Here is a 57,671-nt window from a genome sequence, read left to right as displayed (position 1 = left end):
AACCCGAAGGTGATCAACACGCCCAACGTAGCCGCGGTGGCCCAGGATGGCATTCAGCTCATTGCCAAAGCCCGCGTGACGGTGCGCGCCAACATTGCGCAGCTAGTAGGCGGCGCCGGCGAAGAAACTATTCTGGCACGCGTAGGCGAAGGCATCGTGACCAGCATCGGCTCGTCGCTTTCGCACAAAGAAGTGCTCGAAAACCCGGATAAAATCTCGAAGCTGGTGCTGAGTAAAGGCCTCGACGCCGGTACGGCCTTCGAAATCCTGTCCATCGACATTGCCGATATTGACATTGGCGAAAACATCGGGGCCAAGCTCCAGATCGACCAGGCTACCGCCGACCTGAAAGTGGCCGAAGCCAAAGCGGAGGAGCGCCGCGCCATGGCCGTAGCCGTCGAGCAGGAGAACCGCGCCAAAACCCAGGAAGCCCGCGCCCGCGTGGTCGATGCCGAAGCCGAAGTCCCGAAGGCCATGGCCGAAGCTTTCCGAGCCGGCAACCTAGGTATTATGGACTATTACAAAATGCGCAATATGCAGGCCGACACCGACATGCGCGACTCAATTGCCAACCCCGGCGGCCAGCCAAAACCTAGCTAAGCGGCGAGGTGGTGAAACGGTGAGTTTGATGCTCCACTTGTGCAAACCGCGCAGTTAGAACGTCAAACTCACCACCTCACCACTTCCTACTTTTTGGTAATTCGGAATTCCACACGGCGGTTGAGCTTGCGGGTATCTTCCTGCTCGTTGCTGGCAATCGGCTTGGTGCCGCCGAAGCCTTCGGTGGTGATGCGGTTGCTAGGAATGCCGTGTTGCACGAGGTATTTCTTCACTTCGTTCACGCGGTCCTGGCTGAGCTTGAGGTTTAGTGCGGGGTCGCCCTGGTTGTCGGTGTGGCCTTCCAACTTGATTTCTACCGTCGGGTAATCTTTCAGAATGCGGATCAGGCGCTGCAACTCAGGGTAGGAGTTTTCGCGCAGGAAGAACTTACTCTGGGCGAAGAAGATGTTGTTGAGCTTGATCAACTGCCCGACTACAAACGGCACCAGGTACAAATCCTGGGTTACCTCCGAATACTTCTCTCGGTCCGTCACGTCCAGGTTGTCGCTCTCGGATAGGTAGTTGGGCGCTTCGGCGCGGTAGCCGTAGTGCGACCCCGAGGGCAGCACAATCGTGTACGAACCATCGACGGGGTTGGTATCGGCCACCCCAATTTCTTCGCCGGTCAGCAGGTTCTCGTAGCGAATCTTGCCCACTACCGGCTTTTTGGTGGCGGCATCAAGCACGCGCCCGCGCACCAGCGTCACGACTTCCGGCTTGAACTGCGAGGTCAAGTTGATGCGAAAAATATCTTTCGAGCCATCCGTACCGTTGCGCGCCGACACCAGATACGCATCTTCCCCGGCCGCAGATATCGTGTAATAGGCGTCGAAGTCGGGGGAGTTTACGTTCGGACCTAGGTTGCGCGGCTTCGTCCAGCTGGTCCAGCTGTCATCCAGGCGCTTGCTGTAGAAAATATCGCTCTTGCCATAGCCGCCGTGGCCTTCCGAAGCGAAGTAAAGCGTCTTGCCGTCAGCCGCTAAGAAGGGCGCAAACTCCGGCTTTTTGGTGTTGATATCCGGACCTAGGTTCTTCGGCTTGCCCCAGCTGGCTCCGTCTTCTTTCAGTAGGCTGACATAGATATCCTGCCCACCTTGTCCGTCTTTGCGCTGCACTGCCATCAGCAGCACTTTGCCGGACGCACCTAGGTAGTAGTCAACGTTTTCCGGGTCATCGTTGTAGAAATCGTCGATCTGAATCTTCATTGGAGCAGTCCAGCCCGTGCGACTGCGCCGCGTGATGCTGGCGCCCTTCGGATCGAGCGAGCCATCGGGCTTGTACACGTTGATGAGCAGCGCGGTATTACCATCCGACGAAACAGAAGCCAACCCATTGGGGCCCGGCGTGTTGATGGGGCCGCCGATGTTTTTGGCCGGGTTCCAGGCTTTGGTTTTGGCGTTGGCCAGCGTCGCGTACCACACATCCTGCACGTCTTTGGCGCCGCCGATGTTCTGCGGACTCTCCTGGCGCGCAAAAAACAGGCTGCGGCCATCGGGTGAAATAACGGGGTGTGTATCCACGTAGCGCGTGTTCACCGTCGGACCTAGGTTGACCATCGCCGAATCGAAGGTGACGGGATTGGTCTCGCTTTTGAATTGCTGCTTCACCATCGTTTCGGCTACGTCGGCAATACCGATGGCGTCAATCTGGTTGACTCCGTTCACTTTAGCCGTGTTCATCGACACAACCACCCCGATGGTGCGGTACGTGGCCGCATCAAAAGTGACCTGCAAGGAGCGAAAAGCTTCCGGCAGCGGGCCCGGGTTCTTGTTTTCGTACACCTGGTGCCGCTCGCCGCGGGTATCTACCAGCTCTATTTTCGTGATAGAGCCCGGATTGAAGTTTTCCACCACCGTTACCTGGCGCGCCAACAACGATTTCCCAAAACGAACCTCGATAAACTCGTTGTTTCCCTCCTTCTTCGGAATCCATGCTTCGTTGCTAATCTGGCCGAGCGGCTGCGCATTGGGCTCGCCCAGCACCTTTTCGGGCGAAAAAGCCTCTTTGCCCTCCGCCTTTTGCGACGACACATCCACTACTTTACCAGCCCACACCGCCCGTTGCGCAAATGCACTCCGGCCAGCCCCCATCATAAGCCCCGTCAGCAGAAGAAAAGTACGAATATTCATAGGTAATAATCCAGATCCTCAGCCCGCAAGAGGCTTTTAGCACCACATCCAACCCCGTAAAGACACGTCGGAGCTTGGTGAAGTTTCGCTGAACCGCTAAAGCCGGGCCAAAAGTGGCGGGCCTGTATGTTTATACACAGATTGTTGGGCAAAACCCAGAATCCTGCCGACCTAGCTTTCAGCTGCTTTTCCGCCGGCCCGAAGCTGCTGCCGTAGGAACGCGCCACGGCGCGTTATGGTCCGGGCGACGTGCCCACAGGAGCTGCGAAGCGGCATCGTTCAACGACGAACGCGCCGTGGCGCGCTCCTACCCGCGCTTTGCCCTCCGCACTCGTTTTGGCGTTGCGCGTCAGTACTCAACCGGACTACAACCCAGGAAACGCAAAAAAGCCCGCTCACAATGTTGTGAGCGAGCTTCCTGATCTGTAATCTATTCTGCTGCTGTGCTTAAGGCTGAAGCGTAAAGGTGCGCACTACGGAGTTATACGGACCGGGCACTACCGTTCCGCTGTTGTCAACCAGCTCTAGCTTCACCGTATTCTGGCCCATTGGTAGGCCTTCCATCATGTAGGGCGCCCACTGCTCCAGCGTAAACTCGGTGCCGTTGATGGTGGCGCGCACCTTGTTGCCTTCGGGCGAAAGGTTGGTGTTTACCAGATAGAAATCCAGCATCACCTTTTTGGTGTCATTGCCCGAATACACATCCTTGGGGCGGCTGTAGAAGAGGTGCTGGCCGCGCAGGTCGAAGTTCAGGGGCGTTTCCGGAGCCGCAGTTCCTACGTTGATAACGCGTAGGTCGTAAGCACCGCGGTGCTTCAGGCTTTCGTGGTAAGAGCGCGACAGGAACGACAGCACAACGTGCTGACCATCTGGAATATTCTTCGTAAACTCGGTGGTATAGTGGGCCGTGTAGGGCTCATTATCCACGATGTTATGAATGTGCTGGCCCTTCATCGAATTGGCCATGTCGCCGGCGTGCATGCCGCCAGTCATTTTTGTAAGCTGAAAATTGGTGATGTCGTAGTCGAAAGGAACGGCTCCGCTGGGTGAGCTTGAACCCACTGCGGGCGCAACAACGCGCAGCTGGGACTCTGGGTACTTCGGCGAATCGTTGAAAGGCGTTAACCGAATGCCATTCTTTTCCATGCTGGCCGCGTTAGCCGTCGTGACGGTTTCAACGGTAGCCTGGGCGCTGGATTCCTTTTGCTGTTTGGCTGTATCGCACGCAACGAGGCCAAGCAACAAGGCGCTACTCAGCAGTAAAGTAGATACTTTCATAAAAAAAGAGGGGGAATGGATTGAATATCGACTTCCGGACCGCCCGCAAAGCTAGGTCCGCAGGCAAGGTAGCAAGTGATTTTTTAAGTACCTTGCACGTACTGTAAGATTCTCCAAAAGTATATAGTTTTCCCCCTATGGAATCAGCATTGTTGGAAGAAGTTCCGTCGCTCGATTTGGCAGACTTTCGTTCCGGCGACCCGGAGCGCAAAAACCGTTTTGTGCAACAACTCGGCGAAGCTTACCAGAATATCGGTTTTGTAGCCCTGAAGAACCACGGCCTCAACGATGAGCAAACCAAACACCTGTACGATGATGTAAAAGCCTTCTTCTCGCTACCCGACGAGCAGAAGCTGCGCTACGAGGACTCGGCTTTGGCTGGTCAGCGCGGCTACACCGGCAAAGGCAAGGAGCACGCGAAAGGCCGCAACACAGGCGACCTGAAGGAGTTTTACCATGTAGGCCAGGAAGTTGACGACCCCAACGATCCGGTAGCCAAGGAATACCCCGACAACATCTGGCCGGCCGAAATACCTAGCTTCCAGAAAAGCACGACCGAGGCCTACAAGACCCTGGAAGCGGCGGGCAAAGACGTGCTGCGCGCTATTGCGCTGTATCTGAAGCTGCCCGAAAACTACTTCGATGATAAGGTGCACAACGGCAACTCCATCCTGCGCCAGATTCACTATTTCCCCATTGAAAATCCGGATGCGGTGCCCGCTGATGCCGTTCGGGCCGCCGAGCACGGCGACATCAACCTCATCACACTGCTGATGGGCGCTTCCGCCGATGGCCTGCAGGTGCTGCGCCGCGACGGCAAGTGGATTCCAATTACCGCTTTGCCCGACCAGATCGTGGTGAACGTGGGTGACATGCTCCAGCGCTTGACCAACGGCGTGCTCAAGAGCACCATCCACCGGGTAGTGAACCCGCCCCGCGAGAAAATGAACTCGTCGCGCTACTCGGTGCCGTTCTTCATGCACCCGCGCTCCGAAATGAGCCTGGCCGCGCTGGAAAACTGCATCACGCCCGACAACCCCAAGCAGCAACCCGACGTGACGGCCGGCGAATTCCTGAACGAGCGCCTCATTGAGCTAGGTCTGAAAAAGAAGTAAACCTCCTTCTTTCTGTTGCCCATTACTTGTTGCCAGTGAGCAGTCGTGTATCTGTCTCACTGGCAACTTTTTTTAGGCTCAACGCATGAGCTTCACAGCTAACACTACCTACCTAGCAACTGATAACCGGCACCTAGATTACCCGTGGAAGAAATCAAGCTAGCCCCTCCACCTCGTCGTGGTGGCTCCCGCACCAGGCGCGTACGGGGCATCATCTTTCTGAAAGATGTGGCAGCCCTAGGTCTCACGGCCTTCGGCGGCCCGCAGGCGCACATGGCGATGATGCTCCGGCTGCTGGTGGCGAAGCGACGGTATCTCACGGCGGCGGAACTGCTGGAAATCACGGCGCTCTGCCAGATTCTGCCCGGCCCTACTTCTACCCAAACGGTTACGGCTATTGGCTTTCGGCTCGGCGGGCCAAACCTAGCTTACTTAACACTACTGGTCTGGATGCTGCCCGCCGTGTCGATCATGACGCTGGCCGGCCTCACGATGAGCTACTTAGACAAAGAACAGGTGGCGCGGCTGGTGCAATACGTGCAGCCGATTGCCGTAGGGTTTGTGGCGTATTCAGCCTATCGGGTTTCGGAAAAGGTTATCCAAACCAAAACCTCGGTCGCCCTGATGGTGGGTGCAGCAATTCTGGCGTACACCTTTCAGCTCCCCTGGACGCTGCCGCTGCTGCTGCTGGTAGGCGGCCTCATCACCACGTTTCGCTACCGCAAGATGCCCGTGCAGCACGATAAGCTTCCGTTGCAAGTGGAGTGGTCCAACTTTATCCTGTGGCTTGGCGTGCTAATCGCGGCTGCGTTGCTAGGTTCATACACGCGCTTGCTGCCGGTTCGTTTGTTCGAGAACTTTTATCGTAACGGCAGCCTCGTGTTTGGCGGCGGGCAAGTGCTGGCACCGCTGCTGTTCACCGAGTTTGTGGAGGCTAAAAAGTACCTGACGCCCCAGGAATTTCTCTCGGGGCTAGGTTTGGTGCAGGCCGTGCCGGGCCCCAATTTCTCGTTTGCGGCTTATATCGGCTCGCTGGCGATGCGGCAGGCCGGCAACGGCGTGAGCGGCCAGGTACTTGGGGCACTGGCAGGTGCGGCGGGCATCTTTATGCCGGGCACGCTGCTCATCTTCTTCCTGATTCGTTTCTGGGACCGGCTGAAGCAGTACCGGGTGGTGAAAGCCTCGCTGGAAGGCATCAATGCCGTGTCGGCCGGGCTGGTGTGCGCGGCTACGTTTCTGCTGTATCACCCCTTGCCGGATACGCCGGTGAACCTGATTCTGGTAGCCGTCACGTTCCTGCTGCTGCTGTGGGAAAAAATCCCTTCCTACGCCATTGTGGGCGCTGGACTAATTGCTGGAATGATCTGGTAAACGCACACTCCCAGGCGTTTACCCACAGCACCTAGGTTTTTTAACACAAGGAAGAGCCGCTCCTGATCTTAGGAGCGGCTCTTCCTTGTGTTGGCTTACGCTACTTGGTGATTGCGCTACTCGTTCAGCAGCAGCGTGCCGGGCAGGTTCATCAGGTAGTCGCCGTAGCCGCTTTTGCGCAATGGCTCCGCAATCTTGCGCAGCTGCTCTGCCGTAATGAACCCCTGACGGTAAGCTACTTCCTCAATCGAACCCACCTTCAAGCCCTGGCGATGCTCAATTACGCGCACAAACTCAGAGGCCTGCATCAGCGACTCGAATGTGCCGGTATCCAGCCACGCCGTACCCCGGCCCAGGATGCCTACTTTCAGCTTGCCGCGCCGCAGATATTCCTGGTTCACGTCCGTAATTTCGTACTCGCCGCGGGGGCTAGGTTGCAGACTCCTAGCAATTTCGATTACGTCGTTGTCGTAGAAGTAAAGACCTGGCACAGCGTAGTTGCTCTTCGGCTGCTTGGGCTTTTCCTCAATGCTGAGCGCCTTTTTATTATCATCGAACTCTACGACACCATAGCGCTCAGGATCTTGCACATAATAAGCATATACGATTCCGCCGTCCGGGTCATTATTGCTTTGCAGCAGCTTGCCTAAGCCCTCCCCATAGAAGATGTTATCGCCTAGCACTAGGGCCACTTTATCGCTTCCGATAAAGTCAGCCCCGATCACAAACGCTTGCGCTAAACCGTTCGGAACCTCTTGAATAGCATACTGGAAGTCGCAACCTAGGTTCTTGCCATCGCCCAGCAGCCGCTGAAACTGCGCCTGATCGTGTGGCGTGGTGATAATCAGAATCTCCCGGATACCTGCCATCATCAAGATTGACAGTGGATAGTAGATCATCGGCTTATCGTACACCGGCATCAGTTGCTTGCTGACCGCGAGCGTCAGCGGATGCAGTCGGGTGCCAGAGCCGCCGGCCAGGATAATACCTTTCATGAGTTAGGACTTAAATTATCAAATAGCTGATTCTTAGCTTAAGGATCATTCTTTTAGCTGTTCAAAAATCAACTAGCCAGTCATTCATATTAATTGCTCTCCCGAATAAACGTCTGGTTCTCTTTGAACCAAGCCAGGGTCTTCTGCAAGCCTTCCCGGATGCGAATCTGGGGGTCGTAGCCGAGCAGGCGCTGGGCTTTGCTGATGTCGGCCAGTGAGTCGCGGATGTCGCCGGCGCGGTCGGGGCCGTATTCGGGCGTGAGGTCGGAGCCGGCTTCTTCCTTCAGAATATTAAACAAATCGTTCAACGATGTGCGGTCGGCGACGGCAATATTATAGACCTGATTAATAGCTTCCGGGTTCGTAACCAGTGCCGCTTTGATGTTGGCTTGCACGCAGTTCTCGACGAAGGTAAAGTCGCGCGTTTGACCTCCATCGCCGTTCATGCGCGGCGGTTTGCCTTGCAGAATAGCGTCGATGAACAACGGGATTACGGCAGCATACGCGCCATTCGGGTCCTGGCGCGGGCCAAAGATGTTGAAGTAGCGCAGGCCAATGATTTCCATGCCGTAGGTTTTGCCAAACACATCGGCGTAAAGCTCGTTGGCGTACTTGGTAACCGCGTAGGGTGAAAGCGGCTTGCCAATACGGTCTTCCACCTTGGGCAAAGCTTTGCTATCGCCGTAGGTAGAGGACGATGCAGCATACACAAAGCGCTTTACGCCAGCGTCTTTGGCCGCGACCAACATATTCACAAAGCCACCCACGTTCACATCGTTGGTCGTGATGGGGTCGTTGATGGAGCGCGGCACCGAACCTAGCGCCGCCTGGTGCAACACGATATGCGCGCCGTGACAAGCCGCGCGGCACACCTCTGGGTCCCGGATATCACCTTCCACGATTTCCAAGGCTGGGTTGTCAGCAAACAGACCTAGGTTTTTGCGAAAGCCGTTGGAATAATTGTCGAGTACGCGCACCGTACCGGCGCCGTATTTCAATAGGTATTCAACTAAGTTGGAGCCAATAAAGCCGCTACCGCCCGTCACCAGAAAGGTGAGCTTATCAAGCGGCTGGTCATGAAAAGGAGTATTGTACACAGTGGGAATGTTGAGTGTTAAGTGTTTAATGTTGAGTTGAAGGTGTCTTCTATTGGATAACTCACCATTCAACACTCATAATTTAAAACTTCTACCTCGTGGCGTATTGCTGGTGGTAGTAATCCTGGTAGGCGCCGCTGGTTACGTGTTCCAGCCACTCGGTATTGGCCAGATACCAATCGACGGTTTGGGCCAAGCCTTGCTCGAAGGTAACGGAGGGCTTCCAACCTAGCTCGTTCATAATTTTCGACGAGTCGATGGCGTAACGCAGGTCGTGGCCGGCGCGGTCGGTCACGAAGGTGATGAGCTGCCGGGAAGTGCCTTGCGGCTTGCCGGTTTTCTCATCCAGTACGTCGCAGAGCAGGCGAATCAGGTCGATGTTCTGCCACTCATTCACGCCGCCGATGTTGTAGGTATCACCTAGCTTGCCTCTGTGGAACACAGCATCGATGGCAGTAGCGTGGTCTTTCACGAACAGCCAGTCGCGCACGTTCTCACCTTTGCCGTACACCGGCACCGGCTGCCCGTGCTGAATGCGGTGAATCGCCAGCGGAATCAACTTTTCGGGGAAGTGATTGGGTCCGTAGTTGTTCGAGCAGTTACTCAGCTTCACCGGCAGTCCGTAGGTGTGGTACCAGGCCCGCACGAAGTGGTCGGAGCTAGCTTTGGATGCCGAATAAGGTGAACGAGGATCATAGGGCGTTTCCTCCGTAAACATCTCCGTGCCCATCTCCAGGGAGCCATACACCTCATCGGTGCTGACGTGGTAGAACGTGTGGCCTTCGTAGCCCTTGGGCTTCCAGAGGTTTTTGGCGGCGTTCAGCAAGTGTACCGTACCTAGCACATTGGTCTTCACGAATGCCAGCGGGTCCGTAATGGAACGGTCGACATGCGACTCCGCCGCCAGATGGATCACCGCATCCGGCTCTTCGCGGGCAAACAGCTCATCTACAAACGCTTGATCGGCAATATCACCTTTTACGAAGCGGTAGTTAGGCGCGCCTTCCACATCTCGCAGGTTCTCCAGATTGCCGGCATACGTCAGCGCATCCAGGTTCAGGATTTGGTACTCCGGATACTTCGTGACAAACAGCCGTACAACGTGTGATCCGATAAAGCCAGCTCCGCCCGTGATAATGATTTTCATAAGATGAGATAGTGAGATGGTGAACTGGCGAGTTGGTGAAGTAGTGAGCTGTCATTCAGATTATTCTGCAAGCTCACTACCTCACTACTTCGCCAATGATTCCTGCCATTTCCAGGCGCTGGCCAGTGCCTCTTCCAAGGAGGAAGTCGTCTTGAAACCTAGCTCGTTCGTGGCTTTCGTAACGTCGGCGTAAATGGCGGGGACGTCGCCGGCGCGGGGTGGGCCGATGGTGTAATTTAGCTTCACGCCGGTTGCCTTTTCGAAAGCATTTACCACTTCCAGCACGCTGTTGCCGCGGCCGGTGCCTACGTTGAAGACTTCTACTGCTTCGCCTTTCTCATCGAGCAGGCGCTGCACGGCTACTACGTGGGCCTTCGCCAGGTCGACCACGTAGATGTAGTCGCGGATGTTGGTGCCATCGGGCGTATCGTAGGTATTGCCGTAGATGGTCAGCTTCTCGCGGATGCCGGCGGCCGTTTGCGTGATAAAAGGTACCAGGTTTTGGGGCACACCCAGGGGCAGCTCGCCAATCTTAGCTGATGGATGCGCGCCGATCGGATTGAAGTAGCGCAGCAGAATGGTATGCAACGAGTCGCTGGCTTTGGCGACATCCGTGAGAATGTCCTCGCAGATCTTCTTGGTATTGCCGTAGGGCGAAGTAGCTGGCTTCGTGGGTGTTTGCTCCGTCACGGGCAGCTGGTCCGGAATACCGTACACGGTGCACGACGACGAAAACACGAAGTTCTTAATGCCGAATTCGGGCATTACCGTCAGCAGCGTCATCAGGGAGCCCACGTTGTTGCGGTAGTAGGCCAACGGCTTCTGCATCGACTCGCCCACGGCTTTGAAGGCCGCAAAGTGAATGATGCCCTTGATGTCCTTCTCCTGCGAGAACACCCCGCGTAGCGCGTCCGCGTCGCCGCAGTCGATGTCATGGCAGGGAATCTCGACACCTAGGATTTCCTGAATACCACGCAATACAGACTCCTTCGAATTGCTGAAGTCGTCGACAATAATCGGCTGATAGCCTGCCTCATACAACTCAACTACCGCGTGGGAGCCTATAAAGCCTGCGCCACCCGTCACTAGTATTTTTGCTCGTTCCATGTTTTCCAATGCGTAACTGAGTGAGAGAGTAACTAAGTAAAGGAGTAAACTACTAGAACGATTACTCAGCTACTCAGTTACTCAGCTACTCTATAGACTCCAATACTGCAGCTCCTGAATTCTGCTCCGGAACAGGCCTTTGATATCCACCAAAACCGCGTTTTCGGACGTAATCGATTGGAAGTAAGCCTCGTCCAGCTCCGTGTACGGCTTGTGGCTGACCGCTACGATAACCCCGTCATAATCGTGACCTAGGTTTTCGGGAGCTGTCAGGCGGAAGCCGTACTCGTGGTGCAGCTCGTCGGAATCAGCGTGCGGATCGACGATGTCCACGTTCACCGAGAAGTTGCGCAGCTCCTGAATGACGTCGGCCACTTTGGAATTGCGGATGTCTTCCACGTTTTCCTTGAAGGTGGCACCCATCACCAGCACCTTGCTTTTCGCCACGTCCTTGCCCTGCTTGATCATCATCTGCACCGTTTTGCGGGCGATGTAAGCACCCATGTTGTCGTTGGTGGTGCGGCCGGAGAGAATGACTTTGGCGTCGTAACCTAGTTCTTTTGCCTTGTAGGTCAGGTAGTAAGGATCGACACCGATGCAGTGGCCGCCCACCAGGCCGGGCGAGAACCGGAGGAAGTTCCACTTCGTGCCGGCGGCTTCCAGCACCTCGTAGGTGTTGATGCTCATGCGGTCGAAGATCATCGACAGCTCGTTCATCAGGGCGATGTTCACGTCGCGCTGGGTGTTCTCGATAATCTTGGCGGCTTCGGCTACGCGGATGCTGCTGGCGCGGTGCACGCCGGCCGTCACGACCAGCTCGTACACTTTCGCAATCACATCCAAGGACTCCTCGTCGCAACCCGACACTACTTTCACGATGCGCGCCAGTGTGTGCTCCTTGTCGCCGGGGTTGATGCGCTCGGGCGAGTAGCCTACTTTGAAGTCCGTCGGAAACTTCAGGCCCGAAAGCTTTTCCAGGACCGGAATGCAGTCTTCCTCGGTGCAGCCAGGGTACACCGTCGACTCAAACACCACATAATCACCTTGTTTCAGCACCTTACCTACGCTGCCTGAGGCACCGAGCAACGGCTTCAGGTCGGGCATGGCGTGCTCGTCAATGGGCGTAGGCACAGCCACGATGAAGAACTGCGCCTCGCGCAACACGTCGAGCGAATCGGTGAAGGTGATGTCGCAGCCTTCGAAATCCTTGACTTCCAACTCGCCGCTGGGGTCTATGTTGTTGCGCATCATCTCGATGCGTTCGGCGTTGATATCGAAGCCAATAACCTGAAGTTTGCGGGCAAATTCGAGGGCGATAGGCAGGCCCACATACCCTAGGCCGATAACGGCCAGCTTGGCCTGCTTTTGAAGTAACTGCTCGTACACGACGGAAATCCTAAGAGTATGAATTATAGATTTTGAATCGAAGAAATTCGTTTGACCTGATTTTCAGCGGTCAACTCGTACTGTTCGCCGCTCTCGGGGCAAGTAGCGTGCCCGGCTGCATCGAAAGCCAGGCGGTGCCCGTAGGCGCTCATCCAACCACGGGGCCGGGCGGGGTTGCCGTACACCAAAGCAAACGGCGCCACATCTTTCGTCACGACCGAGCCGGCCCCCACAAAGGCATACTGACCTAGGCGTACGCCACACACGATGGTGCTGTTCGCGCCGATGCTCACGCCTTGTTCCAGGTAGGTAGTCTGGTAATGACCTGCCCCGCGGCGGGGCACAGCGCTACGCGGGTTTTTGACGTTGGTGAATACCACCGATGGCCCCAGGAACACGTCATCTTCACACACCACGCCACTATAAAGGCTCACGTTGTTCTGCACCTTCACATTCCGACCTAGCCGCACGCCATCGGCCACCATCACGTTTTGCCCGATGCTGCACCCTTCGCCTAACTCGCAGCCCGGCATCAGGTGCGAAAAATGCCAGATGCGGCACCCATCACCGATGCGGCAGCCTTCGTCCAGAACGGCGGTTGGATGCGCGAAGTAAGCAGGAGTTTCGGTCACAGAAAGCGTAAAAGATGAGTGCGGCCGCAGGCTGCTTTTTAGGCGGCAAAGGTAGCGGTTTTCCTACTTGCGAGCCTTGTCAGAAAGGAAGTTAGCTAACCTAGGTGCTGCTTTGCGCTTTATTCTTCCCAACTCCCTCGCAGCATTCGGTCTTTGCCGAACAAATCCTGGTGCGTTCGTATCTGCTTGTAGCCTAGGTTGGTGAGCAGATCTTGCAGCAACAAGGCATACTGTTCGTTGATTTCAAAATAGAGCGTGCCGCCCGGCTTTAGCAAGTTTTGGCCCAATTCGGCAATGCGGCGATAGAAGAGCAGTGGGTCGGTGTCGGGCACGAACAGCGCGGTGGCCGGCTCGTAGTCGAGCACGTTGGCGCGCATCAGCGGCCGCTCGTTCTCCAGCACGTACGGCGGATTGCTGACCAGCACATCCACCGACTGCGAACCTAGGTTTTGGGGCGCTTCCCGCAAAATATCGAGCTGCTGAAACTCGATGGGTGCGTTGTAGCGGACCGCATTGCGGCGAGCCACAGCCAGCGCTTCAGCAGAAACATCGACGCTGAAGATATGGGCCTTCACAAGCATCTTACTCAAGGTCAGCGGAATACAACCGGTGCCGGTGCCGACATCCAGCACAGTCAGTCCAGCCCGCCCTTTCTGCTCTTCGGCAATCAGCCGCACCAGCTCTTCCGTTTCGGGCCTAGGTATGAGGGTGGCGGGCGTTACTTCCAGCTCCATATCCGCAAACCACGCTACGCCAAGCACATACTGCACCGGCTCGTGGCGCAACAAACGAGCTTGCAATTCGGGCAATTGTGCCACTACCGCGGGCGCTACTTCCTCATCGGCACGCACACGGCGCTGAAGTGGCGAGAGTTGCAACAAGTGCTCCAGCACCAATCCGGCAACAGCCGCCGCCTCGGAAGCAGGATAAACGGCGAGTAGCGCGGTGGTGAGGTCAGCGGCAAGCTGGCGAATGGTGGGCATGAGATGGTGAGGTGGTGAGGGGTGAGTTGTGATGTTGGTATATAAACTGGTAAATAGAACATCAAATTACTGCCGCATATTTGACTATTTCACCACTCACCACCTCACCACTCACCACTCTCCCACCCACTATGGCCGATTTCGATAACCTGATGATGCGCCGCGCCCTCGATCTGGCGAGGCTAGGTACCGGCTACGCCCGACCCAACCCGGTCGTAGGCTGCGTCGTCACGCACAACGGCCGTATCATCGGCGAGGGTTGGCACCGGCAGTACGGCGGCCCACATGCCGAGGTGAATGCCCTCGCTTCGGTGACCGACGAAAGCCTGCTGCTGGAAAGCCGCGTGTACGTGACCCTGGAGCCTTGCTCGCACCACGGCAAAACGCCGCCCTGCGCCGATTTGCTCATTGCCAAAAAGGTGAAGGAAGTCGTGGTTTGTAACCTCGATCCTAACCCGCTAGTGGCAGGCCAAGGCTTGGAGAAATTGCGCGCCGCCGGCATCCACGTCGAAACCGACGTACTGGCGGCCGAAGGACGCTGGCTCAACCGGCGCTTCTTCACGTTTCAGGAGAAAAAACGGCCCTACGTGGTGCTGAAGTGGGCCGAAACCGCCGATGGCTTCCTGGCTGGACCGTACTTTCAGCCCATTCAGATCAGCGGGGAGCTAGCTCGGGTCGTGGTGCACCAGTGGCGGGCGGAGGAACAAGCCATCCTAATTGGCACGCGCACAGCTTTGCACGACAACCCCACTCTGAACGTGCGCGAGTGGTGGGGGCAAGCGCCCTTGCGCGTTATTATCGACAAAAACCTGAGCCTGCCGCCCACGCACCACGTACTCGATGAGCAGATTCCGACGGTAATCTACACCTACCGCGAGCGGGCCAACAAGCCGAACCTGGAGTTTGTGACGCTCACGGAGGCCGACGATCTGTTCCCGCAGCTGTTTGCCGATCTGTATCGGCGCAACGTGCAATCGGTGCTGGTAGAAGGCGGCCCGACGGTGCTTAACTCTTTGATGCGCGACGGTTTGTGGGACGAAGCCAGGGTGCTGCGCAATGCCAAGCAGCTTGGCGGCGGTATCTTGGCACCGAAGCCGGGGCTGGCTGGTTTGCGCGAGCATCTCACCTTTGGTGCGGATGATTTGTTTATTTACCAGAACAGTTAAGCTGCTGGCTTTTAGCTGTTGGCTGGCAGCTCTCGTTCGACACCTTAACCGTCAGACGATTACTAACGAAAAACAAACAACCGACAACAAAAAACGAATCCATGGCTGAAGACCTCATCCTTGATATTACGCTTACCAAAGCCGAAAAATACCGGCAGCTTCTCCCCCAGATTGAAGCCCTGACTACCGGCGAGCCGGACCAAACAGCGAACCTAGCTAACGTAATGGCCGTCCTGAAGCAAGCTTTCAACTTTTTCTGGGTGGGCGCTTATGTGGTGAAAGACAATGAACTAGTGCTAGGTCCGTTTCAGGGACCAGTCGCCTGCACGCGCATCCGGCACGGTAAGGGGGTGTGCGGCACCAGTTGGGCCCGCGCGGAAACCGTGCTGGTGCCTGATGTAGACGCATTTCCCGGTCATATTGCGTGCAGCAGCGCCTCTCGCTCCGAAATCGTGGTCCCGGTGCTAAAGGAAGGCCGCGTAGTGATGGTGCTCGACGTGGACAGCGACCAACTCAACGACTTCGACCACGACGACCAGGTGTACCTGGAGCAGCTCGCGCAGCTGATGGTGCAGTGGTTCTAGCCATGACAGGCACGTCGTCGTTGGCAACGGGTGCTCCTATCTTGCGAGTTGCGCGCCCAACCAATAACATCGAAGCACTTCTTCCCTTCTACCGCGACGGGCTGGGGTTGGAAGTGCTGTATCGGTTTGAAGACCACAATGGTTTCGACGGCGTGATGCTGGGCCACCTAGGTTTTCCGTACCACTTCGAGTTCACGCACCTCCGTGGGCACCTCGTAGCCGGCGCACCTAGCCCGGATAACCTATTAGTCTTTTATTTACCTGACCTAGGTATGTGGCAGCAAGCGGTAGACCGCATGCGGCAGCACGGCTTCGAGCCTATTGTGGCTTACAATCCTTATTGGGATAAGCACGGCCTTACCTTCGAGGACGAAGATGGCTACCGGGTTGTGCTGCAACAAGGAGAGTGGCGCTAGTAGTATGTTGCAGCTCATCACTCTTGTGGCGCAGTGATTTTAGCAATGATTATTTCCAGAACTGCCACCACTTCTTGCTTTTAGCAAGCTGCGCAGTCCTGTTGGCTTCCGATGCTGGAGCGGGCGCGGCAGGCACGTACCTTTTCGCACTGTTTAGGAGCAAGGATGGTTCTTTTTGTTCAAGTGAGCCGCGATTATCGGTATACTCAAGCTCATCGTGCTGCGATTTTAGGTGTAACCGGATGCTGCCACTCGCCAACCACTCAAGTACGCGTGCGGCTTCTTGGGCGGCTCCCGGATAAAACTGATCCAGGTATTTCTGCCTCTCTTCTTCTGATATCGACTTCCAGTTTTTATAAGCCTCCCAGCCAAAATCTTGCTCAGTTGCCAATCCATAATCAAAAGCTAGGTCTGACAGAAAAGAACAACCGTCGCAATACCAATCGTAGCTAGCAGTAAGAGCTAGTAGTACCGCGTCGCTATCAGGACGGCTGATTATGATTTGCAGCAGCTGTTGCAGCTCATTGCTACGTACTTGGCCCCAATCTACGTAGTGCCCTATTATCTTTTCCAGCTCGTACAAGGCTGATTTGTCCTTGTAATTCAGGCTGATTAGCTCCAAGTACTCGTCGGCACTAAGGAACAGCTCTAACGCAGGTGTGTCGTATACCCAACGCTCAAAGTCAGGTACCGACATTGCCTTTGCCAGCACTTGCTGGAAAACATCTGTCGGTTGCATGGCGCAATAACGAAGAAGCCGCTCGTAAGTGCTACGAGCGGCTTCTTCGTTATTTTAAATACCTAGGTTAGCTCGTCTCAGAACAGTGCCGGAGTAGCCGTTTTCAGCTGCGCAATGATGGTTTCGCCGCCTTTCACCTTGTCGCCGAGCTGCACTTTGATGTCAGTATCCAGCGGCACGAAAACGTCGACGCGGGAGCCGAACTTAATGAAGCCAAACTCTTCGCCTTGGCTTACTTCGTCGCCTTCGTTCACGTACCACACAATGCGGCGGGCCATAGCGCCGGCAATCTGCCGGAACAACACCAGCGGGCCGGCATCTGACTCGACGACTACCGTGGTGCGCTCGTTTTTGGTGCTGCTCTTCGGGTGCCAGGCGACCAGGTAGTTGCCGGGGTGGTACTTGAAGTAGCGCACGATACCTGAAATCGGGTTGCGGGTGATGTGCACGTTGATCGGCGACATGAAGATGCTGATCTGCTTGCGCATATCATCAAAATACTCGGGCTCGTGCACATCCTCAATCACGACCACTTTCCCGTCGGCGGGCGCAATCAGCAGATCCTCGTGGGTGAGCAGGTTGCGGTACGGGCTCCGGAAGAACTGAAGCAGCAACAGAAAAGCCACCGCCGATGCCCCGGCAAAGATCCGGTTGAACGTGACGTTGCGGGCATTCAGCTGAAACAGCAACAGGTTGACCGCCAACAGGGCCAGGATGGTAAAAAAGAGTATGCGTCGTCCTTCTTTGTGAATCTTCATAAATCGCAGATTAGCTGCGCTGACTTCCTTTGCTGCTGAATGCGTACGTAAAGTAGTGTCAAATAGCTAGGTTAGTCGAACAGGCAAGTAGGCAACAAAAGTTGCGCCGGGTTAGATCGGGAAACGAAAGTACGAAAGGCTGACAAAGATAGCCCGGGCCAAATGGTCCGGGCGTATCCAGTCTGCAATTTTAAAGAAACAGCTACTAATTCGCAGAGAATCAACTTAAACGCTGCTACCTAGGTAATAGCCCGACAGCAAAGTTAGAAGCCGCCGCGGTATTTATACGTTTGGGCCACCTTATCAATAGCTACCACGTAGGCGGCAATGCGCATGGTCACATTGTATTTCTCGGCAGTGGCGTACACTTTTTCGAAGGCATCCGTCATGATCCGCTCGGCCCGCTCGATTACCATGTTCTCGCTCCACTTGTAGCCGAGGCGGTTCTGCACCCACTCGAAGTACGACACCGTCACGCCGCCGGAGTTAGCCAGAATGTCGGGCACAACCATGATTTTCTTATCCCGAATGATGGGGTCAGCGGAAGCGGCCGTGGGACCGTTGGCGCCTTCCACGATCAGCTTGGCTTTGATATCGTTGGCGTTGTGCTCGGTAATCACATCTTCCACGGCAGCAGGCACCAGCACATCAACGGGTGAGATGAGCAGCTCATCGGCATCCATCTTCACGGCACCCGTGAAGCCATCGAGACGGCCGTTGTGCGCGTTTTTGTAGGCAATAGCCTCGTCGATGTTGATGCCGTTCTCGTTCCAGTACGCCCCGCTGATATCGGATACGCCCTTCACTTTCAAGCCCTTCTCACTTAAAAGCTTCGCGGCCCAGGAGCCTACGTTGCCGAAACCCTGCACCGCCACCGACGACTGCTTGGGGTCCATACCTAGCTTTTTCATGGCGGCAATAGCTGATACCATCACGCCCCGGCCAGTGGCCTCCACGCGGCCCAGCGAACCGCCGAGCACGAGCGGCTTACCCGTCACGACGGCGGGTGAAGTCATACCGGTAGTCTTGGAGAATTCGTCCATCAGCCACGCCATTTCGCGCGGACCCGTGCCCATGTCGGGGGCCGGAATGTCGCGGTCGGGGCCGAATACGTCTTTCATCGCCAGCGTGTAGCCGCGGGTGAGGCGCTCAATCTCGCCGGGGCTCATGGTAGTGGGGTCACAGATGATACCACCTTTCGCGCCGCCATATGGAATATCAACCACGGCGCACTTCCACGTCATCCAGGCGGCCAGGGCCTTCACCTCATCCAGGTGAACGTGCATATCGTAGCGGATACCGCCTTTCGAAGGGCCGAGGATAGTATTATGCACCACGCGGTAGCCCTCAAACACACGCCGCTGACCGTTGTCCATCGTCACGGGGATGTTGACGATGATCTGCTTGTCGGGCGCTTTCAGGACGTTATAGGTTTCGTCGTCAAGCCCTAGAATCTCCGCCGCCACGTTGAAGCGCGACATCATGGACTCCAGGGGATTTTCGCGGTCCACGAGCGGGGCCGGTTCTTTATACACAGTGCTAACAGCCATGTGAGTAAGGGATTAGGAAATGGGTGGTGAAATAAAAAGCTGCGCGCAGTGGGTGGGAGCTACAGCAGGAAAAACAAATTTCGGAGCAAAGGTAACTGCTCCCTAGCATACGCTTACGACAACACAACGGGTGCGCTTCTCGTGCAATTGGAACGTATTAATATAGAGTTAATCCAGATTAACGTTGGATGAAGCGCGGTTCACAAAGAGCCAGCCCCTAGGTTTTGTTAGCTGAACAGCAATTGCAGCACCACCAGCACGGGCACCACGAACAGAAAAGCATCAAACCGATCGAGCAAACCGCCGTGGCCGGGCATGATGCGGCCGGAGTCTTTCACATCGACGCTGCGCTTGAGCATGGATTCGGCCAGGTCGCCCAGCACGCCGAATACTGCCACTACGCCCGCCGCTACCAGGCGCGTTGTGAGCGGCATTTCCGGCAGCAAGTACCCTAGACCCCAGCCGACCACCAGCGTGAGCAGTGTGCCGCCTATCCAGCCTTCCCAGGTTTTGCCGGGCGAAATCTTTGGGGCTAGCTTGTGTTTGCCGAAGGTTTTGCCGGCGGCGTATGCGCCTATGTCGGCCGTCCAGACAAGGAGCAACAGGGCTAGGATGCGGCGGTAGTCGTAGCCTTTCTCGTTGAATACCAATGCATTAATCAGGCTCATCGGAACACTCACGTAGAGCAAGCCAAGTAGTGCTACCCCGACGTTGGCAAAGGGTGAAAAGTTCTGGTTGGGCCGCGGCCACGCAAACATCTCGCGCAGGATTAGAATGACGGGCAACAAAACAGCTAATCCCACTAGAGCATTCTGAGCAGCAGGAATAAAGCCAAACAATCCTACGCCTGGGAAATCCAACGTTTCAGTGCGTGTTACACCTGAATAATGGTACACTCCATTTAGGAAGTGAATCACCCCAAAAATCACCACGCTCAAGCCACCGCCCACCAATGCGGCCGGCTTGTATCCCGCCTTGCGCATCATCCGGTAGAACTCCCACAGCATCCGCATCTGCACGAGCCCGAAGAACAGCGCGAACGTCCAGGCGCTGTACCAGATGCAGCCCAGCAGCACCACGGCGCCCAGCACGCCGAATATGACGCGCTGACCTAGGTTCGACATGGGTTTCTTACCGGCGGGGGGCTTCGGTACGGATTCGGGGGGAGCGGGCGAGCTAGACAAGGGGGTGGAGAGAGAAAGGGTGAGCTAACTACGATTGAGCAGGAGAATCTTCGCGGCTGCCGTCGATGCCGGCCCGACCTAGGGTGCGCCCCATCGGCGGCACGTAGGAAGTGGGCGTGGTTACGGCAGCGCCGCCGCTGCTGAGCGTGTGCATCTCGGTGGGCAATGCAGCCTCATCGGTAGCAACGGGCGCGGCCAGCCAGCGACGCAGGCTGAGCAACAATAAGGCCGTAAGAGCAGCCGAACCCAGCACCAGCGGCCAGGGCAGGCTCTCGGTAGAATCAGGATTGAAGGCATTGCCTATGTGGCGCTGCTGCAAATAAAGCAGCACCAGCTGGAAAGCATTCTGGGTGAAGTGGGCCGCCATCGGCACCAGAATATTGCCGCTCCACTCGTACAAGTAGCCGAGCAGCACGCCCAGCACGAGGCGCGGCACGAAGCCAAAAAACTGAAAGTGAATGGCGCTGAAAATGACGGCCGCCGTCCATACTCCAACGTGCCTCGACCCAAACCACTGCACCAGGTTGCGCTGAATGACGCCCCGAAAAACCAGCTCTTCGCTGATGGCCGGCACCACCGCAATTACCAGTAAGCCAATGAGAAAGCGCGCTGGAGAGCTAAACTGCGTCAGGTACTTGGTAAGCTCCTGGGCCCGGTCTTCCATGGCGCGGGCGCTGGCTTCCATGTCTTTCAGGAAGGCCGGAAAGTGCGCGTGCGCGTTCCAGTCGATCAGCCCCGACATGAGCGGAATCGTGACCAGGATGAGCAGGCCGGCCGCCAGCAGCCACCAGCCCGGGATCGGGCGGCGCGGGGCAAAATACGGCACAATGCCGCTGCCGCTCAGCGCCACCAACGCCAGCGCCGAGCAACCAAAGCCGATAAACAGCAGCAGCCCCTGCGACAACATCGTGAAAGCCCACCCTTGCGGGTAGCGCTGTGGGCTCTGCATCACGGCACTGAAGTCGGAGAGGCTAGCTAAGCCGAACACAGACCGGCCGAGCAGCAGAATCAGCAGGTAGCCAATGCAGAAGGCCCCCAGCATCAGCGCGGCCCAGATCAGCAGGGTTACAATTGGATGCCAACGACTGGACACAAAACCTTTCATAGATGCAGGAGCTAAAAGTTAGGAGCCAGGAGTTAGAAGACAGATTAAGGAACAAAAGACAGCCATAACGCCTTTTGCTTGCGCGCTCGACGTTTGCTTTCAGCTCCTGACTTCTAACTCCTGGCTCCTGTCTGCTGGAGACGTCGTAAATTTGCGTAAAATCCTGTAATCGCCTTTCCTGTGGTACACATCCGCGACCTAGCTCTGCCCGATTTCCCGCTTTTGCTCGCCCCGATGGAGGACGTGTCGGATCCGCCGTTCCGGGCCGTGTGCAAGGCCAACGGCGCCGACCTGATGTACACCGAGTTTATTTCCTCGGAAGGTCTGATTCGCGACGCGGCCAAGAGCAAGAAGAAGCTCGACGTGTTCGACTACGAGCGACCTATTGGTATTCAGCTATTTGGGTCCGACGTGGATACGATGGGCGAGTGCGCCCGCATCAGCACCGAAGCCGGCCCCGACCTGATTGATATTAATTACGGCTGCCCGGTGAAGCAGGTCGCTTGCCGCGGCGCTGGCGCGGCCCTGCTGCGCGACATTCCGAAGATGGTGGACATGACCGCCGCCGTGGTGCGCAACACGCCGCTGCCCGTGACGGTGAAGACCCGCCTAGGTTGGGACGACACCACCAAGAACGTAGTGGAAGTAGCCGAACGCTTGCAAGATGTTGGAATTGAGGCGCTTACCGTGCATGGCCGCACCCGCGTGCAGATGTACAAAGGCGACGCCGACTGGCGCTTGATTGCCAAGATCAAAGAAAACCCGCGTATCCGGATTCCGATCTTCGGCAACGGCGATATCGACTCGCCCCAGAAGGCCCTCGAATACAAGAACCGCTACGGTGTGGACGGCGTGATGATTGGCCGCGCCAGCATCGGCTACCCCTGGATTTTCCGCGAGGTAAAGCACTACGTTGCCACCGGCGAGCTGCTGGCCCCGCCCACCGTGGAGGAGCGCGTGGCCATGTGCCGCATGCACTTCGAGAAGAGCCTGGAGTGGAAAGGCCAGCGCGCCGGCATCTTCGAGATGCGCCGCCACTACGCCCAGTATTTCCGTGGCCTGGAAGGCGCTAAGCAATGGCGCACCCGCTTGGTAGACGCTGAGCAACCGGAAATTATCCGCGAGATTCTGGAAGAAATCATTGCCGCCGAGCCGGTGATGGTGGGGTAACCATTTCAAATAGAAATCACCTGTCATCCTGAGCTTGTGAAGGACCTACTGCCAATTGAACAACGTAACAACGACTCGTTCAACTAGCAATAGGTCCTTCCAGCGTCAGGACGACAATGTTTCTTCTGGCACCTAGCTTTCTTAGCTGACAGCTCTCAGGAGCTGGATGAACGTACCGAGGCACCCGCAAGTAGCTTTTCACCAACTTGCCGTCTGAACGGCCATTCCCCGTTGACTCGCTACTGCTTTGGCTTCTACACCTTCCGTTTCCCCCGCACCAACCGCACTACCTAGCTCCCACCCCATTCCGCCAACCGCCTGGGGGTTGCTGCTGCTGCTGGCCAGCATTTGGGGTACGTCGTTTATTCTGATGAAGAAGGGGTTGGTGGTTTTTTCGCCCCTAGAGCTAGGTGCTACCCGCGTGAGCGTGGCGGCGCTGTTGTTGTTGCCATTTGCCCTGCGGCACGTACGGCAGGTAGAGCGCAGCCGGATTAAGTGGTTGCTGCTGAGTGGCATAGTTGGCACGCTCATTCCCGCTTTTTTGTTTGCCTACGCCGAAACCAAGCTAGCTTCCGGGCTGGCAGGCGTGCTCAATGCCCTCACGGCGGTGTTCACGCTGGCAGTCGGTGCGCTCTTTTTTGGGCAGCGCCTCACAGGGCTGCGGGTACTCGGTATTGGCCTAGGTTTGCTGGGCACGGTGGTGCTGATGCTGCTGGGCGGCAGCGGCGGCGAAGCCACCCCGACGGGCATCGGCAACGCCTGGTACGGCCTCTACATCGTGGTGGCTACCATTGGCTACGGCGTGAGCGTCAACGTGATAAAGCACCACTTGCACAGCATTCCGCCCGTAGGCGTCACGGCACTGCTGCTGCTGTTTATCGGTGGGCCGGCGCTGGCTTTCCTGCTGCTTGGCACCGATTTCCTGCACAAGCTGGCAACCGTGCCTGGCGCTTGGGCCGCGTTCGGCTACATTGCTTTGCTGGCTACCATGAGCACAGCCGTGGCCATGGTGCTGTTCAACAAGCTCATCCATCAATCGACGGCACTGTTTGCGTCCTCCAATACCTATCTGGTGCCCATTGTAGCCCTGGGTTGGGGCTTGCTCGATGGCGAAGTTATCAACGGCTGGCACTTGCTCGGCATGGCGATTATCCTGCTCAGCGTGTTCATCATTCACCGCGCCAAGTAGCGTGGGCTTTATAGAAGTAAAGCCCACGCTACTTGCCTGAACGTACACTCCTTTCAAAACAACCCAGGATAGCAGCCGCACTGATTTCTACTGGTGTTTTGGGTGCTGATACCTGATCAATGGATTTGCGACTCGACATACCAGATCTGCCCGTTGGCTTACGGTATTCCTCCTGTTCACTACCATTTGTGCCTTACGAAAGAGCCGACTGACCACTTTTAGGCTATTATTAGTCTATCATACTGTGGATGTCTGTATGTGGTTCTTTCGTGTTAGATCTATCCGAATGCTACCCCTGGTGCTGGTACTGGGGGTAGCTACTTCGGGGGCGAACGCCCAACGGCCGGTTATCCAGCGCATCCACGATACGGCTAATGAAAAGCAAGATTCCGTCTTCAGGCTAGGTAGCACCATTACGCTGGAAGTCCAGGGGCTAAGTCGCTGGATGGAGACCGAGGAGGAGACGCTGGTGAAGCGCGGCTTCGACCCGCAGAAGGCGCACCAGAAGGCGCACAGCCTCGTACTTTATATTGATGATGCGCCGCTGATCGGGATGCCGCCGCTGGCTGTGTACGCCGACGAAGCGCGGCTGCCGGGTACCTCCGCGGCCTCGCCTGCGCCGAAAATGGCCCACGATTCCGGCACCGTTGCTGCCAGCCCAACGGATCTTCCCGATGATGACCCCATTACGCCAATCGACAAGGTTATCTTCAAGCTCAATCGGAATCCCGACAACTACCAGTACTGGGACGTGGTGTACGACTCGCCCTGGGATTTTTCGCACCCCGGCAAAATCGGGCTCGGCTACGACGACCGGGTATTCACGGAGCTCTACCCTGCCCACGAGGAAAACGTGCGCCTGGAGCTGATTCAACCTAGCTCGATTTGGGTGGCGGCGTTGGGTACTGGCATCCTGGCCCTTGGCATCCTGCTGCTGGCCCGCAAGTCGTGGCTGCTCCGCGACTGGGAAGGCAAAACGGTGCCCAGCGCCAGCACGATTTTCTCGCCAACCGGCACCGTGCAGCCGCCCTACAGCTTGGCCAAAACGCAGCTTGCCTTCTGGACCTTCCTCATTATGAGCTGCTTCCTTATTATTTACTGCGTAACGGGCGAGATGACGACCATTTCCGTGACGACCCTAGCCCTGCTCGGCATCAGTGCCGGCACCACCGGCTTAAGCGGCCTGATCGGCAACAAAGACGGCGACATGCCCACCGCGGCGCAGTCGCTGCCGCCCAGCCAAGGCTTTATGACGGACATTCTGTCGGACGAGCGCGGCGTGAGCGTGCACCGCTTGCAGAAGGTGGTCATTACGGTACTGCTGGGTTACTTCTTTGCCCGCACCGTCTACAAAACCGTGGCCCTGCCCGAATGGACCAACAACGAGACGCTGCTGCTGGCCCTGAGCAGCGCCACCTACCTAGGTCTGAAGTGGCAGGAAACCAAAACCGAAGCGGCTACAGTCAACGACCCCGCCACGCTCCCGGCGGCCGTAGCGGCACCAGCTGTACTACCTGCTCCTGCCACACCGCCCACAACGGCAGCTCCGCCCGTGGTGCCGCCCACTTTTTACCCGCCGACGCCGGCACCGACCCCAGCGCCTTCGGCTGTTGTCGCCACTCCGGCGTCGGCTGCGGTCGACCAAGTTTCAACTCCTGCGGAGGAACCAACCGAATATTTCTCGGCTAAAGCCTAAGGCGGAGCGCACAAAAAGCCCCCTGACCTAGCTTTCAGAACCTAGGCCAGGAAGCCATGAAATCGCTGGTAGTCAGGAAGCTAGGCCACGAACTTCTCCTGCGTCCGGCTGAGCCAGCTTGCCAGGTATTTCTGCATCCGGTTGTCGGTCACTAGGTGCAGCTCTTCGCGAAAGAACTTGTGCCAGGAAGCTAGCTTCTGGGCGTCTTCGGGCGAGAAGCTGCCGGAGCGGTAGTCGTAGAAGGCACGCCGCATGGCAATGAACCGATTATAGAAAGCACTCTGATCAACGGCGTTCAGCGCGGCAATGCTATGCAAACCAATCTTCCCATCGACCACCAAATGCGCCCCAAACTCCGTCGCCAGCAGGTATTGCAGCATCTTGGCGGGCCGCACCACGCCGGCATTCACGCCGTGGTCGGCCACCTGATCGGCAATAGCCTGGGAATGAACCTGATCCAGGCCCAGCGAATTCCAGTATTCGGCCTTGTAAAAGGCCATTACCTGCGCATTCAGCGCGGCGTCCGTTTCCAGGGCCCGGCTGATAGCCAGCCATTGAGCACGCGGCACAGGGCTATCGGGGCAATGGTGGGTGCGAATCGCATCGACTACCGACCAGCCGCCCCAGTGCGGATTGGGCACGCGGGCAATGCCGCGGTAGGTTTCCCCACCCGGATCGAGCGGATCGTGACAGTAGCCGCCTTCGTTGGCGAGCAAGGTTGGAAAGTAGTGGGCAAAATCAGCCATAGCACACGAAATAATTGGTTAACAAACACTTCCGGCTGAAACAGCAAGCTAGCCTGCCCCTTCAGCCCGCGGCGAAAGTGCCCAACTTTCCCGCCCCCGGCTGCTGAAAGGCAGTGAATGGCAAGTGTTTGTAAGTAAACTCCGGCATCTGGTATGCCGCCCTATCAATCTAATACCTTATTCCTTTCCCTATGCATGACGTGAGCGATACCCGCGTGCGCATCCTCATTGTTGAGGATGAAGCCGTTCTGTCGATGGACCTCTGTGACACGCTCGAAGCCGAGGGCTACCTGGTGGTGGGCACCGCCAGCAACGGCCGCCGCGCCTTGGATTTGTTTCAGACCAACCCCGTGGACCTGGTGCTCTGTGATATTCAGATCAAAGGCGAGTGGGACGGCATCGAAACGGTGGGGCGCCTAGTGGCGCTGCGGCCCGTGCCCGTCATCTACCTGACGGCCCTGGCCGACAAAGACACCCTGGACCGGGCGCTGCAAACAACGCCGGCCGCGTACCTCACCAAGCCTGCCACCACCGCGGGGCTGCGCGTGGCCATCGAGCTGGCGGTGCACACGTTTGCCCGGCATGTGGTGCCCGCCGCACCCCCCGAAGCGGAAGCTGCTGCCCCCGAACCGTCGGTGGTGCCCGCCAAAGATTCACTTTCGCGCGAGACGATTTTGCAGCTCAATGACCATGTGTTTATCAAGCACAACTACCAGTTTGTGCGCCTGGCCCTGCGCGACATCGTGCTGCTGGAGGCCGATAACACCTACACGGCGCTGACCACCACGGAGCGGAAGTATGCCTTGCGCCTGACCATCAGTGCGGTGCTGGAGCGGCTGCGCTTCCCGCAGCTGGTGCGCGTGCATCGCTCCTACGCGGTTAATATTCAACACATTGAGACTTTCAACGAGCACGAATTGACCGTCGGTGGGCAGGTGGTGCCGATTGGGCGGCAGTACAAGGAGGCGTTTTTGCAGCACTTCCAGTTTCGCTAGCTTTAGCGCGCTGGGGCGGGCGCATTCACTTACCAAAACGGGCCGTTCGCTGGACTTCTTGCCCTGTTGACATCCTTTTCAACTGCGCGTTGCGATGCTCACTTTACCTTGGTCACAAGTTTTAGGCTGGCGCTCGTCACACAGGCCGCGCCGCTTTTGCCCACTGCTATGAAGCTGCTATTCACCATCATCTGCTCGTTCTTGTTTCTGTCGGCTGGGTGGGCGCAGCGGCCGGCCGACGAGCCCGCGCACACCGCGCCCGACTTTGCGCACCTGCAAGCGGCTATCAGCAGCCTGCCCGACACGACGCGCATCGACCAGCTGCGCGAGTTCACCGACGTGATGATTGAGAAAGGTAAATTCGGTGAAGCTCAACAGGCACTGGCCGAAGCCAAGAAGGTGGCTTTGGCTACAAAAAACGACTACCTGCTGAGCGGCGTCTACTTTTCCATAGGCTACCTGGCCTCAAACCAGAGTGACCATTCCACGGCCGTCCGTAACTATCAGCAGGCCTTCGATTTGGTGAAGAACACGCCGCGCTACAAGCGGCAGGCCCGCATTCTGTTGGCGCTCGGCGAGGCCTACACTATTACCAACGACTGGCAGAATGCCGAGCACTACCTGCAACAAGCCCTTGCTATTGCTCGGCAGCACCAGCTTTCGACTTCAATGGCGCAGGTGTACGGCGACCTGTCGAACCTGGCCGGTATGCAGCAGCAGCCGGTGAAGGCTAGCGGCTACAACCAGCAGGCTTTGGCCATTTATCGAGCCGAAAAAGACTGGCAATCTTACTACGGAGGGCTCCTCAACCAAGCCATTATCTACAAAAACCTAGGTCAGCATGCGCAGTCGGAAAAGACCTACCAGCAGGTGCTGGCTTATGCCGAGCAGCAGCATGATGACTATATTAAGAGCTACATCTACAGCAACTTACCCAATACCTTGCTGCTTCTGAAGCGGCCCGCTGAGGCCGAGAAGTACGCGCAGCTGGGGCTTGCCGCCGCCGACAAAGGCGCGCCCGACGAGGCGTATCTGCGGCGGGAGCTGTACGACATTCTGACCCGCGTGAAGGAGCAGCAGCACGACTATCAGCAGGCGCTGGCTTATCACCGGCTTTCAGCGGCTTACCGTGATACGATGCTGAACGAGCAGAAAAGCAAGCAGCTGATCGAGGCCGAAACGCGCTACCAAACCAAGGAGAAGCAAGCCGAAATCACGCGGCTGGATGAGGCCAACGCTCAGCGGGTCCGACAGCTTTGGGGCCTAGGTATCGGCCTGTCGGTGCTGACGCTGCTGCTGGCCCTGACGGCGTGGCAGTATCAGGTAATCCGGCGCACGAATAAGCAGCTGCACGAAACCAACCAGACGATTCTGGATAACAACCGCCGCATCACGGAGCAGTCGAACCGCCTGACGATGCTGATGAAGGAGCTGCACCACCGCGTGAAGAACAACCTGGCTATTGTGTCGAGCCTGTTGCGGCTGCAATCCAACCGCCTCACCGACCAGGGCGCCGTGAAAGCCGTGCGCGAAGGCCAGCAGCGCATCGAGGCTATGTCCTTGATTCACCAGCGCCTCTACCAGACCGACAACGTGACGACCGTGGACATGCGCCGCTACATCACCGACCTGGCCGAGAGCCTGATGACCGCCTACGGCCACGATCCGGCCGATGTTGACTTCCAGATTCAGGTGGAGCAAGCAGTGCTCGACGTTGACCTGGCCGTGCCGCTGGGTCTGATTCTGAACGAGTTGCTTACTAATTCATTCAAATACGCTTTTGCCCAGGTGGCACGACCAGGCTTGCGCATCTACCTAGGTCCGGACCACATTGCCGGCGGCGAGCTGCTGCTGGAGGTGCAGGACAATGGTCCCGGCATCGACCTGGCGCAGTGGAACCAGCCGTCCGGCTCCTTCGGCAAGCGCCTGATTGCCTCGCTCAGCGAGCAGGTAGGCGGCGAGATGGAATTCCTGAACCAACAGGGTGCCCTCTACCGCCTGCACATCGCCACGGCGCCCGTGCTGGCTCCTACGACTTAGAGGCAGGACCTCACCCCCGGCCCCTCTCCCCAGGAGAGGGGTGCGTTCAACGAAGCTAACCTAGGTTGTCGCCTGGCTCCCCTCTCCTGAGGAGAGGGGCTGGGGGTGAGGTCCTGCCAGGCGAGCAGTTAGGGCTTACGTGCTGGTAAGCCAGGGTACGCTATTGCCTGATTTGTAAGTCAAATAATTGATGATCAACAATATATACTTACATCATATGCCCTTAAACCCATCTAGCCTAATCCGACAACCCGTGTTCTGGGCGGGCGGCCTGGTGCTGGCTATCGTGCTGGTGCTGGCTTTCTGGTACGTGAAGCGCCCCACCGATGCCAATGGCAAAAGCCTCATTCTGAGCCGGAAGGAAGAGAGGGAAATCCGCCAGGACCTAGGTCGGCAGGCGGCCCGGCGCGCACACGACTCCGCCCAGACGGCCCGCGCCGATTCGAGCGCCACGGCGCTCTACCAACAAGGCCAGCAAAATGCACTGAACGCCACCCGCCTGCACCAACAAACGCATGAAAAACGCTCTCCTGCTGATACTTCTGCTCGGCACCTTCAGCAGCTTCTCTCAGAGTACTAAGACCGTCACGATTTCGGCGACGCAGGCCGCCAAGATTGAAGACAGCCTGCGGGTGCTGCCCGTCGTGCGGCAGGAGGCGCAGCAGTGGCGGCTGGCTTCAGGCAGCTACCAGCACGCCGCCGACAGCCTGACGCGCGCCCTGAGCCTGCAACGCGACGCCGGCCAATCGTACCAAAAAAGCCTGACCGACCAACAGAAGCTGCTCACCTCCGAAACGGCCGAGAAAACCGAGTGGCGCAGCAAAGCCCGTAAACGCGGCGTCATCAACGTGTTGCTGGTAGCCCTGAGCGGCGTGCTCGTGGTGCTGACGATTAGCAACTAACCACCCAACCTGGGTTTTGCCCCGCCCCGACCTAGGTCCTTCGCTCCCTTTCTCCGCACACACCTGTTTGCACTCTCCTACTCGCCTTGCGCGCTAGTAGCAGCAAAGCCTTGCCTCTTTGGCTTCCTGCAAGCCGCTTGATTTTCAAGTCTTTCGTGCGGCGTGAAAGCGCCTGATGGGCTCACTATCAGGCAGCGCCCCTATCCAACTACGCTCCTATTCATTGCTAATCAACTTGTTAACCCCCATTCTACTATGGCTGCTCTTGATTTTGTGAATGATTTTCCGAGGCTGCTCTCCTATGAGAAGGAGAGCCGGACGGTAACCGTGGGTCAATACTGGATTAAAGATTTCTACACGCTCATCCAGACCATTGATACGGACGGTACCTATGCCGGCTGGCAGCACCTCCATATCTATGCGCACCAGATTGATTTTGACTTCAACGGGCACGCGCAGTTCGGCATTGATCTGACCGACCGCAGCTCACTGCGCTTGTTCACCCGCACGCTCAATCTGCAAGGAAACGGCGTTTTCTCGGTTCTCAGCTACGAGGCCGACGCGGCCAAACAAGCGCACATCTGCGTGCAAAGCTTTGCCAGTAAGAACCCGCTCCACGTAGCCGTAGCGGGCACCGATACCAAGGCCGGCGCCCTCGATCTGCCAGCGGCTTTGACCGGCAACGCGTTGCAGTACACCGTTACCCTAGGTGCTACGCCCACGCCGGCCCCGCTCATGATTCCGCCCGATTGGCAGCTAGGCAATGCCTTTTATTGGGTGCTCAACCAGACCTTTCAGGAGGCCTTTACCCAGTTCTCCAGCAACCTGGAGCAGGCGGGCGCTATGTTTCGCTGGGTGGCCTTCAATACGGACAGGGTGCGCTGGGGCAACGACCCCAACCGGGAAATGCAGGGCCTGGGTTGGCTGGCCGCCAGCATGGCCGCGCGCGCCAACCGCCCCGCCACTCTGCACTACGTGCCCCAGCTCGACATGCAGCAATATCGCACGGCGGTGCTGGACGCCGTGAGTGCCGCTGCGCCCGTGGAGCAGGCCTTCAACAGCTTTATCGAGCAGTCGAACAGCTTTGTGGAGCGGAAGAAACAGGCCGGGCTATTCAAGGACTACATTCAAGGTCAGATAACGAACCTCGCCAACCAGATTGCTGCCAGCCAGGATCGGCTGACGAAGGCCGAAACCGACTTGCGCTCAAACATTAATCTGCTTACAGCTCAGCAGTTTACTGTGCAGCAAGCCCAGGAAAAGCTTCGGCTGGCCGTCGAGCAAAAGGCCATGCGGGTCTTCTTCACGGCGCTGTTTTCGCTAGTCGGCAGCCTAGGTACCATTGCCATGGGCGACCCGGCCGCCGCGGCCGGCGCCGTGAAAGCTGCCGAGGGTGCCGTTGAAACCGCCAAAGCCGCCGGGCAGCTCACCGACCTGCTTTCCAAGCTGAAGAAGGTGGTTGAGGCCCTGAAAAGCTTGGGTGACTTCGCGCTGATCTGCAAAAAGATCAACCGCGAGGTGAACGACATCAACGACACCGATGATGCCACCGACCTGAACACCCAGCCCACCAACGGCGCCGACTGGCTCACCGATACTGAATGGCAGGTACTGCGCGAGCAGTGGGACGGCGAAATCCGGCCCTACACCACCGACGACGACCCCAAGCTGAAAGCCGCTGCCTCCGACTACATGACGGCCGGTCGGGTGCTGGTTATCTACGGCCAGGCGGCCACGGCCAGCCGCTCGGCGATCAGCCAGCTCCAGCAGGACATCTCCCAGCTGAAGGTTCAGCAGAAAGCTCTCCAGACGCAAGCCCAGGGCATCGACGACTACATGCAGGCCGAGCAGGACGACGCCCAACAGTACTTTCAGGTGGCCCTGCTGCTGCGGCAGCGCTACCTCTACATCAAGCGTTTTCTGCTGGTGCAGATCGAGAATTTCCGGGGCGCTTTCACGTATTGGGCGCTTTCGTCGCTTGCCAATCAGGCGCACGGCCTGACCAACCTAGGGTACGGCTCCTCGATCAGCGAAATGGCGACGGTGCTGGTCAGCCTCGACCAGATTATTCAGGATGCGCTCGGCTCGTTCCCCGGCGCGCCCGAGGGCGTCAAGTACCAAGTGGCGCTGCCCCTGGGTTTGGCGGAGCAGGCCCTGCTCGCCGCCCGCAAGCCGCTGGCCATTCCGATTAACCCGATTGACACGGCTTTCCACGGCTACGACCGCATGCGGGTGCAGTACATCCGGGTGCTCTTTCCGGGGCTGGCTGCCAGCAACAGCGGCAAAACTTACTACGTGATTATCAACGACAACAGCGTGTACCAGGACCGCCTGAATGGCACTTACTGGGCTTTTCAGGCCGAGGTGCCCATGCTGAAAGGGTATTCGGCGGGCGTGAACGACGGGCAGCGCTTGCTGGAGGAGGAAAGCAGCCTCGCCACCAACTACGTCCACAGTGCTGAGGTGTCGGCGCAGACCGGCAGCGACGTTTCGACCAACGTGTTTTACACGCCTTCGCTTTTCACCACCTGGAAGATCTCACTGCCAGCCGGCAACGGCGACAACGACACCCTCGACCTCTCGGCCGTGCAGGCGGTGGTGGTGCAGCTCTTCGGCACGGCCATTTTCGATCAAGACGCCAAGTTTCAATCCTCTTCTCTTTTATCCTAAGCTATGCCAACGCAAGACAAACCAACCTGGCTGGTTAACGCGTATCACGCGGCCGCCTGCATCAGTACTGCCGAAATCAACCGGAAGATGGCAGAGGTGTATAACAAAACCGACAACTTTCCGAAAGCCTGGACGGCTAGTGAGCCCGTCGAAGGACAGACCTCTTCCGGCAAGCCGAAGCAACCTAGGTGGAAGCTCGAAGCCACAGAAATCGACGGGCCGCAAGTCGATTTTGCCTCCGACCTGAAAGACGGTGTACAACTGGATACCACTGTGGAAAAAGGCACCTTCACCCACAAAATCATCAACGACGATGATGAGGTGGAGGACAAAGAAATACCCCTGGACAAAGTACAGTTTCGGCTGAATACCAGCATGAAAGGCGTGGTACATGAGGCCGGCAAGGGAGATACGGTCGATCAAGATTTCACGGTGCAGGCCCTCTACGCCGACCTGGATGACCCTAAGCTAATTACCAGCATCGACACCAGCAAAGCCCTGGAATTCGACGCGCCCGACGACACGAAGCGCTCGGTGGCGCAGGTGCTGCTGGACATGGCGAAAGACCCTAGGTACAAGAACCACTACGTGTTTGGCTGCTCGAAGCTGCCGCTGGTCCAGAAAACGGTGGGGCCGTTCACGCCGCGCTACCTGAAGTTCACCACGTACACGGGTAGCCAACCGGGCACACTGAACTGGAACCTGATGGTGGACGCCGCCAACCCAGTAGCAGGCCCCGACGCAAGCAATATGCAGGCCGGCATCTTCGACGAGAACCCCTTGCCGGCCAATGCGCCGGGTGTCATGATCATCTCCTACGGCAAGATCATCGAGGAGCTTGTTGTGCCGCACGGGCTCGACGCCTTTGGCCTTATCGCAAGCCAGTGGAAGAGTGACCCGGATAACGTGCAGTCGAAGTTCTCGGGCAGCAGCATCACGCTCACCGATTCCAAGACCTACACGGGCGAGTTCAACAGCGCCCGCAACACGATTCAGCCGGACCCGGCCAACAGCCGCATCCGCATTGATTTCGAGCTGGATAATGTGCAGCAGATGAAGGTAATCTATCCGCCGGCAAACTCACACGGTACACCGCCTCCCGCCAACTGGAACTACAATCCGCAGCCCGTGGGTCCGCCAAAGTACCGGGTGCAGTGGTCGGGCTATATCAGCTTCAGCCTGGACAGCAAAGGCAACCTGACTGCTTCTTATAGCCAGGACAGTAGCAGTGATTTCAAGATCGAGAAAACCGAGGACGAAGCCATCTGGATGCGGATTCTGGAAGACATTTTCTCCCTGGGCTTTCACGAGCTAGGTCTGTTTCTGGATGACAACACCTTTCACGACAGCATCTCGTCGGCTGTTAACGGTAAGAGTGGCAATGTCACCAACAGCCTGGTTAACGCGGTGGAGCTGCCCGGGGGCGCGGTGTTCGGCTTTGAGACCATCGACTGGATCAACGAAGGACTGCGGATTCATCTGAAATACAAATAAGCAGCGGCGGGGGCGGCGCTTGGCACCGCCCCCGCCACTAGCTGCCACCTAGCTATATGAGCCTACCTCTCCTACGCGGCTACCCGGCGGTGCTCGCCGTGCATCCCGATGTGATTAACATGCGCTATCAGCAGCTGGCCCGCTACGGGTTCATGCCGACCACCTGGGATGCGCACGACCACGGCTGGCAGCTCCACACCACCGTCGATACGCCCTTTATCAGCCTCGATGCGGCCGTGCCGGAAAGTCTGGTGCTGAATTTTCGGGTGAAAACCGGCGTCTTTACCGCCTCCGTTATCGGCGACGACGATGAGGTAGACCAGAAGGATTACCCGCTCGACGGCCTTATTTTCCGCATCATCACGCCTACGCAGCTCCTGCGGGAAAACGTGAACGACAACAACCTGTCGGTTTCGCTTTTCCTGCAACTCGATGCGCCCCAAGTAAATACCATTGTCGAAACCAGCCAGGCCATCAACACGGAAATGCCGGATGGAATCCGGGTGGAGCTAGCCACGCGGGTGCAGGACTACGTGCAGCAGCTGGCCAAGACCAACCGTCAGGCGTTTATTGTTTCGGGAAGCCTCGTAACGAGCGGCGCGAGCTTCAACTCACCCGACCCCACCCAAGCTAGGTTGAGTCTGACCCAGGCTGGCAACCGGAGCAGCCTCAACTGGCTGTACCTCTTGAGCTTTACACCCGACACCGGCAGCCCCGAAGCCGGCCACTTCGACCAGCCCCTGCTCGATGAGGGGCAGCAGGTGGTGTACACCATCCACAGCTACGCCCTGATGCACAACATTGTCATTCCGGCTATGGCCGGGGCGCTGGGCATTGCACCGAGTAGCTTTCACGGCTGGGACGATGCCGCCCCTGGCTACCCAAACGTGTGCCTGAAGGGTGAGCAGCAGTGGCACGGCGGCTTTACGCTCAAAAGCGCTAACATTTACCCGGCCAACGACCACATTCAGGTAGATTGCCGGGCCGAGAGCATAACCACGCAAAAGAATGAATTTCTGGGCATTACCATCTCGTCGGTTACCGTCACTACGACGCTGAGCTGGTCGATATCGGTATCGTTTTCCAATGCAGATGGAATAGTAAAAACCAACTCCTCGGTTTTCAACCAGAAGGCCGAGCAGCACAGCGACTCTTCCATCCTGGGTATTCCGTTCCCGTCGTTCATGAACGATATGATGGACAGCATTCTGCACTCCCTGACGGCCAGTATTGCGGTGGGCGTCGGCGGCAACATCTCGGCGCGGCTGAGCGGATTTTCTATCCCCGGCGGCGGCAGCTTCAACCTGCAATCCGTGGGCATGCGCGAAGGGAATCTGCGGCTTCAACTAATGCCCAGCGGCTTTTCCCGCTTCGCGCCCGACCAGTTAGGCCAGTACCGCTCCCTGCAGGGCGACACACCCGCGGCGCTCTCCGTGCACAACCACACGAATCAGAACCAGCATCTGATTTGGCTTGATTACCAGGGCAACCCGCAGCCTTGCCAAGTTATTGCGCCTAACACGGTGAGCAACCTAGGTTCGTTTGTGACGCACGTATTCGCACTGTACGACGACGCCGGCCGCTGCCTGGACCTCTACCGCCTCGATGCGGCTGGGGCCGTCGGGTTGTATCTGTTTTAGCTAACCTAGGTTGCAGCGTATGCAAACTCAGCCCCAGCGGGGCGACATATCGGTAGAAATTAGCTGGTAAAAAGAACTAGCCCCAGCGGGACGACACTGCGTTTCGATGACCGGTGCCGCCCCGCCGGGGCTAGTGTAGCTTAGGCAACCTAGGTTGGTCCATTAGCAATGCCTCAACGCCACCCCGTCGGAGAGCACGCTTGACCGAGAAGTTGTTTGATCTCGTACTACCTCTTCGTTGTCTGCCTTATCCCCCTCATCGGCATGGAAAAACTAGTGTTGCTGCGCCACGGCCAGAGCGTGTGGAATCTGGAAAACCGCTTCACTGGCTGGACCGACGTAGACCTTTCGCCGGAAGGCGTACAACAGGCCGCCCACGCCGGGCAGCTGCTGAAGCAGAACGGCTACACATTCGACATTGGCTTTACCTCGGTGCTGAAACGCTCCATCAAAACCCTGCATACGGCCCTGGAAGAGATGGACTTGCTCTGGATTCCGTTGCAAAAATCCTGGCGCCTGAACGAGCGGTTCTACGGGGCTTTGCAGGGCCTGAACAAGGACGAAATCGTGGCCCAGTACGGCGCCGAGCAGGTGCATAAGTGGCGGCGCGACCCGCAGGAGCACCCGCCCGCCCTCGACCCCAACGACCCGCGCTTTCCCGGCCACGATATCCGCTACCAGCACCTGACCCACCGCGAGCTGCCTCTGACCGAGAACCTGAGCGAGACCCTGACGCGGGTAATGCCGTTCTGGACCGAGCACATTATGGCCTCCATCCGCAAGCAGCAGAAGGTAATCGTGTGCGCGCACGGCAACAGCCTGCGGTCGTTGGTGCAGTACATCGACCACCTCACCGACGAAGAAGTAACCAGCCTGGACATCCCGACCGGCGTGCCGCTGGTCTATGAGCTAGATGATAACTTCAACCGGATCAGGCACTACTACCTGGAGTAATCAATGGTAGTTGCCGCGAGTTGCCGCGCCGTATCCCGGTCCGATGCCCCAGCCCCCGACCGGTTGTCGTGTACTGCCGGCTGCCGAACCTAGGTATACTTGAAGCCATTGGCTACGGCTTGCTTATCAGCGTCGTCGTGATTGTTGCGCGGCTAATTATTGCCCTGCTGAGTGCGCAGTTCACCCACTGGGTCAGCCGCTACATCGCGGTGGGCGACGCCAATCCAGGGTGGCGCGGCCCCAGCTGGTCTTGCTGATCGAAGCCCAGAATCATGCGCCTTCACACCCGGCGCCAGGAATTGCCAACGTCGTTCCGGAAGGTGTTTAGGTGCCGAGGCGGGCCCGCTACCAGGATTGACTTTCTGGCTGACCTAGGTTCCTTCCGGTATGTTTTCGCCCTCGAAAAGCCTCTTTTTATGCACCGTACAAACTAATCGCCCAACCGTGCGAGTTCACCGCTGAACTGTATCAGCTTTTTATGCTTCGCTTGCGTATTGCTCTCAGGTTCTGATGCCTAAGGAATATACTACTGCGTGCGTTGCATATGATAACTAATTTGCTCGGCCGGACGGTCGTGGTGCTGCTGGCCGTTCTGAGCGTCGCGGCCTGCAATTCGAAGAAAAAGGATTCGGCCGGGGGCCGGGGCGGCTCTGGCAAAGGCGACGGCCCCGCTCCCATAAAAGACTACGCGGTGATGGCCCTGCGGCCCGATACCATCACGCTCTTTCAGGATTATCCGGCCACTATTCAGGGCCAGCAAAACGTCGAGATTCGCCCCAAAATAGATGGCTTCATTGAGGCCATTTACGTGGATGAGGGTGCCAGCGTGAGAAAAGGCCAGCGCCTGTTTCACATCAGCGCGCCGCAATACGAGCAGGAGGTACGCACGGCGCGGGCTGGCATCAAAACGGCGCAGGCCAACGTGGCGGCAGCACGCATGGGGGTTGCCAAAGTGCAGCCGCTGGTAGAGCGCAACATCATCAGTAAGTATCAGTTGGAAGGGGCTCAGTACACGCTACAGGCGAATGTAGCCGCTCTGGCCCAGGCGCAAGCGGCACTCGTTAATGCCCAAACCAACCTAGGTTATACCAATATCGCAAGTCCGGTAGACGGCATCATCGGCACCATCCCAAACAAGATCGGGAGCCTGGTGAGCAGCACGTCCGCTGACCCACTCACCACCATATCGAGCACCGGCAACGTGTACGCCTACTTTTCGCTCAGCGAGAAGGCTCTGCTCGACTTCGTGCGGCGCCGCCCCGGCAACACCTTACAGGATAAGCTAGCCAAGGTGCCCGACGTGCGCCTCCTCCTGGCCGACGGCAGCATTTACCCCTATGTGGGCCGCGTCCGAACGGCTATCGGGCAGATCAACACCGAAACCGGTGCTAGTAGCTTCCGCGCCACTTTCCCCAACCCGCAAGGGCTGTTGCGTAGCGGCAGCAGCGGCCTAGTGCGCACTCAGCGGCCCATCAGCGACGCGCTTATTATTCCGCAAAGTGCTACGTATGAGTTGCAAGGCAAGCGCTTCGCCTATGTGCTAGGTGCCGACACGGCCGCACACGCTGCCGCCATTACGGTAGTGCCTACCCCCGACGGTAGCTCGTTTGTGGTGCAGCAGGGCTTGAGACCAGGTCAGAAAGTGATTGTAGAAGGTGTCGGCGGTTTGAAAGACGGTGTGAAGATCCGACCTAGGTTGGTGAAGTCGGCGAAGCAGGATGTGGCCGTAAGCCGGTAACAGAGATACAGGACCCTATAATCCACCGTCATGCTGAGCTTGCCGAACCGAAGAAAGGCGTAAGCATGACGGTGGGTTCCTAATTGATTGTCAGAAATAAGCATGTTAAAAATATTCATTGAGCGCCCGGTGCTCTCCACCGTTATTTCGGTCATTATCGTGCTGTTGGGCGTGCTCGGGCTGATCAGTTTGCCTATTGCGCAGTACCCGGATATTTCGCCGCCTACGGTGCAGGTGTCGGCTAGCTACGCGGGCGCCAACGCTGATGTGGTGCTCAAAAGCGTGCTGGTGCCGCTTGAGGAACAGATCAACGGCGTAGAAGGCATGACCTACATGACCTCTTCAGCCACGAACCAGGGCTCCGGTAGCATTCAGGTGTTTTTCAACGTGGGCACCGACCCCGATCAGGCTGCCATCGACGTGCAAAACCGCGTGTCCAGCGCCACCAGCTTGCTACCTCAAGAAGTGACCCTAGCCGGCGTAACGGTACGTAAGCAGCAGAGCAGTAACCTGCTGATCTTCGCCCTCTACAGCGATAATCCGGCCTACGATCAGACCTTTCTTCAGAACTACGCCCAAATCAACATTGTGCCGCAAGTGCAGCGGGTAAACGGGGTTGGCGCGGCCAACGCTTTTGGCTCGCTTACTTACGCCATGCGCATCTGGCTCAAGCCCGACGTAATGGCCATCTACGGCCTGACGCCTAGGGACGTAACTGCCGCCTTGGCCGACCAAAACGTGGAAGCCGCGCCCGGAGCCTTTGGTGAAAACAGCGCCCAGAGCTTTCAGTATGTCATCAAGTACACAGGCAAGCTGCAAACGGCGGAGCAGTTCGGCAACATCGTGCTCAAGGGCACAGCGCAGGGTCAATTGCTTCGTCTTAAAGATGTGGCCCGCATTGAGCTAGGTGCCCAGGCTTACAACAACAGCAGCACCACCTTCGGCAAACCCTCAGTGGGTATCTCGGTGAACCAGACACCAGGCTCCAATGCCCGCGAGGTGATCAATAAGTCGGTGGCGGTGCTAGAAGAAGCGTCGAAGTCGTTTCCGGCCGGTGTGCACTACATCAACCTAGTGAACATCAACGATTTCCTCGACGCATCCATTGACAAGGTAATTCACACGCTGTTAGAATGCTTTGTGCTGGTGTTCTTGGTCATTTTTATTTTTCTCCAAGACTTCCGCTCCACTATCATTCACGGCGTCTCGGTGCCGGTGTCTATTCTCGGTACGTTCTTCTTTCTCTACATCTTTGGCTTTAGCATCAACCTACTGACGCTCTTTGCCTTGGTGCTCGCCATTGGCATTGTGGTCGACGATGCCATTGTAGTGGTGGAGGCTGTGCACGCTAAGCTCGAAAGCGGCTACACTTCCCCCCGCAAAGCCGCTATCGACGCCATGAGCGAAATAACTGGGGCCATTCTGAGCATCACGCTGGTGATGGCGGCGGTGTTCCTACCGGTCACGTTCATTACGGGTTCGGTGGGCGTGTTCTACAAACAGTTCGGCATCACCCTGGCCGTGGCCATCCTGATTTCGGCTGTTAATGCACTTACACTTTGCCCGGCGCTGGCGGCGCTGTTCCTGAAGCCGCCCGTTCACGAGGAAGCCAAACATGCCAAAAAGAAGACGCTGATGCAGCGCTTCAGCGTGTCGTTCAACGCGGCCTACGATGCCATGGTCACCAAATACACTGGCGCCGTGCAGTTTCTGGGTGCCCGCAAGTGGCTAGCTTTGATGGGTGTGGCCGGCTTCGGGGTGGGTCTGTACCTGCTGATGACGACTACGCCGAGCAGCTTCGTGCCCAACGAAGACATGGGCACCATTTACGTGAACGTGTCGCTGCCGCCAGCCTCCACGCTGGAACGCACTACGGTCGTTACCGACGAAGTCGATAGCCTCATCCGCGCTATTCCAGCGGTGCGAGGTACGCTCCGCAACACGGGCCGCAATTTCCTGGCTGGCCAGGGCAGCGCCTACGGGATGGTGATTGTGCGCCTCAAGCCCTGGGATGAGCGCAAAGACGTGACAAACGAAGATGTGCTGGAAGAAATAAACAAGCGCACGGCTCATATCCGAGAAGGCACTATTCGCAGTCTGCCTCAGCCCACCATCACCGGTTTTGGCGCCACAGGCGGCTTCACATTTCAGCTGCAAGACCGTGGTGGCCACACGACAGCTGAGTTTTACCAGGTAGCGCAAAATTTTCTGGCGGCACTCAACCAGCGCCCCGAAATCCGGGATGCTACCACGACTTTCAACCCGGGCTTTCCACAATACCAGCTTAGCGTGAACGTGGCGAAGGTAAAAGAAGCTGGTCTCACCGAAGCCGATATCCTGAACGCCATGCAAGTGTACTACGGTGGCTCGTATGCATCCAACTTCAACCAGTTCGGCAAGCAATTCCGCGTGATGGTACAGGCCGACACCCTCTACCGGGCCAGCCCCGAGGGGCTGAGCAAGATCTTTGTGCGCAATGCCTCCGGCGCCATGGCACCTATCACGGAATTTGTGACCCTCACGCGAGTGTACGGCCCTGAGAGCCTGAACCGTTTCAACCTGTTCACGGCTATTTCCGTCAATGGGCAGCCAAAACAGGGAGCTAGCTCCGGCGAGGCGCTGATAGCTATTCAGGAAGTAGCTGCGCAGAAGCTCCCAACGGGCTATAGTTATGAGTTTTCGGGGATCAGCCGCGAGGAGCAGAACAGCGGTCGGCAGTCGCTCTACATTTTTGCTTTGTCGATCATCTTCGTGTACCTGCTGCTGAGCGCGCAGTATGAGAGCTACTTGCTGCCGTTTGCGGTGCTGCTTTCCATTCCTATTGGCTTGAGTGGCACGTACTTGTTTGCCAAGCTTTTCGGCATCGACAACAACATCTACCTTCAGATTTCGGTGATTATGCTCATCGGTCTGCTGGCTAAAAACGCCATCCTGATGATCGAGTTTTCGTTGGCGCGGCGACGTGGTGGCGAAATGGGTATCGTAGAGGCAGCGGTGGAAGGTGCGAAAGCCCGTCTGCGCCCAATTTTGATGACTTCGTTTGCATTCGTGTTCGGCCTCATGCCGCTACTGTTTGCCACCGGCGCGGGTGCAAGTGGCAACAAAAGCATTGGCGCGGGCGCCATCGGCGGAATGCTGTTCGGGACGCTGATCGGGGTGTTTTTCATCCCGGTGCTGTTCATGATTTTTGAGGGTATCCAGGAGCGCATCAGCGGTCCGCCCAAGACGCAGGAGCAATTGGAAGCTGAGGAAGCTGAAGGTGGACCGCCGCCCGCCGGGCAGAAAAAGCCCGAGGACCAGCCCAAGCCTGAACCGGCTATTGCCTAGCTCACGAAAGACCGCTTCGTAGCCCAGGGTTTAAATCCTGGATACTGAACGAGAAGCTGAGATAAACAACACGTCAAAATGACAACCACCCAACTGCCGCGCCTTCTTCTCCCCTTGCTCCTGCTCGCGGCCGGTAGCTGCCAACTCCTGCACCCGTATAGCCGCCCCGAGACGCCCACCACCGGCCTCTACCGCGACGCGGCCACTACCGATACGACCACCCTAGCTTCTCGCCCGTGGCAACAGCTGTTCACCGATCCGCTGCTGCAAAAGCTTATCACCGAAGGCCTTACTAACAATCGCAACTTGCAAGTGGCGGTGGCGCGCATCGAGCAGACGCAGGCTTTGCTGGCGCAAAGCCAGGCAGCCTTCTTACCTAGCCTGAACGGGCGAGCTACCACTACGCTGTCGCGCGCCCGCGGAACGCAGGTGGGCACCAATGCCGGCGGCAGCACCACTACGGGCGGGACTGGCACAGGCGGAACTGGTACAGGCGGAACTGGTACAGGCGGGACTGGCACAGGTGGGACTGGTGGCGGAACAACAGGCGGCGGCACTACTACTGGAGGCGGTACCACCACGGGCGGCACGACTACTACCGATCAATCAACCATTGTGACGGGCGGGGCGCCACGTCAGTATCTCCTAGCCCTGAGCAGCAGTTGGGAGGCCGACGTGTGGGGCAAGCTGCGCAGCAACAAACGCTCCTATGTGGCCTCTTTGCTTCAGAGTGAGGCGTACCGGCGAGTGGTGCAAACCCAGCTCATTGCCGACATTGCGGATAACTACTACTACCTGCTAGCTCTTGATGCTCAGCTAGAAATAACGCGTCAAACGGTGCAGGTCCGTATTCAGGACGTGGAAACGATGCGCCTGTTGAAGGAAGGCGATGTGGTAACGGAAGCCGCCGTGGTGCAAAGCGAAGCCCAACGCTACGCCGCCGAAGTCACTATCCCGGATTTGCAGCGCAACATCCGCGAAACGGAAAACCTGATGGCGACGCTGCTAGGTCGCACGCCCAGCCCAATTGAGCGGAGCACCCTAGCTGGCCAGGACGCAGCTCCACCCCTGCTCACCGGCGTCCCAGGCCAGCTCCTGCGCAACCGCCCCGACGTGCAACAGGCCGAGTACGCTTTTGAGTCGAGCTTTGAGCTGACCAACGCGGCCCGTGCTTACTTCTATCCTAGCTTCACCATCACGGCCAACGGCGGCCTCATCAACACCACGCTTCAGGACCTGTTTTCACCCTCGGCTGTATTTGCTAGTTTGGTAGGAGGACTGGCCCAACCCATTTTCAGCCAAGGCCTTAATCGCGCCCGATTGCGGAGGGCCGAGGGCTTACAACGTGAGTACCTAGCCACCTACCAACAGACCATGTTCACGGCGGGCCAAGAGGTTTCTAACGCGCTGTTTGCCTACCAGAGTGCCACCGAAAAAGCTAGGCTCCGCGCGCAACAGCTGGCGGCGCTCGACAAAGCCGTTGATTATACCCGAGAATTATTGCGCGCCGGCTTCGCCAATTACACGGAAGTGCTTACGGCTCAGCAAAGTCTACTTTCGGCTCAGCTCAACAGCGTGAATGATGTGCTGCAACAGCGACAGGCCGTGACAGATTTGTACCACGCCCTAGGTGGCGGCTGGCGGTAACCTGTAGCGCGGACTTAGCCCACGCCTGCTCGCTCCAAACGTGGACTACAAAGTCCGCGCTGCCCGACAACCTCAGGCAGGTTAACTCGTTCAAAACCAGCGAACACTACACCTTACCTAACCACACGTACCATGGGGAAAATTGCCTTGCACGGGTTTGGCCGCATTGGGCGGCAGTTCCTGCGCGTAGCCCTAGCTCAAAAGTTTTTTGTGCCGGTTTCCGTTTCCGACATTCGGGACGAGCCAACGCTTGCTGCGCTGTTTGCCGTTGATACTAACTACGGGCGCTGGCCCGAACCAGTATCAGGTAGTCCGGGCAAACTCACTATTGGCGAACACGAAATTCAGTACATCAACTCGTCGCAGGAAGTACCAGACTGGGCGGCCCTAGGTGTTGATGTCGTGGTTGACTGCACAGGCCGGGCCACAACCCGCGCCGGCGCCCAACCCCACTTCGACCGCGGCGCCAAGTACGTGCTCATCAGTGCCCCCAGCAAAACCCTGGACGACTGCGACGCCGTGCTGCTGAAAGGCATCAACCTAGATACGTTTGACCCGGCCAAGCACCACCTCGTAAGTATGGGCAGTTGCACCACCAACGCCTTGGCCGCGGTGGTGAAGGTAGTGCTGGAAAACTTTGGCATTCAGTACGGCCTGTTCTCCACGGTGCACTCTTACACCAACACTCAGTCGCTCACTGACCAGCCCATGAAAGAGCGGCGCGACTCCTGGGCGGCGGCCGAGAACATCATTCCTTCGTCTTCCGGCGCGGCCAAAACGCTGAAGTTCATCTGGCCTGACTTAAATATTACGGGCAAAGCCTACCGCGTACCGACGCCCACTGGCAGCATTGCCGAGCTGAACTTAGTAACGGAGAAAGACTGCACGGTGGAGGAAGTCAATAATGCGCTTCGCAAAGCCGCTCAGGAACCGCCGCTGAAAGGCGTAATGGATGTGTTGGAAGACGAATGGGCTTCCTGCCGCATCGTCGCCGACCCGCACACCTCTATCGTCGACCTCCCCCTGACGGCCAAGCAAGGTCAGCTCCTGTCGATAGCCGCTTGGTACGATAACGAATGGGGCTTCGCTAATCGCCTCGCCGAAGTAGCCGCGTTTATAGCCGAGAAGGCTTCTGTGTAAATAAGAACGTTATGCTAAGCTTGCCGAAGCATCTCTACCGCTTCGTTGCGGACGCCAGAACCATGTAGAGACACAATAGTTGGAGTCTCCCCGTTGAACGCCCCGCTTGGAACAACCTAGGTAAACAACATCAGCAATGACAAGACGCAAGATATTGCGTCTCTACCCCGGCCAACGAAACAGCCGAGATTTCTCGCCGGGCCTAGAACGACGGTTTTACAAACCTAGGTCGGGGAGAAGCTGAAAAGACCCGCAACCTAGCCCTCTTCTGCCACAAGCAGAACCAAAGGCTAGGTCTGCTATCTTGCCGGCTTCTCCCCGACCTAGGTTTGTAAGAGTCTCATGCACAACATTGAGCTGATTATTGCGCTGCTGGCCGTCGTCACGATTCTGGCGGAAGTAGCCGACCGTTTCAAGCTGCCGTACCCAGTGCTGCTGGTGGTAGTGGGCATGAGCCTGGGCTTGATTCCCGGCTTGCCCCGCGTAACGCTGGCCCCCGATCTGGTCTTTCTGCTGTTCCTGCCGCCCCTGCTCTACGAAGCGGCCTGGAGCACTTCCTGGCCCGATTTCAAAGCCGCGCGCCGCCCAATCGGTCTGCTTGCGCTGGGCTGCGTGCTGTTCACGACCACCCTGGTAGCGGTGGTGGCACATATGCTCATTCCGGGTTTCAGCTGGCCGGCGGCGTTCGTGCTCGGGGCCATCATTTCGCCGCCCGATGCGGTGGCGGCCACCAGCGCCACCAAAGGGCTAGGTTTGCCGCGGCGCGTTATCACTATTCTCGAAGGTGAAAGTCTGGTGAATGATGCTACCGGCTTGATTGCGTACCGCTACGCCTTGGCGGCCGTGCTCACGGGCCACTTCGTGCTCTGGCAGGCGGGCTTGCAGCTGGTTTGGGTAGCGGCAGCCGGCACCGGAATTGGTTTGCTGGTGGGTTGGGGCGTTTATCACGTACACCGCCTCACCCGAAACGCCGTGGTCGATACCACCCTCACGTTTCTCACCCCGTACCTAGCTTATCTGGCGGCCGAGGAACTGCACGTATCCGGCGTACTGGCCATTGTGGCGGCGGGCTTGTTTCTGGCCCGTCGCGCGGCCTTTATCTTCAGCCATCAGGCGCGGCTGCAAACCTACGCCGTCTGGCATACCACTACCCTACTGCTCAACGGGTTAGTTTTTATCCTAATTGGCCTGGCGCTGCCGAATATTCTGGCCGATATGCAGGCCGACATACCCTGGTGGCAGGCGCTCAGCTACGGCCTGCTGATTACGCTGGTGGTCATCATCGGGCGGCTGCTGTGGGTATATCCCGGCACGTACTTACCTAGGTGGCTGAGTCGGAGAATACGCGAGCGGGAGCCGCAGCCCTCGCTGCCGCTGGTCACGGTTATTGCCTGGACGGGGATGCGCGGGGTGGTGTCGTTGGCGGCGGCCCTGGCGCTGCCGCTCACCCTAGGTTCCGGCGTGCCGTTTCCACACCGCAACCTGATTCTGTTCATCACCTTCGTCGTTATTTTCTGCACGCTTGTGGGGCAAGGCCTGAGCTTGGTGCCCCTAATCCGGTGGCTGGGCATCGGCCCCGATGACAGCGTGGAGCGCGAAGAAGTGGAGTTGCGCCTGTACCTGGCCACCCAAACCACGGCCTACCTCAGCAGCCCCGCCGGCCAGGAGCAAGCCCCTGCCGACGTGCTGACCCGCATGAAAAACCGCTACGAAATCCGGTTGGAACGCCTCCACAACCGCGCCGCCGGCATCATCGCCAGCCGCCTCGACGAAAAGCCCATCACGCAGTTTCAGCAGTTGCAGGAAGCTATTATCGAGTTTGAGCGTGGCGTGCTTGAAAAGTTGCGCCGCGAGGAGAAAACCAGCGAAGAGCTGCTGCGCAAAATCGAAAACGAGTTGGACCTGGAAGAGTCGCGGCTGGCGCTGGATAAGGCGTAAAAAAGCCAGGTGCAGGCAGAATAAGTGGCTCACCGGGCCTTTTGGCGAGCAGGCTGTCAGGAAAGCAGCCCTTTCTGGCTGGTGGCCGTATGCTCTTCCATGGAAGACGCCGAGTTTCCCCGTGGTCAACGCAGCCGTGACCAACGGCAGGTATACATTCAAGCCGCCCGCAACATGCTGCTGGCCTTCGGGCCGCTAGGCCAAGCCACCGAAGGGTTATTCGCCCGCTACGTGGCCGGAGAGCTTACCCTGGAAGGATTCCTGGGAGAGATGAGCAAGCAAAGCACTGGCTGAGTGAGGTTTGCAGGGCCAGCTACCTGGAAGTGTTATAACATCTGCCGGGCAACGGTAAGAAATGTTATACGCTGCAAGTGGTCGTTGCCAGCGTGTAAAACACTTTTCAGCTGGCCGCCGGCAACCCTGACTGACTTACCCCCATGCCACCTAGGTGCGTGTCTTTGAAGCCCGTGGCGTACTTGAGGCCATAGCCCAGCAGCCGGTCGAACGCGCTGTGAAACAGCAGCACCGTGCCGGCCAGCACCAGCAGCGGCTGGCCCAGAACCCAGCCACTGACGCCCAACGCTACGGCTAAGGCTTTGTGGTGGGCCAGGTTGTAGCTCACAGCGCCCACTCGTGGTCCGGCCAGGTAGCCCAGCATGCTGAGGTCGGGCAGCAGAAAGGTGGCCGGCAACACCCACCACGCGTAGGGCAGGTGCGCGAATACAAACAGAGCCAGCAGCATTTCGGCGAGTTCTTCGAGTTTGAGCAGCGTTTTCATGGCAACGGGGGTTGAGGAGTTGAAAAGGAACACTGCAAAATTCAGCCTCTTTCCCGCTACCGGACGATAACAAAAGCTAAGAAAAAAGCCAGCGCCCTTTCAGTGCCCGCGGGCCACCCGTGCCCGAATACGGCTCAGCGAGACGGGCGTGATGCCCAGGTAGTTGGCCACTAGGTGCTGCGGAATGCGCTCCAGGATCTTGGTCTTGCCGCTGCTCAGCAGCGCCCGGTAGCGCTCCTCCGGGGAGAGCAGCAGTTGCTCGACCAGGCGGGCATCCGTACCGAGGAGGTGATATTCGGCCAGCAAGCGCCCAAAACGCTCATACACGGGCCGCTCCTGATAGAGCTGGCGCAGCACCGCGTAGTCGAAGACGACCAACTCGGTATCGACCAGGGCCTGAATGTTAAGCTGGCTGGGCTTCCCCGTCAGACAACCGGCATAGTCCCCGAGCAAATGGTTTTCAAAGAAGAAGTAGGTGGTGCGCTCCTCGCCATCGGGACGGGGGTAGTAGAGGCGACAGGTGCCGTGGAGCAGTAACGCCAGCACGGGCCAGGATTCGCCGGCCTGGAGCAGATGCTCCCCCCGGCGCAGGTGGTGCGGCCGCAGGACCTCGGCCAGCGGCTGCCAGTCTGCGTCGGTGAGCTCGGGCACAAAACGGAGCAGGTAAGCGCGCAGCGGATGCATGGCGATAAAAAATAGCGTTGAGATAGGCTAGTAAACGGCTAAAGTACTATCCTAAACGCTAAATTGAACAGGGATAAAAGTGGCCTTATTTCAAGACTGGGGCTATAACAAACTTTATGTTAATGACCTTTTCCGTGAATGCGACTAGCTGATTAATGCTTTGTGTATCTGGCCTAAGTTCAATACCACGTACTAGAACCTGCATCTTTGGGCTGATGTATGATCGACAGCACTTACTTGAGGCCGCTCTTATAGCCGCCTATGGCTCTGCGGCTCACCCTAACTATGCCTTTGTGACCAAGGCCCTTCGCCAGCAGCCGTATCAAGCAATCGTTGCGGAACTCCGCCAGCAGTTCTCGGTGGAGGACATTACGGAGCCAAACTATGATGTCGCTTTTAGCTATGTCGTACACGCCGAGCGCGAGTACGGGCTTCAACTGTCGATGGTGGCCAAGTACTTCCTGCTCTTTCCCTTTGGCCCGAACCGGACCGCTGAACCGCTGCTTGAAACGCCGCGCACGGAGCAAGAGCAGCGCCTATTCTCCGTGCTGCACGCAAACAGCTTTATGACCCTAGATGAAGCGATACTAGGACAGGTAACGAAGCTGATAGGCGTGGAGTCAGGTCAGCCACTTACATTCTATGAAGCGTTGTTCACGACCGGGTAGTTTCTTGCTCAGCGTGACAGGAAAGTAAGTTGTCGTATAAGTCCAATTATGTAAAGTAGCGTCTAAAACCAGAAGTGGTAAGAAAATCACACTTCTGGTTTTCGCCTTTAGATACAGCATGAGAAACAGGCACTTCAGCAAGGTTTCGTAACCCACCAGACCTAGCTTTTCCGGGGTGCTTTCCGAAAAAGCCAGGTTTCGGCTAACGGCTATCCTTACCGCCCAAACAACAGGTGCTTGCTCTTTTTGGCGAAGCTGTAGAGGTAAGCCGGCAGCTTGTCGACGGCTTTTAACTGCACGATAGACTCGGTCAGGAGCGAGTAGTTGGTTTTGTAAACAGCTCTGGCTCTGGTTGATGCTTTCTTATAGATGGAATACTGAAGGCCCATAAGCGTCTCGTTGTCGACGACGCGGTGCGGGGCCGTGGGCAGCAACGGGTGAATGGCGAGCGTGTAGGCGAGCGGGCCGGTGAGCCGCAGCACGCCGATGCCGCCCGTGCCATGCAGCCACGGCCGGTACTTGTCGATGTTCTGGAGCACGGTTTCGATTACCGCTTTCAGGAACGGGTGGCCGGGCGCGGCAATTACGTGCCACTGCTGGTATTCGCCGCCCGCGATGTGCGACACCTCTTTGGAGGTGCCAAATTCGGCGTGAATCTCGCCGGGCTTGTTGCGCCAGTGCGCCAGCAGGTAGCGGTCCTCGGGCGTCAGTACCTCATCGAGCGGGCGGGTGCACGCACTCTTGATGTCCAGGTACACGCCGCCGTGCTTGTAGAGCAGCAGGTAGCGAAACAGATCGGCGCGGGCGGCGCCGTAGCGCGGATTGATGCGCTCGAAGTAGCTCAGGACAACCGGGCCGTAGTTCTCGCTGATAAACTTCTTTATGTCGTCGTCGTCGTGGAGGAGGTGCTTCCAGCCAGGGTTCATCCGCCTGATGTTATCCACATTCTCCTGTAAATCAGCCGGTAGACTCTTGGTCATAAACGTCTGGTGAATGATGCGGGGAATGCGCGCGCTTTCATCAAACTGAGGCAAACTGTACAGCTTGCTATCAACGAGGTCAGAGAGAGTAAGCTCTTGTGTCATAAGTCGGTCCGATGCTAGGTGATAGAGACGAGAAAGTCGTTCGCTGACGGTAACACTGCCAACTTTGCCCAAAGATGTAAAAAAAGTAAGGGCCTTTTGGATAACGTCAAAAGTCGCTACTACTTTTTCACTAGTCCTGAACGCAAATTATCCTAGGGTCTGCCTGGGTAATACCTAGGTCCGCGGTTATTTTCCAGCTAACTGATCCAGAAATAGATAGCGCGCCCGATTCGCTTCCGGCCCGGCTTGCGTCTTCACGTCGAGGCGCAAGATTTGGCCGCTCTTAGAGGCAGGCCACGTTGGCAGGCCGGCGCCGTTGGGGTTGCCGGTCTTCACGAAGTTGGCAAAATACTGCTGCATCGTCTCCGACAGCTTGTAGTCGTCCGGTGTCCAGGCGTAGACTTTGTTGGTACCTAGGTTGCCCAGCGCGTACTCGATTTCGGCGGAGTGCACGGCGCCTTTGGCCAGGGGTGCTTTGGGCGCGTCGGGAGTTTGCTTCACCACGCCACCGGCCAGGCCGGCGGTGGCATTACCCATTTCGGGCGTCATGGCCGGGCGCGGACGGGCGTATAGGTAGCGGTACACAGGTTGGCCGCCGGTCTGGCCGTGCAGATCGGCCCACTTCCAGGTGCTGTAGGCAATAAACCGGTCGCTGGCCAGGTCGGTGGCGGCGCGCTCGGCTTCGGCGGCGGTGGTGGCAGGATAGAGCTTCAGCACGTCATTGGCTTGTGCGCCGTAGAGCTTCTGCACGGCTTGGGCGAAGGTTTCCGGCGTTGGTGCTTCCTGACCCAGAATGGCACCGGCGCTCATTTCCTGCGAGTTCCAACCGACCAGCAGCGGGACGTGCGCCTGCTCGCCAGCGGCAAAAACTTCCTTGGGCGATTTAGGAAAGAAGTACCCATCAACAATAGCGGAAAAGCGCGGCGCCCCGGGTTTGCCCGCCGCTTCGAGCAATTGCTGCGCCGGCAAGGCCCGCAGCGCAGCCAAGGAGCTAGCTCCCAAAGTAGTAGCGAATGCAGCGCCGGTTTGCTCGGCCTGCGCCAGCGTAGGCAGCGGCTGCAAGGAAAGCAGCGAACCGCTCTCCCCGATTGCGCCGGCTAGCAGCTGCTTCGACAGCGGCGACGCCATTTGGGCACTCACGGAGAAGGAACCGGCCGACTCGCCGCCCACGGTGATTTTCTTAGGGTCGCCACCGAAAGCGGCAATGTTCTGCTGCACCCACCGAATAGCGGCGGCCTGGTCGAGCAGGCCGTAGTTGCCGGACGCGTGGTTGGGTGATTCCTTGGTCAGCTCGGGGTGGGCAAAGAAGCCGAACACGCCGAGGCGGTAGTTCACCGTCACGGTCACGATGCCGCGCCGGGCCAGGCTTTCACCGTCGTAGCGCGGCTCGGAGCCGTCGCCGGCGATGAAGCCGCCGCCGTAGAAATACACCAGCACCGGCAGCTGCTCTTTGCCGGTTTTGGCGGGCGTCCACACGTTCAGATACAGGCAGTCTTCACTCACGCCGTTGGAGCGAAAGTTCATGTCGCCAAAGACGGGCAGCTGCATGGCGCGCGGTCCAAACTGCCTGGCCGAACGCACGCCAGACCAGCGCTGCACGGGTTGCGGCGCCTTCCAGCGCAGCTCTCCCACGGGCGGCGCGGCAAACGCCACGCCCTTGAACGCGCGAATGCCGCTGGCGGCCACGGTTCCTTCGAGCAAGCCATTGGCCGTACGCACCTGGGCGGCAGCGCTGGCAGGTTTAGTTTGGGCCATTGTGGCGAGCGGCAGGGCCACGAATGAAAGTAGCAGAAGAAGTTTCATCGGTAGTTGGGTGGATTGGTAGTCGATGGCCGAATTATAACGAATTGGCAATTAGCAGAGTGTTGTTCTGTAGAGACGCAATATTTTGCATTTCGTCGTTGAACAATCCTGCCAGAACGACGCAGAGCAAACAACATCAGCAACGATTGAGACGCAAAATGTTGCGTCTCTACTCCCTTCGGCTTCTACAACGAATGGAAAAGGAATGCCGTTTCTCCCGCTGGGCTCGACAACCTAGGTTCTTAAACAAAAACCGGCCGGAAACCTAGGTCTCCGACCGGCAGACGCGAGTCATGCAACGATACGCGAAGCGCAGGCTTCGCGCTACAGCGTCAGGCTGCCCGTTTGGCGAATGTCGCGGGAGGAGCTGCCGACCAGCACCTGAAATTTGCCGGGCTCCAGCACCCACTGCTTTTTGCCTTCGTCGTAGTACTGGAAAGCGTCGGCACCTAGGTTGAGCGTTACGGTTTTCGATTCGCCGGGCTTGAGGAAGACCTTCTCGAAGGCTTTCAGCTCTTTCTCGGGGCGCTTCACCGCGGCTTGCTCATCCTTCACATAGAGCTGCACGACTTCGGCGCCGGCCACTTTGCCGGTGTTGCGCACCGTGAGCGTAACCGTGGCGCTCTGCGCGCCGGGCTTAACGGCCAGCTTGCCATAGTCGAACGTGGTGTAGCTCAGGCCGTGGCCGAAAGCAAACTGCGGTGTCACTTTGTAGGTATCGAAGTAGCGGTAGCCCACGAAGATGTCTTCTTTGTAGGTCTGTTTCAGCTCATTGCCGGGTGTGCTGGGGTACTCACCTAGCTTGTGCGCCGGCGAATCTTCCAGCTTGGCGGGGAACGTGAACGGCAGCTTACCCGAGGGGTTCACCTCTCCAAACAGTACGTGCGCCAAGGCATTGCCGCCTTCCGAACCCGGATACCAGGCCTCCACCAGCGCCTTCGTCTGACCAACCCACGGCGATACGTCGATGGGGCCGCCACCGAGCAGCACCACTACGGTTTTCGGATTTGCTTTCAGCACGGCCTGAATCAGCTCATCCTGGCCGAAGGGCATCTTCATGTCGGGCTTGTCGGTACCCTCGGCGTCGTAGGCGTTGTCGCTCCACTTGCTGTAGTCGTAGCCGTGGATGGAGCCACCCACGTAGATTACCGCGTCGGCTGCTTTGGCCGCGGCTACAGCTTCCGCAATCAGCTGCGGATCCGCTTTCTGGTCGCGGGCAATCTTGTAGCCCTGGGCGTAGGTGATGTTGGCCTGGGCACCCAAGGCATTCTTCAGGCCTTGCAGCGGCGTGATTTCGTACTTGGGGCGGAGCTGCGCACTACCGCCGCCCATGGCGTTTTCGCGGGTGGCATTCGCCCCGATAACGGCAACCGTCTTCACCGACTTACTGAGCGGCAGCACATTACCCTCGTTCTTGAGCAGCACAATACCTTCCTCGGCTACTTTCAGCGCCGTGGCCTGGTGCTCTTTCGTGGCGAAGGCGCCGGGCTTGCGCTTGGTGTCGCCCATCATGTTGGTGGCGTACATCACCCGCAGAATGCGGCGCACCTTGTCGTCGAGCATCGGCACCAGCGCTGGGTCTTTCTTGACGGCTTCCAGGGCCGGAGCGGCCAAAAAGAAACGGTCGTAGAGCGTCTGGGTGTAGCCGCCGGTGCGGTCGGGGCGGGCGGTGGTAGCGGAGGCGCTGGCCGTAGCCGCGCTCTGGTCCACGTTGTTGCTTTTCAGCACCAGGTCGGTACCCATTTCGAGGTCGGTGCCGTTGCGCAGGGCGTCCTGGGTGTTGTGCACCGAACCCCAATCACTCATTACCAGTCCTTTAAAGCCCCACTCTTCTTTCAGAATGGTGTTCATCAGGTAGGCGTTTTCGGTGGCGTACTGGCCACGAAACTTGTTGTAGGAACCCATCAGCGTGTTCACCCCGCCCTGCTGCACGGCGGCTTTGAAGCCCGGCAGGTAAATCTCGCGCAGCGCCCGCTCGCTCATTTCCACGTCGATGTCGTTGCGGTGGGTTTCCTGGTTGTTGGCCGCGTAGTGCTTCACGCAGGCCGACACGCCCTGGTCCTGCACCCCGCGAATGTAGCCCACCACCATCTTCGAAATCAGAAACGGGTCTTCGCTGAGGTACTCGAAGTTGCGCCCGTTCAGCGGCGTGCGGATGATGTTGATGCCGGGACCTAGGATAACGTCCTTGCCGCGGAAGTTGGCCTCGCTGCCCAGCACCGTGCCGTAGGCGTACCCTAGGTCGGGGTTCCAGGTAGAAGCCAGGGTGTTGTTGGTGGGCAGGTAGGTGCCCGCGTCGTTGGCGCCCTTCACGCCTTTCCAGTCGCGGCCCTGCTCGGGGCGCACGCCGTGCGGACCATCGGAGGTGACAATCTCCGGAATACCGAGCCGCTCCACGCCACCCGCGGCAAAGGCGGAGTTAGCATGAATCATGTGCACCTTTTCTTCCGGCGTCATCTTCTGAATCAGGGCATTGATCTTAGCATCGTTGGCGGTCAGCGCCGCCTGCTTATTCTGCTGCGCAGCGACGCTTTTGGAGTAGGTGGCGGGCACGCTTTGCGCCTGACTGAAATTTGCCATAGCATAGCACAAAGTAGTGCTCAGAAGGACAAAGAAACGGGAGGGTTGATGATGCATTTGTGTTGTGTAAAAGCTATTTAGAGCAGAAAATAAGTACAAGAAGAACACGCGAAGCGGCGGACTAGCACCTGGGTACTGCCGCGCCAACCAGCCGGCATATTAGCCCGAAAGATTGACAGTGCGGCGCTACCATCGGCGGCCGACGACCTAGGTTAATACCCAGGATTTTGCGTCAGGTTTGGATTAACGTTGCGCTCCGACTGCGGAATGGGCAGCAGCACGTTGAAATCCTGAATCGTTTTACCCTTGGCCCGCATGGTAGAAACCAGCGTTCCCGTGCGTTTCAGGTCGTACCAGCGGTCCATCTCAAAAGCCAGCTCGTAGCGCCGCTCCCGCCATACAGCTTCCTTGAAATTAGGCGTAGCGGCGGTCAGGTCGCGGGCCGAGGGCGTGTTGATGGGCAGGCCGAAAGCACGGCGGCGCACCTTGTTGATGGCTTCTAATCCTTCAGGCGTTGCCCCAACCGCCTCAGCCAGAATCAGATACACTTCCGACAGGCGCAGCACCGGCACATTCAGCGGCGAATCCCAGTTGTTGACGTTCACCGTGCCCACAAAGAACTTGCGGATGTTGAAGCCGAACGGGTCGCCGACTAATTCATTGGGCTGCACCTGCCCATCGGGGTACTTGTCGCCGGGCACGAAAACGGTGGCCGCCTTGCGCAGGTCGCCGGCTTCGTAGCCATCCACGAACTCCTTTTCCGGGATGTTGAAGCCGTAGCCACCCGACGAAACCACGTACGGGCTGCCAAAGAAGCGGGCGCCCCAGAACTCGTTCATCACGGAGCCTGGGCCGTCGGTAGTGTAGCTGCTCAGGCCATTTTTGAACTGCACCTCAAACAGCGACTCCTGCCCGTTCTCGTTCTCTACCTTGAAGTTATCGGCGTAATTCGCCCACAGGCTCTTGCCCGAGCCGTTGATAACGGCCCTGGCCTGGGTGGCGGCGTTGGCCATGTCGCCCTGGGTCAGGTACACTTTCGCCAGCAGGGCCGTAGCCGACCACTTGGTGGCGCGGCCCACGTCGTCGCCAGTGTAGGGGCCGGCGGGCAGCTTCGCAATGGCGTCGGTCAGGTCTACTACAATCTGGGTGTACACCTGCGCGACGGGCGTGCGTGTTAGGTTGGCTACGTCGGCCGTGCTCTGGGCAGGCGTCGTTACGAGCGGCACGTCGCCAAAGCCGCGCACCAGGTAGAAGTAGTACAACGCCCGCAGGAACTCGGCCTCGCCCAGGCAACGGTTTTTGAGAGCCGCGTCCATCTCAATGGCCGGTACGCGGGCCAGCACCTGGTTGGCCTGCCCAATACCTAGGTAGGCGCGCTGCCAGTGGCTGGTAGTCAGCGGGTTGGTCGACGTGTAGGTGAAGTTGTCGAGCTGCTGAAACTCCACGCCATCGGCCGCGCCGCCGCCGCCCAGGAAGGAGTTGTCCGACATCACATCCCCGATGCCCCACAGCGAATAGTTGAACATGCCGTTCTGGCTCAGCTGCGAGTACACGGAGGTGGTGGCCTGAAGAGCGTCAGTCTGGGTTTGGTAGAAATTTTCCGTCGGAACGGCGTTGCGGGGCTGCAACTCCAGGAAATCTTTCCCGCAGCCGGACAGCATTCCGAGCATCAACAAGGTTGCGCCGAGGGTTTTATGCTTTATTATCATGGTTTTGATTGTTGAAAGGTGGATAGCGCGGCGCTAGCAGAAACCTAGGTTTGCGCCGCCGCCGGGTGAGGTAGAAGCCTAAAAGCCAATGTTGAGGCCGGCCAGGAAGACGCGGGCTTGCGGGTAGATGCCGCGGTCGACGCCTAAGCTGCCGCCCTGGTTGCCCAGCTCTGGGTCAAAGCCATCGTAGTCGGTGACGGTCAGCAAGTTCTGCGCCGTCACGTACACGCGCAGGCTCTGGGCATACACCCGGCCCAGGATGCTTTTCGGCAGCGTATAACCTAGGGTCAGCAGCTTGATGCGCATGTAGGAGCCGTTCTCCACGTAGTGACTCGAAACGCGCAGGTTGCTGTTGGGGTCGCCGGCCACGGCGCGCGGCACGAAGTTGCTGGTGCCGGAACCCGTCCAGCGGTCCAGCGTGATGGTACCGGCATTGGAAGCGCCATACAGACCGCCTTCCGTGTAGTAGCGGTTCAGGTTGTACACATCGTTGCCCTGCGAGCCTTGCAGGAACACGTTCAAATCGAAGCCCTTGAAGCTCAACGTATTGCTTAGGCCGTAGGTAAAGTCCGGGTTCGGGTTGCCGATGTAGGTCTGGTCATCGGCCGTGATAACTCCATCGCCATTCAGGTCTTTGAAGCGGATGTCGCCGGGGGCCGTGCCGGAGGTCTGGGTGGGGGCGCTGGTCACCTCGTCGGGCGTCTGGAAGATGCCGTCGGCCACGTAGCCGTAGAAGGAGCCGAAGGCCACACCCTCAGCGTAGCGCACCAGGCTACCGCCGCCGCGCGTGCTCTGCCCAAAATAGGGCCGGCCCGCACCCAGCGAGGTAATCCGGTTTTTGTAGGTGGAGAAGTTCAGCGTGGTCGACCAGTTGAAGCCATTGTCGCCGCTGACGATGTTGTTCGTGGTGACGGACAAGTCCACCCCTTTATTGCTCGAAGCGGCGGCGTTCGTATTGATGCTCTCGCTGGTGCCCGACACGTACGACACGGGCACGGCGGCAATCAGGTTGGGCGAAGTGCGCTTGTACAAGTCCAACGTCACGGCCACGCGGTTCTGCCACAAACCTAGGTCCAGGCCAATGTTCGTTTGCTCGTTGGTTTCCCACTGTAAGTCCGTATTAGCCAACCGAGTAGGTGCGCCGCCAATCACCTGCGTCTGGCTGCCGGTACCGAACACGTAGCCGGTGCCGGGCACGCCGTTGTTGGATAGCACGGCCGAGTTGATGGTAGCCAGGTAGGCGAAAGTGCCGGCGTTGAGCGGGTTGCCCACGCGGCCCCAACCCACCCGCAGCTTCAGGTTGCTGATGCCGCTGTAGCTCTTCACGAAGTCTTCCTCCGACAGCCGCCAACCCGCCGACACGCCGGGGAAAAAGCCAAACTGATTGTCGGGCGAGAAGGCCGAGGAGCCATCGTAACGGGCGGTGGCGGCAAACAGGTATTTGCCGGCAAACTCGTAGTTGAGGCGCCCGAAGTAGCTGGCCAGGCGGCTGCGGCTGTTGCCGCCGCCATTGGCTATCTGCGCGTTAACTGGCCCGCGGTCAATGATAGTCAGGTAGTTACTGCTGTAGCCGGTCCGGCCGGCACTCAGGTAGAAGTTGTCGAACTGTTGGGCCGACTGCCCGAGCAGCAGCGTGACGTTGTGCTTGCCGGCGAACAGCTTGTCGTAGGTAGCGGTGTTTTCAATCAGGTAGCTCGGGCTGTAGTTGGAACTGCTATTCGCAACCGACTGCGAGG

48 protein-coding genes (2 of these 48 cut by a window edge) are annotated in these 57,671 nt (G+C 58.0%); 25 read left to right on the top strand and 23 right to left on the bottom strand.

The genetic code is table 11. The features are described 5' to 3' along the window. Nucleotides 1-600, top strand: the 3' portion of a protein-coding gene (gene floA / locus IEX74_RS07245; protein WP_188812576.1) for a flotillin-like protein FloA. Its footprint begins 372 nt before the window's first position; only the last 600 of its 972 coding nucleotides appear in the window; its start codon lies off the left edge, out of view; the stop codon is at nt 598-600. 86 nt (nt 601-686) lie between these two features. On the opposite strand, the gene IEX74_RS07240 is transcribed toward floA, so the two are convergent. Together IEX74_RS07240 and IEX74_RS07235 are read right to left on the bottom strand one after the other, a co-directional pair. Further along, nucleotides 687-2,729: an OmpA family protein gene (locus IEX74_RS07240; protein WP_188812574.1), complete on the bottom strand. Its 2,043-nt coding sequence runs from the start codon at nt 2,727-2,729 to the stop codon at nt 687-689. Between the two features lie 447 nt (nt 2,730-3,176). Further along, nucleotides 3,177-4,007 (bottom strand): hypothetical protein, encoded by an 831-nt coding sequence (locus tag IEX74_RS07235; RefSeq protein ID WP_188812566.1) that lies wholly within the window; start codon nt 4,005-4,007, stop codon nt 3,177-3,179. Between the two features lie 137 nt (nt 4,008-4,144). Here IEX74_RS07235 and IEX74_RS07230 point away from each other — a divergent pair, with 137 nt between their 5' ends. Together IEX74_RS07230 and chrA are read left to right on the top strand one after the other, a co-directional pair. Continuing rightward, nucleotides 4,145-5,122, top strand: coding sequence for an isopenicillin N synthase family dioxygenase (locus IEX74_RS07230; protein WP_188812563.1), 978 nt, complete (start codon nt 4,145-4,147; stop codon nt 5,120-5,122). Nucleotides 5,123-5,266: 144 nt separating this feature from the next. Further along, nucleotides 5,267-6,493, top strand: a complete 1,227-nt coding sequence (gene chrA, locus IEX74_RS07225; RefSeq protein WP_188812561.1) for a chromate efflux transporter — start codon at nt 5,267-5,269, stop codon at nt 6,491-6,493. Nucleotides 6,494-6,609: 116 nt separating this feature from the next. Here chrA and rfbA read toward each other — a convergent pair whose 3' ends face one another. The 7 genes from rfbA to prmC all read right to left on the bottom strand — a co-directional run bounded on the left by rfbA (nt 6,610) and on the right by prmC (nt 13,840). Continuing rightward, nucleotides 6,610-7,488 carry a glucose-1-phosphate thymidylyltransferase RfbA gene (gene rfbA / locus IEX74_RS07220; protein WP_188812560.1) on the bottom strand — a complete coding sequence of 293 codons (879 nt, stop codon included), beginning with the start codon at nt 7,486-7,488 and terminating at the stop codon, nt 6,610-6,612. An 89-nt stretch (nt 7,489-7,577) separates the two neighbouring features. Next, the gene (locus tag IEX74_RS07215; protein ID WP_188812559.1) at nt 7,578-8,585 is read right to left on the bottom strand and encodes an SDR family oxidoreductase; all 1,008 of its coding nucleotides are present in this window, start codon (nt 8,583-8,585) and stop codon (nt 7,578-7,580) included. A gap of 91 nt (nt 8,586-8,676) precedes the next feature. Beyond that, nucleotides 8,677-9,732, bottom strand: a complete 1,056-nt coding sequence (rfbB, locus tag IEX74_RS07210; RefSeq protein ID WP_188812558.1) for a dTDP-glucose 4,6-dehydratase — start codon at nt 9,730-9,732, stop codon at nt 8,677-8,679. Nucleotides 9,733-9,816: 84 nt separating this feature from the next. Further along, nucleotides 9,817-10,839: a UDP-glucose 4-epimerase GalE gene (gene galE, locus IEX74_RS07205; RefSeq protein WP_188812555.1), complete on the bottom strand. Its 1,023-nt coding sequence runs from the start codon at nt 10,837-10,839 to the stop codon at nt 9,817-9,819. Nucleotides 10,840-10,929: 90 nt separating this feature from the next. Beyond that, entirely contained in the window at nt 10,930-12,225 is a 1,296-nt protein-coding gene (locus tag IEX74_RS07200; protein WP_188812553.1) for a nucleotide sugar dehydrogenase, read from the bottom strand. A gap of 23 nt (nt 12,226-12,248) precedes the next feature. Next, nucleotides 12,249-12,857 (bottom strand): acyltransferase, encoded by a 609-nt coding sequence (locus tag IEX74_RS07195; RefSeq protein WP_229755145.1) that lies wholly within the window; start codon nt 12,855-12,857, stop codon nt 12,249-12,251. A 119-nt stretch (nt 12,858-12,976) separates the two neighbouring features. Next, entirely contained in the window at nt 12,977-13,840 is an 864-nt protein-coding gene (prmC, locus tag IEX74_RS07190) for a peptide chain release factor N(5)-glutamine methyltransferase (RefSeq protein WP_188812549.1), read from the bottom strand. Nucleotides 13,841-13,971: 131 nt separating this feature from the next. On the opposite strand from prmC, the gene ribD reads away from it, so the two are divergent. The 3 genes from ribD to IEX74_RS07175 all read left to right on the top strand — a co-directional run bounded on the left by ribD (nt 13,972) and on the right by IEX74_RS07175 (nt 16,006). Further along, nucleotides 13,972-15,006: a bifunctional diaminohydroxyphosphoribosylaminopyrimidine deaminase/5-amino-6-(5-phosphoribosylamino)uracil reductase RibD gene (ribD, locus tag IEX74_RS07185; protein WP_188812547.1), complete on the top strand. Its 1,035-nt coding sequence runs from the start codon at nt 13,972-13,974 to the stop codon at nt 15,004-15,006. Between the two features lie 101 nt (nt 15,007-15,107). Further along, nucleotides 15,108-15,590 (top strand): free L-methionine (R)-S-oxide reductase MsrC, encoded by a 483-nt coding sequence (msrC, locus tag IEX74_RS07180; protein ID WP_188812545.1) that lies wholly within the window; start codon nt 15,108-15,110, stop codon nt 15,588-15,590. 2 nt (nt 15,591-15,592) lie between these two features. Further along, on the top strand, nt 15,593-16,006 hold the full coding sequence (locus IEX74_RS07175; protein WP_188812543.1) for a VOC family protein: 414 nt from the start codon (nt 15,593-15,595) through the stop codon (nt 16,004-16,006). Nucleotides 16,007-16,055: 49 nt separating this feature from the next. On the opposite strand, the gene IEX74_RS07170 is transcribed toward IEX74_RS07175, so the two are convergent. The 5 genes from IEX74_RS07170 to IEX74_RS07150 all read right to left on the bottom strand — a co-directional run bounded on the left by IEX74_RS07170 (nt 16,056) and on the right by IEX74_RS07150 (nt 21,342). Then, complete coding sequence (locus tag IEX74_RS07170) at nt 16,056-16,745, bottom strand: hypothetical protein (RefSeq protein WP_188812541.1); 690 nt, start codon at nt 16,743-16,745, stop codon at nt 16,056-16,058. Between the two features lie 77 nt (nt 16,746-16,822). Further along, complete coding sequence (locus IEX74_RS07165) at nt 16,823-17,503, bottom strand: phosphatidylserine decarboxylase family protein (RefSeq protein WP_188812539.1); 681 nt, start codon at nt 17,501-17,503, stop codon at nt 16,823-16,825. Between the two features lie 263 nt (nt 17,504-17,766). Then, nucleotides 17,767-19,053, bottom strand: a complete 1,287-nt coding sequence (locus IEX74_RS07160) for a Glu/Leu/Phe/Val family dehydrogenase (protein ID WP_188812537.1) — start codon at nt 19,051-19,053, stop codon at nt 17,767-17,769. Nucleotides 19,054-19,280: 227 nt separating this feature from the next. Further along, on the bottom strand, nt 19,281-20,237 hold the full coding sequence (locus tag IEX74_RS07155) for a phosphatidate cytidylyltransferase (RefSeq protein ID WP_188812535.1): 957 nt from the start codon (nt 20,235-20,237) through the stop codon (nt 19,281-19,283). Between the two features lie 28 nt (nt 20,238-20,265). Continuing rightward, nucleotides 20,266-21,342 carry a CPBP family intramembrane glutamic endopeptidase gene (locus IEX74_RS07150; protein WP_188812533.1) on the bottom strand — a complete coding sequence of 359 codons (1,077 nt, stop codon included), beginning with the start codon at nt 21,340-21,342 and terminating at the stop codon, nt 20,266-20,268. A 180-nt stretch (nt 21,343-21,522) separates the two neighbouring features. Between IEX74_RS07150 and dusB the strand changes: the two genes are divergently transcribed. The 3 genes from dusB to IEX74_RS07135 all read left to right on the top strand — a co-directional run bounded on the left by dusB (nt 21,523) and on the right by IEX74_RS07135 (nt 25,397). Then, nucleotides 21,523-22,512, top strand: coding sequence for a tRNA dihydrouridine synthase DusB (dusB, locus tag IEX74_RS07145; protein WP_188812531.1), 990 nt, complete (start codon nt 21,523-21,525; stop codon nt 22,510-22,512). 247 nt (nt 22,513-22,759) lie between these two features. Beyond that, nucleotides 22,760-23,701, top strand: a complete 942-nt coding sequence (locus tag IEX74_RS07140) for a DMT family transporter (protein WP_188812529.1) — start codon at nt 22,760-22,762, stop codon at nt 23,699-23,701. A 286-nt stretch (nt 23,702-23,987) separates the two neighbouring features. Then, entirely contained in the window at nt 23,988-25,397 is a 1,410-nt protein-coding gene (locus IEX74_RS07135) for a hypothetical protein (RefSeq protein ID WP_188812527.1), read from the top strand. Nucleotides 25,398-25,477: 80 nt separating this feature from the next. Here IEX74_RS07135 and IEX74_RS07130 read toward each other — a convergent pair whose 3' ends face one another. Continuing rightward, entirely contained in the window at nt 25,478-26,143 is a 666-nt protein-coding gene (locus tag IEX74_RS07130; protein WP_188812525.1) for a glycoside hydrolase family 108 protein, read from the bottom strand. 191 nt (nt 26,144-26,334) lie between these two features. Between IEX74_RS07130 and IEX74_RS07125 the strand changes: the two genes are divergently transcribed. The 13 genes from IEX74_RS07125 (at nt 26,335) to IEX74_RS07065 (ending at nt 44,690) form a co-directional block, all read left to right on the top strand. Further along, nucleotides 26,335-27,138, top strand: a complete 804-nt coding sequence (locus IEX74_RS07125) for a response regulator (protein ID WP_188812523.1) — start codon at nt 26,335-26,337, stop codon at nt 27,136-27,138. 168 nt (nt 27,139-27,306) lie between these two features. Continuing rightward, nucleotides 27,307-29,178 carry a histidine kinase dimerization/phosphoacceptor domain -containing protein gene (locus IEX74_RS07120; RefSeq protein ID WP_188812521.1) on the top strand — a complete coding sequence of 624 codons (1,872 nt, stop codon included), beginning with the start codon at nt 27,307-27,309 and terminating at the stop codon, nt 29,176-29,178. A 217-nt stretch (nt 29,179-29,395) separates the two neighbouring features. Then, entirely contained in the window at nt 29,396-29,758 is a 363-nt protein-coding gene (locus IEX74_RS07115) for a hypothetical protein (protein WP_188812518.1), read from the top strand. After that, a complete protein-coding gene (locus tag IEX74_RS07110) occupies nt 29,694-30,080 on the top strand; it encodes a hypothetical protein (protein ID WP_188812517.1) in 387 nt (128 codons plus the stop codon). Before IEX74_RS07115 ends, IEX74_RS07110 begins: the two co-directional genes overlap by 65 nt. Before the next feature lie 255 nt (nt 30,081-30,335). Further along, the gene (locus IEX74_RS07105; protein ID WP_188812515.1) at nt 30,336-32,750 is read left to right on the top strand and encodes a hypothetical protein; all 2,415 of its coding nucleotides are present in this window, start codon (nt 30,336-30,338) and stop codon (nt 32,748-32,750) included. A gap of 3 nt (nt 32,751-32,753) precedes the next feature. After that, on the top strand, nt 32,754-34,244 hold the full coding sequence (locus IEX74_RS07100; protein ID WP_188812513.1) for a hypothetical protein: 1,491 nt from the start codon (nt 32,754-32,756) through the stop codon (nt 34,242-34,244). A 56-nt stretch (nt 34,245-34,300) separates the two neighbouring features. Then, nucleotides 34,301-35,884 carry a VHL beta domain-containing protein gene (locus IEX74_RS07095; RefSeq protein ID WP_188812511.1) on the top strand — a complete coding sequence of 528 codons (1,584 nt, stop codon included), beginning with the start codon at nt 34,301-34,303 and terminating at the stop codon, nt 35,882-35,884. A gap of 264 nt (nt 35,885-36,148) precedes the next feature. Beyond that, nucleotides 36,149-36,838 carry a 2,3-diphosphoglycerate-dependent phosphoglycerate mutase gene (gene gpmA / locus IEX74_RS07090; protein WP_188812509.1) on the top strand — a complete coding sequence of 230 codons (690 nt, stop codon included), beginning with the start codon at nt 36,149-36,151 and terminating at the stop codon, nt 36,836-36,838. A 20-nt stretch (nt 36,839-36,858) separates the two neighbouring features. Beyond that, nucleotides 36,859-37,095, top strand: a complete 237-nt coding sequence (locus IEX74_RS07085; RefSeq protein WP_188812507.1) for a hypothetical protein — start codon at nt 36,859-36,861, stop codon at nt 37,093-37,095. Nucleotides 37,096-37,382: 287 nt separating this feature from the next. Beyond that, nucleotides 37,383-38,576, top strand: a complete 1,194-nt coding sequence (locus IEX74_RS07080; protein WP_188812506.1) for an efflux RND transporter periplasmic adaptor subunit — start codon at nt 37,383-37,385, stop codon at nt 38,574-38,576. 102 nt (nt 38,577-38,678) lie between these two features. Then, nucleotides 38,679-41,903 (top strand): efflux RND transporter permease subunit, encoded by a 3,225-nt coding sequence (locus IEX74_RS07075; protein WP_188812504.1) that lies wholly within the window; start codon nt 38,679-38,681, stop codon nt 41,901-41,903. 78 nt (nt 41,904-41,981) lie between these two features. After that, nucleotides 41,982-43,550 (top strand): efflux transporter outer membrane subunit, encoded by a 1,569-nt coding sequence (locus IEX74_RS07070; protein ID WP_188812502.1) that lies wholly within the window; start codon nt 41,982-41,984, stop codon nt 43,548-43,550. 132 nt (nt 43,551-43,682) lie between these two features. Further along, nucleotides 43,683-44,690, top strand: a complete 1,008-nt coding sequence (locus IEX74_RS07065) for a type I glyceraldehyde-3-phosphate dehydrogenase (protein WP_188812500.1) — start codon at nt 43,683-43,685, stop codon at nt 44,688-44,690. Between the two features lie 216 nt (nt 44,691-44,906). Here the strand turns inward: IEX74_RS07065 and IEX74_RS23345 are convergent, their stop codons facing one another. Continuing rightward, nucleotides 44,907-45,038: a hypothetical protein gene (locus IEX74_RS23345; RefSeq protein ID WP_262892026.1), complete on the bottom strand. Its 132-nt coding sequence runs from the start codon at nt 45,036-45,038 to the stop codon at nt 44,907-44,909. Here IEX74_RS23345 and IEX74_RS07060 point away from each other — a divergent pair. Beyond that, entirely contained in the window at nt 45,033-46,628 is a 1,596-nt protein-coding gene (locus IEX74_RS07060) for a Na+/H+ antiporter (RefSeq protein WP_188812498.1), read from the top strand. The genes IEX74_RS23345 and IEX74_RS07060 overlap by 6 nt on opposite strands. Before the next feature lie 99 nt (nt 46,629-46,727). Further along, a complete protein-coding gene (locus tag IEX74_RS07055; protein ID WP_188812496.1) occupies nt 46,728-46,922 on the top strand; it encodes a hypothetical protein in 195 nt (64 codons plus the stop codon). A 106-nt stretch (nt 46,923-47,028) separates the two neighbouring features. Here IEX74_RS07055 and IEX74_RS07050 read toward each other — a convergent pair whose 3' ends face one another. Then, nucleotides 47,029-47,406, bottom strand: coding sequence for a DUF4260 domain-containing protein (locus IEX74_RS07050; protein ID WP_188812494.1), 378 nt, complete (start codon nt 47,404-47,406; stop codon nt 47,029-47,031). A gap of 99 nt (nt 47,407-47,505) precedes the next feature. Further along, nucleotides 47,506-48,090 carry a Crp/Fnr family transcriptional regulator gene (locus IEX74_RS07045; RefSeq protein WP_188812492.1) on the bottom strand — a complete coding sequence of 195 codons (585 nt, stop codon included), beginning with the start codon at nt 48,088-48,090 and terminating at the stop codon, nt 47,506-47,508. A 215-nt stretch (nt 48,091-48,305) separates the two neighbouring features. Here IEX74_RS07045 and IEX74_RS07040 point away from each other — a divergent pair, with 215 nt between their 5' ends. Further along, complete coding sequence (locus IEX74_RS07040) at nt 48,306-48,758, top strand: hypothetical protein (protein ID WP_188812490.1); 453 nt, start codon at nt 48,306-48,308, stop codon at nt 48,756-48,758. 215 nt (nt 48,759-48,973) lie between these two features. On the opposite strand, the gene IEX74_RS07035 is transcribed toward IEX74_RS07040, so the two are convergent. The 5 genes from IEX74_RS07035 to IEX74_RS07015 all read right to left on the bottom strand — a co-directional run. Continuing rightward, the gene (locus IEX74_RS07035) at nt 48,974-49,792 is read right to left on the bottom strand and encodes a glycosyltransferase family 32 protein (RefSeq protein ID WP_229755144.1); all 819 of its coding nucleotides are present in this window, start codon (nt 49,790-49,792) and stop codon (nt 48,974-48,976) included. 237 nt (nt 49,793-50,029) lie between these two features. Beyond that, nucleotides 50,030-51,646: a carboxylesterase/lipase family protein gene (locus tag IEX74_RS07030; RefSeq protein ID WP_188812487.1), complete on the bottom strand. Its 1,617-nt coding sequence runs from the start codon at nt 51,644-51,646 to the stop codon at nt 50,030-50,032. A gap of 324 nt (nt 51,647-51,970) precedes the next feature. Beyond that, nucleotides 51,971-54,226: a glycoside hydrolase family 3 C-terminal domain-containing protein gene (locus IEX74_RS07025; RefSeq protein WP_188812485.1), complete on the bottom strand. Its 2,256-nt coding sequence runs from the start codon at nt 54,224-54,226 to the stop codon at nt 51,971-51,973. Nucleotides 54,227-54,438: 212 nt separating this feature from the next. Then, on the bottom strand, nt 54,439-55,935 hold the full coding sequence (locus tag IEX74_RS07020; RefSeq protein WP_188812483.1) for a RagB/SusD family nutrient uptake outer membrane protein: 1,497 nt from the start codon (nt 55,933-55,935) through the stop codon (nt 54,439-54,441). Between the two features lie 78 nt (nt 55,936-56,013). Further along, nucleotides 56,014-57,671 carry the 3' portion of a SusC/RagA family TonB-linked outer membrane protein gene (locus IEX74_RS07015; RefSeq protein WP_188812481.1) on the bottom strand. It continues 1,528 nt past the right edge of the window, so the window shows 1,658 of its 3,186 coding nt (coding positions 1,529-3,186); the start codon falls outside the window, past its right edge; its stop codon occupies nt 56,014-56,016.

Origin of the sequence: Hymenobacter cavernae (genome assembly GCF_014641455.1) — a bacterium.
Classification (GTDB): Bacteria; Bacteroidota; Bacteroidia; order Cytophagales; family Hymenobacteraceae; genus Hymenobacter; species Hymenobacter cavernae.
The sequence above is the reverse complement of the archived record's forward strand: the minus strand, read 5'-3'. Positions and strand labels throughout refer to the sequence as shown.

Excerpts from the sequence above, each read along its gene's own strand:
- IEX74_RS07075 (WP_188812504.1), top strand. The coding sequence starts at position 38,679 with ATGTTAAAAATATTCATTGAGCGCCCGGTGCTCTCCACCGTTATTTCG.
- IEX74_RS07025 (WP_188812485.1), bottom strand. The coding sequence starts at position 54,226 with ATGGCAAATTTCAGTCAGGCGCAAAGCGTGCCCGCCACCTACTCCAAA.
- gpmA (WP_188812509.1), top strand. The coding sequence starts at position 36,149 with ATGGAAAAACTAGTGTTGCTGCGCCACGGCCAGAGCGTGTGGAATCTG.
- IEX74_RS07150 (WP_188812533.1), bottom strand. The coding sequence starts at position 21,342 with ATGAAAGGTTTTGTGTCCAGTCGTTGGCATCCAATTGTAACCCTGCTG.
- IEX74_RS07165 (WP_188812539.1), bottom strand. The coding sequence starts at position 17,503 with ATGAAGATTCACAAAGAAGGACGACGCATACTCTTTTTTACCATCCTG.
- IEX74_RS07235 (WP_188812566.1), bottom strand. The coding sequence starts at position 4,007 with ATGAAAGTATCTACTTTACTGCTGAGTAGCGCCTTGTTGCTTGGCCTC.
- IEX74_RS07065 (WP_188812500.1), top strand. The coding sequence starts at position 43,683 with ATGGGGAAAATTGCCTTGCACGGGTTTGGCCGCATTGGGCGGCAGTTC.
- rfbA (WP_188812560.1), bottom strand. The coding sequence starts at position 7,488 with ATGAAAGGTATTATCCTGGCCGGCGGCTCTGGCACCCGACTGCATCCG.
- msrC (WP_188812545.1), top strand. The coding sequence starts at position 15,108 with ATGGCTGAAGACCTCATCCTTGATATTACGCTTACCAAAGCCGAAAAA.
- IEX74_RS07105 (WP_188812515.1), top strand. The coding sequence starts at position 30,336 with ATGGCTGCTCTTGATTTTGTGAATGATTTTCCGAGGCTGCTCTCCTAT.
- IEX74_RS07135 (WP_188812527.1), top strand. The coding sequence starts at position 23,988 with ATGCTACCCCTGGTGCTGGTACTGGGGGTAGCTACTTCGGGGGCGAAC.
- IEX74_RS07095 (WP_188812511.1), top strand. The coding sequence starts at position 34,301 with ATGAGCCTACCTCTCCTACGCGGCTACCCGGCGGTGCTCGCCGTGCAT.
- IEX74_RS07110 (WP_188812517.1), top strand. The coding sequence starts at position 29,694 with ATGAAAAACGCTCTCCTGCTGATACTTCTGCTCGGCACCTTCAGCAGC.
- IEX74_RS07020 (WP_188812483.1), bottom strand. The coding sequence starts at position 55,935 with ATGATAATAAAGCATAAAACCCTCGGCGCAACCTTGTTGATGCTCGGA.
- IEX74_RS07030 (WP_188812487.1), bottom strand. The coding sequence starts at position 51,646 with ATGAAACTTCTTCTGCTACTTTCATTCGTGGCCCTGCCGCTCGCCACA.
- ribD (WP_188812547.1), top strand. The coding sequence starts at position 13,972 with ATGGCCGATTTCGATAACCTGATGATGCGCCGCGCCCTCGATCTGGCG.
- IEX74_RS07175 (WP_188812543.1), top strand. The coding sequence starts at position 15,593 with ATGACAGGCACGTCGTCGTTGGCAACGGGTGCTCCTATCTTGCGAGTT.
- IEX74_RS07050 (WP_188812494.1), bottom strand. The coding sequence starts at position 47,406 with ATGAAAACGCTGCTCAAACTCGAAGAACTCGCCGAAATGCTGCTGGCT.
- IEX74_RS07080 (WP_188812506.1), top strand. The coding sequence starts at position 37,383 with ATGATAACTAATTTGCTCGGCCGGACGGTCGTGGTGCTGCTGGCCGTT.
- prmC (WP_188812549.1), bottom strand. The coding sequence starts at position 13,840 with ATGCCCACCATTCGCCAGCTTGCCGCTGACCTCACCACCGCGCTACTC.
- IEX74_RS07230 (WP_188812563.1), top strand. The coding sequence starts at position 4,145 with ATGGAATCAGCATTGTTGGAAGAAGTTCCGTCGCTCGATTTGGCAGAC.
- galE (WP_188812555.1), bottom strand. The coding sequence starts at position 10,839 with ATGGAACGAGCAAAAATACTAGTGACGGGTGGCGCAGGCTTTATAGGC.
- IEX74_RS07125 (WP_188812523.1), top strand. The coding sequence starts at position 26,335 with ATGCATGACGTGAGCGATACCCGCGTGCGCATCCTCATTGTTGAGGAT.
- IEX74_RS07060 (WP_188812498.1), top strand. The coding sequence starts at position 45,033 with ATGCACAACATTGAGCTGATTATTGCGCTGCTGGCCGTCGTCACGATT.
- IEX74_RS07040 (WP_188812490.1), top strand. The coding sequence starts at position 48,306 with ATGTATGATCGACAGCACTTACTTGAGGCCGCTCTTATAGCCGCCTAT.
- IEX74_RS07100 (WP_188812513.1), top strand. The coding sequence starts at position 32,754 with ATGCCAACGCAAGACAAACCAACCTGGCTGGTTAACGCGTATCACGCG.
- IEX74_RS07115 (WP_188812518.1), top strand. The coding sequence starts at position 29,396 with ATGCCCTTAAACCCATCTAGCCTAATCCGACAACCCGTGTTCTGGGCG.
- IEX74_RS07055 (WP_188812496.1), top strand. The coding sequence starts at position 46,728 with ATGGAAGACGCCGAGTTTCCCCGTGGTCAACGCAGCCGTGACCAACGG.
- IEX74_RS07120 (WP_188812521.1), top strand. The coding sequence starts at position 27,307 with ATGAAGCTGCTATTCACCATCATCTGCTCGTTCTTGTTTCTGTCGGCT.
- IEX74_RS07240 (WP_188812574.1), bottom strand. The coding sequence starts at position 2,729 with ATGAATATTCGTACTTTTCTTCTGCTGACGGGGCTTATGATGGGGGCT.
- IEX74_RS07160 (WP_188812537.1), bottom strand. The coding sequence starts at position 19,053 with ATGGCTGTTAGCACTGTGTATAAAGAACCGGCCCCGCTCGTGGACCGC.
- rfbB (WP_188812558.1), bottom strand. The coding sequence starts at position 9,732 with ATGAAAATCATTATCACGGGCGGAGCTGGCTTTATCGGATCACACGTT.
- IEX74_RS07070 (WP_188812502.1), top strand. The coding sequence starts at position 41,982 with ATGACAACCACCCAACTGCCGCGCCTTCTTCTCCCCTTGCTCCTGCTC.
- IEX74_RS07170 (WP_188812541.1), bottom strand. The coding sequence starts at position 16,745 with ATGCAACCGACAGATGTTTTCCAGCAAGTGCTGGCAAAGGCAATGTCG.
- IEX74_RS07130 (WP_188812525.1), bottom strand. The coding sequence starts at position 26,143 with ATGGCTGATTTTGCCCACTACTTTCCAACCTTGCTCGCCAACGAAGGC.
- IEX74_RS07045 (WP_188812492.1), bottom strand. The coding sequence starts at position 48,090 with ATGCATCCGCTGCGCGCTTACCTGCTCCGTTTTGTGCCCGAGCTCACC.